The organism is Mesorhizobium sp. WSM4306, assembly GCF_007003975.1.
GTDB lineage: Bacteria > Pseudomonadota > Alphaproteobacteria > Rhizobiales > Rhizobiaceae > Mesorhizobium.
In genome coordinates this window covers 110841-164652 of the sequence record NZ_VFTC01000004.1, presented here as the reverse complement: position 1 = coordinate 164652, position 53812 = coordinate 110841, and the positions used below count along the sequence as shown (strand labels likewise).

65 protein-coding genes and 5 pseudogenes (1 of these 70 running past the window's edge) are annotated in these 53812 nt (G+C 59.5%); 40 read left to right on the top strand and 30 right to left on the bottom strand.

From position 1 onward, the window contains the following. Nucleotides 1–491: the 3' portion of an ABC transporter permease gene (locus FJV77_RS08135; protein ID WP_142866292.1), read on the top strand. 478 nt of this gene lie to the left of the window's left edge; 491 of the gene's 969 nt are visible here — the last part of the coding sequence; the start codon falls outside the window, past its left edge; its stop codon occupies nucleotides 489–491. Nucleotides 492–562: 71 nt separating this feature from the next. On the opposite strand, the gene gloA is transcribed toward FJV77_RS08135, so the two are convergent. Then, nucleotides 563–976, bottom strand: coding sequence for a lactoylglutathione lyase (gloA, locus tag FJV77_RS08130; RefSeq protein ID WP_041004220.1), 414 nt, complete (start codon nucleotides 974–976; stop codon nucleotides 563–565). Between the two features lie 161 nt (nucleotides 977–1137). On the opposite strand from gloA, the gene FJV77_RS08125 reads away from it, so the two are divergent. Next, nucleotides 1138–2580 carry an FAD-binding oxidoreductase gene (locus FJV77_RS08125; RefSeq protein WP_142866291.1) on the top strand — a complete coding sequence of 481 codons (1443 nt, stop codon included), beginning with the start codon at nucleotides 1138–1140 and terminating at the stop codon, nucleotides 2578–2580. Between the two features lie 3 nt (nucleotides 2581–2583). Then, the gene (locus FJV77_RS08120; protein ID WP_142866290.1) at nucleotides 2584–3369 is read left to right on the top strand and encodes a FadR/GntR family transcriptional regulator; all 786 of its coding nucleotides are present in this window, start codon (nucleotides 2584–2586) and stop codon (nucleotides 3367–3369) included. Nucleotides 3370–3431: 62 nt separating this feature from the next. Here FJV77_RS08120 and FJV77_RS08115 read toward each other — a convergent pair whose 3' ends face one another. Then, nucleotides 3432–4391 carry an NAD(P)-dependent oxidoreductase gene (locus tag FJV77_RS08115; protein ID WP_281408570.1) on the bottom strand — a complete coding sequence of 320 codons (960 nt, stop codon included), beginning with the start codon at nucleotides 4389–4391 and terminating at the stop codon, nucleotides 3432–3434. 106 nt (nucleotides 4392–4497) lie between these two features. Between FJV77_RS08115 and FJV77_RS08110 the strand changes: the two genes are divergently transcribed. From FJV77_RS08110 to FJV77_RS08040, 14 genes and pseudogenes are all read left to right on the top strand, one after another. Continuing rightward, complete coding sequence (locus tag FJV77_RS08110; RefSeq protein ID WP_142866288.1) at nucleotides 4498–5286, top strand: FCD domain-containing protein; 789 nt, start codon at nucleotides 4498–4500, stop codon at nucleotides 5284–5286. Nucleotides 5287–5506: 220 nt separating this feature from the next. Then, entirely contained in the window at nucleotides 5507–6493 is a 987-nt protein-coding gene (locus FJV77_RS08105) for an aldo/keto reductase (RefSeq protein ID WP_142866287.1), read from the top strand. A 5-nt stretch (nucleotides 6494–6498) separates the two neighbouring features. Continuing rightward, nucleotides 6499–6753 carry a hypothetical protein gene (locus FJV77_RS32855; protein WP_246691180.1) on the top strand — a complete coding sequence of 85 codons (255 nt, stop codon included), beginning with the start codon at nucleotides 6499–6501 and terminating at the stop codon, nucleotides 6751–6753. Between the two features lie 18 nt (nucleotides 6754–6771). Next, nucleotides 6772–7359: pseudogene (locus FJV77_RS08100) on the top strand (amidohydrolase family protein); the annotation flags it as partial. Between the two features lie 281 nt (nucleotides 7360–7640). Next, a complete protein-coding gene (locus tag FJV77_RS08095) occupies nucleotides 7641–8873 on the top strand; it encodes an ABC transporter substrate-binding protein (protein WP_142866286.1) in 1233 nt (410 codons plus the stop codon). Between the two features lie 87 nt (nucleotides 8874–8960). After that, the gene (locus FJV77_RS08090) at nucleotides 8961–9830 is read left to right on the top strand and encodes a branched-chain amino acid ABC transporter permease (RefSeq protein ID WP_142866285.1); all 870 of its coding nucleotides are present in this window, start codon (nucleotides 8961–8963) and stop codon (nucleotides 9828–9830) included. Nucleotides 9831–9843: 13 nt separating this feature from the next. After that, nucleotides 9844–10929, top strand: coding sequence for a branched-chain amino acid ABC transporter permease (locus tag FJV77_RS08085; RefSeq protein ID WP_142866284.1), 1086 nt, complete (start codon nucleotides 9844–9846; stop codon nucleotides 10927–10929). Next, nucleotides 10916–11644, top strand: a complete 729-nt coding sequence (locus FJV77_RS08080; RefSeq protein ID WP_142866283.1) for an ABC transporter ATP-binding protein — start codon at nucleotides 10916–10918, stop codon at nucleotides 11642–11644. The genes FJV77_RS08085 and FJV77_RS08080 overlap by 14 nt, the downstream gene beginning before the upstream one ends. Further along, nucleotides 11641–12432, top strand: coding sequence for an ABC transporter ATP-binding protein (locus FJV77_RS08075; RefSeq protein WP_142866282.1), 792 nt, complete (start codon nucleotides 11641–11643; stop codon nucleotides 12430–12432). Before FJV77_RS08080 ends, FJV77_RS08075 begins: the two co-directional genes overlap by 4 nt. Nucleotides 12433–12692: 260 nt before the next feature. Continuing rightward, the gene (locus FJV77_RS08070) at nucleotides 12693–12917 is read left to right on the top strand and encodes a DUF768 domain-containing protein (RefSeq protein WP_142866281.1); all 225 of its coding nucleotides are present in this window, start codon (nucleotides 12693–12695) and stop codon (nucleotides 12915–12917) included. Between the two features lie 41 nt (nucleotides 12918–12958). After that, a complete protein-coding gene (locus FJV77_RS32850) occupies nucleotides 12959–13615 on the top strand; it encodes a hypothetical protein (RefSeq protein ID WP_246691178.1) in 657 nt (218 codons plus the stop codon). A 289-nt stretch (nucleotides 13616–13904) separates the two neighbouring features. Further along, nucleotides 13905–14207, top strand: a complete 303-nt coding sequence (locus FJV77_RS08055; RefSeq protein ID WP_142866280.1) for a hypothetical protein — start codon at nucleotides 13905–13907, stop codon at nucleotides 14205–14207. A 254-nt stretch (nucleotides 14208–14461) separates the two neighbouring features. Continuing rightward, complete coding sequence (locus tag FJV77_RS08045; RefSeq protein WP_142866279.1) at nucleotides 14462–14683, top strand: DUF768 domain-containing protein; 222 nt, start codon at nucleotides 14462–14464, stop codon at nucleotides 14681–14683. Next, nucleotides 14680–14901: a DUF768 domain-containing protein gene (locus FJV77_RS08040; protein WP_142866278.1), complete on the top strand. Its 222-nt coding sequence runs from the start codon at nucleotides 14680–14682 to the stop codon at nucleotides 14899–14901. The genes FJV77_RS08045 and FJV77_RS08040 overlap by 4 nt, the downstream gene beginning before the upstream one ends. A 480-nt stretch (nucleotides 14902–15381) precedes the next feature. On the opposite strand, the gene FJV77_RS08030 is transcribed toward FJV77_RS08040, so the two are convergent. The 4 genes from FJV77_RS08030 to FJV77_RS08015 all read right to left on the bottom strand — a co-directional run bounded on the left by FJV77_RS08030 (nucleotide 15382) and on the right by FJV77_RS08015 (nucleotide 18130). Next, on the bottom strand, nucleotides 15382–15816 hold the full coding sequence (locus FJV77_RS08030) for a MucR family transcriptional regulator (protein WP_142866276.1): 435 nt from the start codon (nucleotides 15814–15816) through the stop codon (nucleotides 15382–15384). Nucleotides 15817–16037: 221 nt separating this feature from the next. Continuing rightward, nucleotides 16038–16337: a hypothetical protein gene (locus FJV77_RS08025; protein WP_142866275.1), complete on the bottom strand. Its 300-nt coding sequence runs from the start codon at nucleotides 16335–16337 to the stop codon at nucleotides 16038–16040. Between the two features lie 201 nt (nucleotides 16338–16538). Next, a complete protein-coding gene (locus tag FJV77_RS08020; protein ID WP_142866274.1) occupies nucleotides 16539–16844 on the bottom strand; it encodes a hypothetical protein in 306 nt (101 codons plus the stop codon). Between the two features lie 110 nt (nucleotides 16845–16954). Continuing rightward, a complete protein-coding gene (locus FJV77_RS08015) occupies nucleotides 16955–18130 on the bottom strand; it encodes a PHB depolymerase family esterase (protein WP_142866273.1) in 1176 nt (391 codons plus the stop codon). Nucleotides 18131–19554: 1424 nt separating this feature from the next. On the opposite strand from FJV77_RS08015, the gene FJV77_RS08010 reads away from it, so the two are divergent. Then, nucleotides 19555–19776, top strand: coding sequence for a DUF768 domain-containing protein (locus FJV77_RS08010; RefSeq protein WP_142866272.1), 222 nt, complete (start codon nucleotides 19555–19557; stop codon nucleotides 19774–19776). Between the two features lie 348 nt (nucleotides 19777–20124). Here FJV77_RS08010 and FJV77_RS32845 read toward each other — a convergent pair. From FJV77_RS32845 to FJV77_RS07965, 8 genes and pseudogenes are all read right to left on the bottom strand, one after another. Next, nucleotides 20125–20400, bottom strand: a pseudogene (locus FJV77_RS32845) (PilZ domain-containing protein); the annotation flags it as partial. 210 nt (nucleotides 20401–20610) lie between these two features. Then, nucleotides 20611–22143: an FAD-dependent oxidoreductase gene (locus FJV77_RS07995; RefSeq protein WP_142866269.1), complete on the bottom strand. Its 1533-nt coding sequence runs from the start codon at nucleotides 22141–22143 to the stop codon at nucleotides 20611–20613. A 21-nt stretch (nucleotides 22144–22164) separates the two neighbouring features. Next, nucleotides 22165–22671 carry a ferritin-like domain-containing protein gene (locus FJV77_RS07990; RefSeq protein ID WP_142866268.1) on the bottom strand — a complete coding sequence of 169 codons (507 nt, stop codon included), beginning with the start codon at nucleotides 22669–22671 and terminating at the stop codon, nucleotides 22165–22167. A 73-nt stretch (nucleotides 22672–22744) separates the two neighbouring features. Then, nucleotides 22745–22966 carry a hypothetical protein gene (locus FJV77_RS32840; RefSeq protein ID WP_246691177.1) on the bottom strand — a complete coding sequence of 74 codons (222 nt, stop codon included), beginning with the start codon at nucleotides 22964–22966 and terminating at the stop codon, nucleotides 22745–22747. 384 nt (nucleotides 22967–23350) lie between these two features. Further along, a complete protein-coding gene (locus FJV77_RS07980; RefSeq protein ID WP_348643817.1) occupies nucleotides 23351–23965 on the bottom strand; it encodes a cysteine hydrolase in 615 nt (204 codons plus the stop codon). Nucleotides 23966–23970: 5 nt separating this feature from the next. Next, nucleotides 23971–24483 (bottom strand): inorganic diphosphatase, encoded by a 513-nt coding sequence (locus tag FJV77_RS07975; RefSeq protein WP_142866267.1) that lies wholly within the window; start codon nucleotides 24481–24483, stop codon nucleotides 23971–23973. A gap of 38 nt (nucleotides 24484–24521) precedes the next feature. Next, a complete protein-coding gene (gene xth, locus FJV77_RS07970) occupies nucleotides 24522–25298 on the bottom strand; it encodes an exodeoxyribonuclease III (protein ID WP_142866266.1) in 777 nt (258 codons plus the stop codon). A gap of 12 nt (nucleotides 25299–25310) precedes the next feature. Continuing rightward, complete coding sequence (locus tag FJV77_RS07965; protein ID WP_142866265.1) at nucleotides 25311–25526, bottom strand: DUF3606 domain-containing protein; 216 nt, start codon at nucleotides 25524–25526, stop codon at nucleotides 25311–25313. Between the two features lie 320 nt (nucleotides 25527–25846). Between FJV77_RS07965 and FJV77_RS07960 the strand changes: the two genes are divergently transcribed. From FJV77_RS07960 to FJV77_RS07930, 7 genes are all read left to right on the top strand, one after another. Further along, entirely contained in the window at nucleotides 25847–26029 is a 183-nt protein-coding gene (locus tag FJV77_RS07960; RefSeq protein WP_142866264.1) for a hypothetical protein, read from the top strand. 218 nt (nucleotides 26030–26247) lie between these two features. Then, entirely contained in the window at nucleotides 26248–27090 is an 843-nt protein-coding gene (locus FJV77_RS07955; protein ID WP_142866263.1) for a PRC-barrel domain-containing protein, read from the top strand. A 271-nt stretch (nucleotides 27091–27361) separates the two neighbouring features. Then, entirely contained in the window at nucleotides 27362–27640 is a 279-nt protein-coding gene (locus FJV77_RS32280; protein WP_185970230.1) for a hypothetical protein, read from the top strand. 180 nt (nucleotides 27641–27820) lie between these two features. Next, on the top strand, nucleotides 27821–28285 hold the full coding sequence (locus tag FJV77_RS07945) for a hypothetical protein (RefSeq protein ID WP_142866262.1): 465 nt from the start codon (nucleotides 27821–27823) through the stop codon (nucleotides 28283–28285). A gap of 186 nt (nucleotides 28286–28471) precedes the next feature. Next, nucleotides 28472–28777 (top strand): hypothetical protein, encoded by a 306-nt coding sequence (locus FJV77_RS07940; protein WP_142866261.1) that lies wholly within the window; start codon nucleotides 28472–28474, stop codon nucleotides 28775–28777. Then, a complete protein-coding gene (locus tag FJV77_RS07935; RefSeq protein WP_142866260.1) occupies nucleotides 28774–29079 on the top strand; it encodes a hypothetical protein in 306 nt (101 codons plus the stop codon). The genes FJV77_RS07940 and FJV77_RS07935 overlap by 4 nt, the downstream gene beginning before the upstream one ends. 994 nt (nucleotides 29080–30073) lie before the next feature. Continuing rightward, a complete protein-coding gene (locus FJV77_RS07930; protein WP_142866259.1) occupies nucleotides 30074–30376 on the top strand; it encodes a hypothetical protein in 303 nt (100 codons plus the stop codon). 1686 nt (nucleotides 30377–32062) lie between these two features. On the opposite strand, the gene FJV77_RS07920 is transcribed toward FJV77_RS07930, so the two are convergent. Further along, nucleotides 32063–32266, bottom strand: a complete 204-nt coding sequence (locus FJV77_RS07920; RefSeq protein ID WP_142866366.1) for a CsbD family protein — start codon at nucleotides 32264–32266, stop codon at nucleotides 32063–32065. Between the two features lie 767 nt (nucleotides 32267–33033). Between FJV77_RS07920 and FJV77_RS07915 the strand changes: the two genes are divergently transcribed. The 8 genes and pseudogenes from FJV77_RS07915 (at nucleotide 33034) to FJV77_RS07885 (ending at nucleotide 40302) form a co-directional block, all read left to right on the top strand. Further along, nucleotides 33034–33783, top strand: coding sequence for a Crp/Fnr family transcriptional regulator (locus FJV77_RS07915; protein ID WP_142866257.1), 750 nt, complete (start codon nucleotides 33034–33036; stop codon nucleotides 33781–33783). Between the two features lie 14 nt (nucleotides 33784–33797). Further along, the gene (locus FJV77_RS07910; RefSeq protein ID WP_142866256.1) at nucleotides 33798–34070 is read left to right on the top strand and encodes a hypothetical protein; all 273 of its coding nucleotides are present in this window, start codon (nucleotides 33798–33800) and stop codon (nucleotides 34068–34070) included. 260 nt (nucleotides 34071–34330) lie between these two features. Then, complete coding sequence (locus FJV77_RS07905; RefSeq protein WP_142866255.1) at nucleotides 34331–34942, top strand: hypothetical protein; 612 nt, start codon at nucleotides 34331–34333, stop codon at nucleotides 34940–34942. Nucleotides 34943–36051: 1109 nt separating this feature from the next. Next, complete coding sequence (locus FJV77_RS07900; protein ID WP_142866254.1) at nucleotides 36052–36303, top strand: hypothetical protein; 252 nt, start codon at nucleotides 36052–36054, stop codon at nucleotides 36301–36303. A gap of 1026 nt (nucleotides 36304–37329) precedes the next feature. Further along, a complete protein-coding gene (locus tag FJV77_RS07895) occupies nucleotides 37330–37494 on the top strand; it encodes a hypothetical protein (RefSeq protein WP_246691175.1) in 165 nt (54 codons plus the stop codon). A gap of 52 nt (nucleotides 37495–37546) precedes the next feature. After that, nucleotides 37547–37699, top strand: a complete 153-nt coding sequence (locus tag FJV77_RS32275; protein ID WP_185970243.1) for a hypothetical protein — start codon at nucleotides 37547–37549, stop codon at nucleotides 37697–37699. An 81-nt stretch (nucleotides 37700–37780) separates the two neighbouring features. Further along, nucleotides 37781–39266, top strand: a pseudogene (locus FJV77_RS07890) (ATPase domain-containing protein). Beyond that, nucleotides 39263–40302 (top strand): annotated as a pseudogene (locus tag FJV77_RS07885) (sensor histidine kinase). The pseudogenes FJV77_RS07890 and FJV77_RS07885 overlap by 4 nt, the downstream one beginning before the upstream one ends. 171 nt (nucleotides 40303–40473) lie before the next feature. Here the strand turns inward: FJV77_RS07885 and FJV77_RS07880 are convergent. The 3 genes from FJV77_RS07880 to FJV77_RS32270 all read right to left on the bottom strand — a co-directional run bounded on the left by FJV77_RS07880 (nucleotide 40474) and on the right by FJV77_RS32270 (nucleotide 42081). After that, entirely contained in the window at nucleotides 40474–41127 is a 654-nt protein-coding gene (locus tag FJV77_RS07880; protein ID WP_142880095.1) for a methyltransferase domain-containing protein, read from the bottom strand. Beyond that, nucleotides 41111–41293, bottom strand: coding sequence for a hypothetical protein (locus FJV77_RS07875; RefSeq protein WP_142866252.1), 183 nt, complete (start codon nucleotides 41291–41293; stop codon nucleotides 41111–41113). Before FJV77_RS07875 ends, FJV77_RS07880 begins: the two co-directional genes overlap by 17 nt. 617 nt (nucleotides 41294–41910) lie before the next feature. After that, entirely contained in the window at nucleotides 41911–42081 is a 171-nt protein-coding gene (locus FJV77_RS32270) for a hypothetical protein (protein ID WP_185970229.1), read from the bottom strand. 257 nt (nucleotides 42082–42338) lie between these two features. On the opposite strand from FJV77_RS32270, the gene FJV77_RS07870 reads away from it, so the two are divergent. Continuing rightward, nucleotides 42339–42572, top strand: coding sequence for a hypothetical protein (locus tag FJV77_RS07870; protein WP_185970228.1), 234 nt, complete (start codon nucleotides 42339–42341; stop codon nucleotides 42570–42572). A gap of 436 nt (nucleotides 42573–43008) precedes the next feature. Beyond that, the gene (locus FJV77_RS07860; RefSeq protein WP_142866251.1) at nucleotides 43009–43194 is read left to right on the top strand and encodes a DUF3606 domain-containing protein; all 186 of its coding nucleotides are present in this window, start codon (nucleotides 43009–43011) and stop codon (nucleotides 43192–43194) included. A 176-nt stretch (nucleotides 43195–43370) separates the two neighbouring features. On the opposite strand, the gene FJV77_RS07850 is transcribed toward FJV77_RS07860, so the two are convergent. Then, nucleotides 43371–43574, bottom strand: a complete 204-nt coding sequence (locus tag FJV77_RS07850) for a KTSC domain-containing protein (RefSeq protein ID WP_142866250.1) — start codon at nucleotides 43572–43574, stop codon at nucleotides 43371–43373. A gap of 969 nt (nucleotides 43575–44543) precedes the next feature. Between FJV77_RS07850 and FJV77_RS07830 the strand changes: the two genes are divergently transcribed. The 3 genes from FJV77_RS07830 (at nucleotide 44544) to FJV77_RS07820 (ending at nucleotide 46188) form a co-directional block, all read left to right on the top strand. Next, nucleotides 44544–44879: a hypothetical protein gene (locus FJV77_RS07830; RefSeq protein ID WP_142866247.1), complete on the top strand. Its 336-nt coding sequence runs from the start codon at nucleotides 44544–44546 to the stop codon at nucleotides 44877–44879. Between the two features lie 250 nt (nucleotides 44880–45129). Then, complete coding sequence (locus tag FJV77_RS07825; protein WP_142866246.1) at nucleotides 45130–45459, top strand: outer membrane beta-barrel protein; 330 nt, start codon at nucleotides 45130–45132, stop codon at nucleotides 45457–45459. Between the two features lie 456 nt (nucleotides 45460–45915). Further along, nucleotides 45916–46188 carry a hypothetical protein gene (locus FJV77_RS07820; protein WP_142866245.1) on the top strand — a complete coding sequence of 91 codons (273 nt, stop codon included), beginning with the start codon at nucleotides 45916–45918 and terminating at the stop codon, nucleotides 46186–46188. Nucleotides 46189–46474: 286 nt separating this feature from the next. Here FJV77_RS07820 and FJV77_RS07815 read toward each other — a convergent pair whose 3' ends face one another. The 6 genes and pseudogenes from FJV77_RS07815 to FJV77_RS07790 all read right to left on the bottom strand — a co-directional run bounded on the left by FJV77_RS07815 (nucleotide 46475) and on the right by FJV77_RS07790 (nucleotide 49435). Continuing rightward, entirely contained in the window at nucleotides 46475–47032 is a 558-nt protein-coding gene (locus FJV77_RS07815; RefSeq protein ID WP_142866244.1) for a group 1 truncated hemoglobin, read from the bottom strand. Between the two features lie 446 nt (nucleotides 47033–47478). Further along, nucleotides 47479–47689, bottom strand: a pseudogene (locus tag FJV77_RS32825) (hypothetical protein). Between the two features lie 62 nt (nucleotides 47690–47751). Further along, nucleotides 47752–47940: a hypothetical protein gene (locus FJV77_RS07805; protein WP_142866243.1), complete on the bottom strand. Its 189-nt coding sequence runs from the start codon at nucleotides 47938–47940 to the stop codon at nucleotides 47752–47754. Between the two features lie 636 nt (nucleotides 47941–48576). Continuing rightward, the gene (locus tag FJV77_RS07800) at nucleotides 48577–48795 is read right to left on the bottom strand and encodes a hypothetical protein (protein WP_142866242.1); all 219 of its coding nucleotides are present in this window, start codon (nucleotides 48793–48795) and stop codon (nucleotides 48577–48579) included. 228 nt (nucleotides 48796–49023) lie between these two features. After that, nucleotides 49024–49242 carry a hypothetical protein gene (locus FJV77_RS07795; protein ID WP_142866241.1) on the bottom strand — a complete coding sequence of 73 codons (219 nt, stop codon included), beginning with the start codon at nucleotides 49240–49242 and terminating at the stop codon, nucleotides 49024–49026. A gap of 4 nt (nucleotides 49243–49246) precedes the next feature. After that, nucleotides 49247–49435: a DUF3606 domain-containing protein gene (locus FJV77_RS07790; RefSeq protein WP_142866240.1), complete on the bottom strand. Its 189-nt coding sequence runs from the start codon at nucleotides 49433–49435 to the stop codon at nucleotides 49247–49249. A gap of 125 nt (nucleotides 49436–49560) precedes the next feature. On the opposite strand from FJV77_RS07790, the gene FJV77_RS07785 reads away from it, so the two are divergent. After that, nucleotides 49561–50727 (top strand): ATP-dependent DNA ligase, encoded by a 1167-nt coding sequence (locus FJV77_RS07785; RefSeq protein WP_142866239.1) that lies wholly within the window; start codon nucleotides 49561–49563, stop codon nucleotides 50725–50727. Between the two features lie 19 nt (nucleotides 50728–50746). Here FJV77_RS07785 and FJV77_RS07780 read toward each other — a convergent pair whose 3' ends face one another. Then, nucleotides 50747–51202 (bottom strand): hypothetical protein, encoded by a 456-nt coding sequence (locus FJV77_RS07780; RefSeq protein ID WP_142866238.1) that lies wholly within the window; start codon nucleotides 51200–51202, stop codon nucleotides 50747–50749. A 358-nt stretch (nucleotides 51203–51560) separates the two neighbouring features. Here FJV77_RS07780 and FJV77_RS07770 point away from each other — a divergent pair, with 358 nt between their 5' ends. Beyond that, complete coding sequence (locus FJV77_RS07770) at nucleotides 51561–51782, top strand: DUF768 domain-containing protein (protein ID WP_142866237.1); 222 nt, start codon at nucleotides 51561–51563, stop codon at nucleotides 51780–51782. Nucleotides 51783–52251: 469 nt separating this feature from the next. On the opposite strand, the gene FJV77_RS07765 is transcribed toward FJV77_RS07770, so the two are convergent. From FJV77_RS07765 to FJV77_RS07750, 4 genes are all read right to left on the bottom strand, one after another. After that, nucleotides 52252–52485, bottom strand: a complete 234-nt coding sequence (locus FJV77_RS07765; protein WP_142866236.1) for a hypothetical protein — start codon at nucleotides 52483–52485, stop codon at nucleotides 52252–52254. A gap of 37 nt (nucleotides 52486–52522) precedes the next feature. Beyond that, nucleotides 52523–52897, bottom strand: coding sequence for a hypothetical protein (locus FJV77_RS07760; protein WP_246691174.1), 375 nt, complete (start codon nucleotides 52895–52897; stop codon nucleotides 52523–52525). Between the two features lie 17 nt (nucleotides 52898–52914). Beyond that, on the bottom strand, nucleotides 52915–53238 hold the full coding sequence (locus FJV77_RS07755) for a helix-turn-helix transcriptional regulator (protein WP_348643816.1): 324 nt from the start codon (nucleotides 53236–53238) through the stop codon (nucleotides 52915–52917). Between the two features lie 102 nt (nucleotides 53239–53340). After that, on the bottom strand, nucleotides 53341–53592 hold the full coding sequence (locus FJV77_RS07750) for a hypothetical protein (protein ID WP_142866235.1): 252 nt from the start codon (nucleotides 53590–53592) through the stop codon (nucleotides 53341–53343). Nucleotides 53593–53812 lie beyond the last annotated feature (220 nt).

Genomic DNA, 53812 nt, shown 5'->3' with positions numbered 1-53812 from the left:
TCAACGCGACGGTCGCCGGCATTCCGGTGGTGGTGCTGATTTCGGCGGTCATCGGCATCGCCGCCTTCCTGGCGCTGCGCTACACGCGCTTTGGCCGCCAGGCGATCGCCGTCGGCGCCGGCGAACCGGCGGCCTGGGCGGCGGGCATCAATGTCGACCGCACCAAGATCATCGCTTTTGCGGCCTCAGGTATGCTCGCGGCAATTGCCGGCGTCGTGCTGGCAGCCAGGCTGTCGAGCGGCTCGCCGGTGCTGGCCAACCAGTTGCTGCTGCCCGCCATTGCCGCCGTCATCGTCGGCGGCACGGCGATTACCGGCGGGCTGGGCGGCGTTGCCCGCACGGCAGTCGGCGCGCTGATCATCTCGATCGTGCGCATCGGCATGACCTTTGTCGGCGTCAACATTTTCCTGGAAAACATGGTGTTCGGCGCGGTGCTGATTGCCGCCGTCGCCATCACCATCGACCGCAGCAAGATCGCGGTCATCAAGTGATCCCGCCTCCCAAGCAAGCGCGGGCAGGTAGGGACCGCATCGGCGCGAGGCCGATGCGGTCCGGCCTGCAATCACTGCATGGTGTCGAGGCCGATCAGCTCGATCTTGTAGCCGTCCGGATCTTCGACGAAGGCGATGTGAGTGGTGCCATGCTGCATCGGGCCGGGCTTGCGCGGGATCTTGGCGCCGCGCTTTTCCAGTTCCGCGCAGACGGCGTAGATGTCGTTGACGCCGAGCGCCAGGTGGCCGAAGCCGGTGCCGATCTCATAGGGCTCCTCGCGGCCCCAGTTCAGCGTCAGCTCGACGACGGCTTCCTTGTCCTCGGGGCCGTAGCCGACAAAGGCGTTGGTGAATTTGCCGCCGGGATAGTCGTCGCGGCGCAGCAAGGTCATGCCGAGAACCTCGGTGTAGAAGGCGATCGACTTGTCGAGGTCGAGCACCCTGATCATGGTGTGCATATAGCGAAAGCCCGGGGCGTCGCTCATTGGGGAAGTCCTCCGAATTCTGTGATTTGCAGGTCTGACCATCCACATCAAACGGATGGCGGCAAGATGGCCTCGCTTGATGTTCTCAATCAGGGTTGTATGATAACACGACAACAGCTGTGTTTGTCCAGTCGTTTTCCCCTGGGGTGCAGAGTCCATTCATGAATGCCGTGCCGCCCACCTCCGCATCGCAGATCGCAGCCCTGGCCGGCCTGCTGCCGGATGGCGGACTGCTGACCGAGGAAGCGGATCTGGCGCGCTACAGCCGCGACTGGTCGGGCGATCATTACGGCCGTCCGCTGGCGGTGGCTCGGCCCTCTTCAGTGGAGGAGATGTCGGCGCTGATGCGGTTCTGTCATGCCGATCGTATTCCGGTCGTGCCGCAAGGCGGGCTCACCGGCCTTGTCGGCGCGGCGGTGGCGGCCGACGGCAACGAGGTCGTTGTCTCGCTGGAGCGCATGAACAGGATCCGCTCGATCAGCCCGATCGACTTCGCCATGGTGGTCGAGGCCGGCTGCATCCTCGAGGACGCCAAGCGCGCCGCGGAGGAGAGCGACTGCATCCTACCGATCACGTTCGGCGCGCAGGGCAGCTGCCGCATCGGCGGCAATGTCGCCACCAATGCCGGCGGCTTCAACGTGTTGCGCTACGGCATGACGCGCGACCTGGTGCTTGGCCTCGAAGTCGTGCTGGCCGACGGCCGGATTTGGAACGGGCTGAAGGTGCTGCGCAAGGACAATCGCGGCTATGATTTGAAGCAGGTCTTCATCGGCTCGGAAGGCACGCTCGGCATCGTCACCGCCGCGGCACTGAAGCTCTTTCCCAAGCCGACACAGATCGAAACGGCGCTTGTCGGCCTACGCTCCGTCGAGGATGCAATGGCGCTCTATGCCAGGGCCCGGCGCGGCTGCAGCGACCTGCTCACCGCCTTCGAGTTGATCCTGCGCGGCGGCATCGAGATCACCATGCGCGAGGGTAAGGATTTCCCCGAGCCGCTCGGCAAGCCTTACCCCGCCTATGTGCTGATCGAGGTTTCGTCCGGCGGGCTGATCAACCTCAAGGATATGCTTTTGAGTTTTCTCGCCGGCGTCGAGGATCTCGTCGAGGACGGCATCGTGGCATCGACCCGGGCGCAGGCCGAGCGCCTGTGGCTCTACCGCGAGATCATGGTCGAACGGCAGGGCCGCGGCGGCCGCTATCTGCGCACCGACGTCTCGGTGCCGATCTCGAAGCTTGCCGATTTCGTCGCCGACGCGCTCACCGAACTGGGGCGGGCGAGACCCGACGCGCTGCCCGTCACCTACGGCCATGTCGGCGACGGCAACATCCATCTCAACGTCGTGCCGCCGGAGGGCATGGAGGCCGAGGCGATCGAGCATCTGTTCGAGCAGGCGGAAGCGGGGATTTTCGCCGTCGTCGACCGCTATGGCGGCTCGATCAGTGCCGAGCATGGCATCGGCCGGGTCAAGCAGCGGGCCTTCCTCGACCGAATCGATCCGGTGACGCTCGATCTCGCGGCAGGCATCAAGGATGCTTTCGATCCGCGCCATATCCTCAGCAACGGACGCATTCTGGCGTCCGCATCCGTGCTCGACTATAGGTGAGCGATGACGCTGAAGCTCGACAAGGTCAATCGCGGTCCGCACCTCTCCACCTTGGTTGCGAGTTCCATCTCGCGCGAGATCGCGCAAGGGCGCCTGAAACCCGGCGATCAGCTGCCAACCGAGCAGGCGCTGGCGACCACCTTCGGGGTCAGCCGCAACGTAGTGCGCGAGGCGATCGCAAGGCTGCGCTCCGAAGGCCGTATCTGGTCGCAGCAGGGCAGGGGCGCCTTCGTCGCCGACGCCACCAACGCCACCGTGCTGACGATCGACTATGAGACCTTGCAGCGGGCGGGTTCCTTCCGCAACCTGTTCGAACTGCGCGGCATGCTGGAAGTGCAGATCGCCGCGCTCGCCGCGACCCGCCGCTCCGATGCCGATATCGCGGCGATGGAACAGGCGCTCGATGGGATGCGCACGGCTCCCTATGGCAGCGTCGCCTGGCTGAAGAATGACCTCGGTTTCCACCGAGCCGTCGCCGAGGCGACCCAGAACCCCTATATGGGCCAGTTTCTCGTCTTCGTCTCGGAACGGGTGCGCGAGAGCATCCTGGCCGCCGGCAACCAGCAGAAGTCCGACGACATGGCGCGCACGACACTGGGCGAGCACGAGCGCATCCTGGCCGCGATCAAGGCCGGAGACGCGAAAGGAGCGAGCGCCGCGATGACGCGGCATCTCGCCGGTGCGGCTTCGCGTGTCGGACTACCGGGAGGTGAGGTTTCGGCGAAGCCAGCATCGCCGGCACGGCACTCAAGGCTGCGGAAGGCTGTGCGGCGGCGGGCGGCGGGGTAGGCAGCGGCTTAGCCCGCGCGGTCAGCGCCAGCCGAGACGGAGGGGGAGCGCGCTGTGCCAACTCACTCAGCCGCCGGCACCACCAGCGACACCCCGTTTAACCCCGCCACAATATCCGACAGCGCCGGCACAAATTTTTCACCGTGCCCCGTAGCGACCGCTGTGGCAAACCCGTTGCGCACGACGGCGCCGACCGGGTTGGCGATGCCGGCGGCCTGGGCGAAGGAGGCGAGGTAGGTCATGTCCTTCAGCGCGTTGACGATGGCGAAGCGCTGGGCGTTTTCGTTCCGGTGGAGCACGAAGTCGAAGAAGGCCTGGTAGAAGCCGCAATCCATGCGACTGCCCGAGATCACGCTGTTGAAGACCTGCGGCGTCAGCCCGGCCTTGGCGCCTAGCGTCAGCGCCTCCGAATAAATGGCGGAATAGCCCATCGATATGAAATTGTTGAGCAGCTTCATGGTGTGGCCGCTGCCGGTCGGACCGGTGTGGACGACGCGCGCCGCGAAGGCTTCGAGCACCGGACGCGCGCGGGCGACCGCTTCCGCCACGCCGCCGACCATGACGTCGAGCTTGCCTTCGGCGGCCTCCTTGGGCGTGCGCGCCAGCGGCGCGTCGATCAGCGTCACGCCTTGCGCGGCAAGCTCTGCGGCAATCGCGATCGTCGAGGACGGGTTGGAGGTCGAGCAGTCGACGATCAACAGCGGTTTGCCGGCAGCCGCAAGCCCCTCCGGTCCCTTCACGACCGCTTCCACCTGCGGCGAGCCGGTGACGCAAAGGAGAACGATGTCGCAGCCTTCGGCGAGCGCGCGCGGCGTCGCCGCCTGGCCGGCGCCGGCGCTGACCAGCTTCAGCGCCGCCTCCTGGTTGCGGCGCGCCCAGACCGTCAGGGGCCAGCCCTTGGCCAGAAGGTTGGCCGCCATGCCCGAACCCATCGCGCCCAAGCCGATAAAGCCGATTTGCTGCTTCATGTTGGTCTTCCAGTGCTGTTGGAGTTTCTGTCTTGACGCATGTCGTTGTCCCAGAACCGCGCACACCTCTGGGCGACATGCGTTTGAAACGAAAGATTGCCGTTGCAACCAAGCGGTGCGATCCTTGCCGTAAGAATCGATTTAAGGGGCCGGTTTTCCAATGACGGATCGCGAGGGAGCAATGTTTGGCGCCATTCGCCAGTCCCCCAATCTCCGGGGCGAGCTGGTGGACAAGTTTGCCGCGCAGATCGAGGCCGGCGATCTTGCGCCGGGACAGCGGTTGCCCACTGAGCAGGAGATCGTCAATGCGACCGGCGTCAGCCGGACGGTGGTTCGCGAGGCGCTGGCCTCGCTGCGCGCGAGGGGGCTTATCACGACAAGGCAAGGCTTGGGCGCCTTCGTGGCCCAGGAACCCCCGCCCAAGACCTTTTCGATCGTGCCGACAGATGTCGAATCGATCGACGAGATCCTGGCGGTGCTCGAGCTCCGCATGGGTGTCGAGGCGGAAGCGGCGGCGCTGGCGGCCACGCGCCGGACCGCCAAGGACCTTGCCTTCATGGCCAAGCAACTCGACGCCATCGACCGGGCGATTGCTGAAACCGGCCTTGCCGCGACTGAAGATGCGGAGTTCCATCGCGCGATTTCGCTCGCCACGCACAACACCTATTTCAGCCGGCTCTTCGACACGTTCGGCGCCGCCATGATCCCGCGCCAATGGACGCAATTTGATCGCATGGAGCCTGCCGAACGCGAGCGGCATTTCGAGCGGACGCGACGCGAACACCGGGCGATCTACGACGCCATAGCGGCGCGTGACGCCAAGGCGGCGCAGCGCGCGATGCGGCTTCACCTGACCCGTTCCTACAAACTCTTCGAGCAGCTTCGCGACGGCGCCGGACATCTGGGAAAGATCCAACGACAGCGGGCGAACGGCACACAGTCCGGCTGAGGCCACAGCCGCCGGGCCCTTACGGCCAGGCCGGCATCGATTGGCGCTTCGCACGAGTGCCGGCAACATCCCGTCGCCCATCCAACCTCCCGACAACGCTCCGACGGCACTATCAATCGTAACGTTTTGCATGCTTACAGGGTTGTCATACAACTGCTCAGTCTGGTATCCCTGTCGGGACGACCCGTCAAGATGACACGGGCTTTGAGGAGTGGTTTTCATGCATCAAAGGCGATTTGGCCGCGCCGGCTGGCAAGTGTCGGAGATTGGCTTTGGCAGTTGGGCTATCGGGGCCGACTGGGGAGACGTTGAGGAGAAGGATGCGATCGCGGCGATCAATGCCGCGCTCGATTCAGGCGTGAGCATGATCGATACGGCCGACGTCTATGGCGACGGCCGGGCGGAAAAACTGGTCGCAAAGGCGCTCAAGGGGCGGGGCGGCGACCGGCCGATCATCGCCACCAAGGCCGGCAAGCGGCTGAACCCGCATGTCGCCTCCGGCTACAATCGCAAGAACCTGACCAGCTTCGTCGAGCGCAGCCTGCGCTATCTTGAAGTCGACGTCCTCGAACTGGTGCAACTGCACTGTCCCATGACGGAGGTCTTCTACCAGCCCGAAACATTCGAGGCGCTGGACAGGCTGGTCGAGGAAGGCAAGATCCGCCACTACGGCGTCAGCGTCGAGAAGGTCGAGGAAGGCATCAAGGCGCTGCAGTATCCCGGCGTCATCAGCGTCCAGATCATCTACAACATGTTCCGACAGCGCCCGGCGGAGCTGTTCTTCGACATGGCGCGCCAGCAGGATGTCGCGATCATCGTCAGGGTGCCGCTGGCCAGCGGACTCTTGTCCGGCAAGTTCCGGAGCGATTCCAGTTTCAGCGCCAAGGACCACCGCAACTACAACAGGCAAGGCGAGGCCTTCGACGTCGGCGAGACATTCTCCGGCGTGAATTATGAGGAAGGCCTGCAGGCGGTCGAGGAACTGCGGCCTCTGCTGCCGCCGGGGGCGACGATGGCGCAATGGGCGTTGCGCTGGATCCTGATGAACCCGGCGGTGACGGTGACCATCCCGGGCGCCAAGTCCGTTCGGCAGGCGCAGGAAAACGCCGCTGCGTCCGACCTGCCGCCGCTGTCGCCGCAAGTCATGGAGCGCATCGCCGACATCTACCAGCGGCGCATCAAGGCCGCGGTGCATCAGCGCTGGTGAGCGCCATGGGCACCGGCAAGCCCCTGGTGATCGACGGGCATCAGCATTTCTGGGATCCGGCTGATGGCTCCTGCGGCTGGATGACGGAGGATTACGCTTCCATCCGTCGGGTGTTCTCCCCCGAGGACCTGAGGCCAGCGGTCGCCGCTGCCGGCGTGGACAAAACCATCCTGGTTCAGACGTGGCATTCGCTCGACGAGACGCGGGCGTTCCTGGAGACGGCAGGCCGGACCGATTTCGTCGCCGGCGTCGTCGGATAGGTCGACCTCACCGATGCCAAGGTGGCGGCCACACTGTCGGAACTGAAGGCGCGGTCGGATGGCCATTACCTGGTCGGCATCCGTCACCTCGTCCACAATGAGGCTGATCCGAACTGGCTGCTGCGCACGGATGTCCAGCGCGGGCTGGCGGCTGTCGCCGATGCGGGGCTGGTCTATGACCTGCTGTTGAAGGAGCCGCAGATTCCGGCTGCCCTGGAGACGCTGGAGCGGCATCCAAATTTGCGTTTCGTGGTCGACCACATCGCAAAACCGTGCATTGCGCAGCACGCGATGGAGCCGTGGGCCGGATTGACGCAGGGCTTCAGGGCGCATCGCGACCATGTCTGGTGCAAGCTCTCCGGAATGGTCACGGAGGCCCACTGGCGGCGCTGGAAGCAACAGGATGTGCAGCCCTATGTGGACGAGATCCTTTCCATTTTCGGCCCGTCGCGATGCCTGTTCGGCTCGGATTGGCCTGTCTGCCTGGCCGCCGCCGACTATCAGTCGGTCAAACGCACCCTTGGCGAGTGTCTTGCCGGGCTGACCGAAGAATGTTCGCAGATTTTTGGCGCTTCCGCCGTCGAGGCCTACCGCTTGTCGCTGTGACAGTGGCAAGGCTCTGAGCCTCTCCCGCCTTGGCGGTTGCCGGGCCACATTCATCATCACCATGATCGCGGCGCATGTCTCTGCGTTGCGCATCCTTGTCCGGCACCTCGCACCGACTGCGATGAACTTTGCTCAACCAAGGTGAGATCAGAAACGGACGAACGAAACGGGGCGACACGACGCCACCGGCCGCTCGCTCCTAGGCCGGAGTCATGTTGACAGCTGTGTTACATGGTAATAGGGTTGTATGACAAGTTGGCCATGTAACGGGAGGAACATGCATGAGACAGCTAGGACTTGGATTGACCATGGCGGCCGCGGGGCTCGTCATGGCTTTGCAGACGGCCCGCGCCGACGAGGAGCTGCCTATCGGCGTCATCGCCGCGCAATCGGGCTCATTCGTTTCGGCCGGCAACACCATTGTGGGCGCCGCCAATTTGGCGGCGCAGCAGATCAACGACGCCGGCGGCATCAAGGTCGGCGACAAGACCTACAAGATAAAGCTCTATATCCGCGACAACCGGACGGATGTGAATGTCAGCATCGCGGCCGCGCGCGAGCTGGTCAACGACATCGGCGTCAAGGCGATCTGGGGCACGGAGACGCATGACTTCTCGGTGTCCATGGCCAAGATCACCGGCCCGGCCAAGGTGCTGCAGTTTTCCGGAAACAGCTCGCTCGGCGCAGTGCTGGACGACAAGGCGATCGCCGACGATGGCTGGCTGCACTACACGTTCCAGAGCGAGCCGCAGGAATGGCAGCGCAGCGGCAGCACCGCCAAGGGCGTGTTGTCATTGCTGACGCCGCAGCTGAAGTCGCCGCCGAAGCATTCGGTGGTATTCGTCGGCAACGACGCGACCGGGCAGTATCTGTCCTCGCACTACGTCAAGGCGCTCGAAGCGGAAGGCCAGAAAGTCGACCTGGTGCAGTATCCGCCGGATACGACCGACTTCTCGCCGCTGCTCACCCGCATCAAGGGCATGAAGCCCGATATCGTGCATTTCTGGTACAATGGCGATTCAACGCTCACCGCCTTTCCGCAAGCCCTCAAGCTCGGCGTGGCGCCGTCCTATTTCCTGTTCGGTGTCGATCCGGGCATCTATCAGGAGCGTAGCCTGAAGGCGGACGTGCCGGTGACGTTGAGCTGCGTGCCGGTCTGCTGGGGTTCCTCGCCATTTCCCGAGGTGAAGCAGTATTTCGACAAGTATTTCGGTCTCGGCGCCGCCAAAGGTCCGCAGTCCTCGGTCTCGCTGCTCTACTATGATTACTTCTTCTGGTACGCCAAGGCGCTGGAGAAGGTCGGCACGATCGACGATCCGGACGCGGTGGTCGCAGAGCTTCTGAAGTCGGACTACAAGGGCGTCGTGTCGCCGGTGCCGCTGGTGTTCAACAAGCATCACCAGGTCACCTTCGCGACCGAGGTCTGCATGGTTGAGCCCAACACGTCCGACCAGTTCAAATGCGCGGTCGAGCAGCCGCCGGGCGCTCCGCCGCCCGGCGACAACGGGGGCTGAGGCCGCCCACGTACTATCCGACATTGGGATGGGCGGCGAAGGTTCCGCCCATCCTTCCCCTGCAGGTTTCGCCACCCGGATTTGACGATGGATATTTTTGTGCAGCAACTGGTGAACAGCCTCTCGGTTGCCAGCGTCACCATTCTCATCGGCATCGGTATCACGCTGATCTTCGGCCTGGCCGGCATCGTCAATTTCGCGCATGGCGAGTTCCTGATGGTCGGCGGCATGGCGACCTGGTTCATGGTCGGCGCCGGCATGAACTTCTTCGTGGCGCTGGTGTTCGCCGGCCTGCTAGTCGGCGCGCTCGGCTTCGCCGCCGAACGATGCCTGTTCCGGTTCACGCTCAACCGCCCGATGAACGGCTTCATCATGTCGATCGGCCTCAGCGTGATCCTGCAGCATGCCGTCATCCGCGTTTTCAACGAGTTCCAGAAAAGCATCACCGATCCGGTCGGTCTGGTCTGGACGATCGGCGGCGTCGACATCATCGCCATGCGCGCCATCGTCGTCGCGATAACGGCCGTCATCGTGGCGATCACCTATTTCGGCATCTCCCGCAGCCGCTATGGCATGGCCTTGCGGGCGAGCGTCTCGGACCGCGACACGGCCGAGCTGATGGGCATTCCGGTGCGCCGCTACGTCACCGGCGTCTTCATCTATGGCAGCCTGCTTGCCGGCATCGGCGGCGCCCTGATGATTTCGCTATTTCCGATCACGCCCTTCACCGGCAGCGTCATCATCATCCGCGGCTTCGCGGTCTCGCTGATCGGCGGCCTCGGCAATGTCGGCGGCGCGGTCGTCGGCGGCCTGGTGCTCGGCCTTGTAGACGGCCTCAGCGCCGGCTACGGCTATCCGGAATGGACCGATGCCTATTCGCTGGTCGTGATGATCCTGATCCTGGTGTTGCGGCCCCAGGGCCTGCTCGGCGGCACGCTCGGCCCGAAGGCATCGTGAGATGTCGATGCCAATGACCGACAACAGCGCCGGCAAGACAGGCGCCGCACCAGAAGGCGCCAGAGCACGGGATCGCCTGGCGCTTCTGACGGCCGACAACGCGTCGGTTCCCCTGCCGGCCGGCGTCCAGGCCATTACGGCAATCCTGCTGGCGGTGCTGCTCATCGCCTTGCCATGGCTCGGCCTCGGCTATCGCTTCCTGTCGATCGCCATCACCACGCTCTATACGGCGATCGCGCTCTACGGTCTCGGCCTGCAGTTCGGCCAAGCCGGCATCATGTCGGTCGGCCATTCGGCGTTGATGGGGGTCGGCGCCTACGCCTCGGCCATCCTTTCCGTGCAGCTCGGCTTGGGCTTCTGGACGTCGTTGCCCTTCGCCATGGCCCTGTCGGCGATCGTCGGCGGCGTCATCGGCCCGCCGACGCTGAGGGTGGGCGGACAGCACTACATCATCATCACCTTCTGCTTCTGCGCCCTCTTCGTCATCGTGCTGACCAATGGCGGCACCTTCACCGGATCCGCGACAGGCCTCGACGTCGGGTCGGTGACACCCTTGCCTGGCATCAATTTCGACAAGCTCTCCAACAATTACTATTTGGTTCTGGCGGCGCTCTTCCTGGCGCTCGCCGCGACCTATCTCATCGGCAATTCGCGCTACGGCCGGAAGTTGCGGGCCATCCGCGAGAACGAGCAGCTGGCGCGTTCGGTCGGCATCAATGTCGACCTGCACAAGCTTGGCGTGCTCATGGTGTCAGGCCTGTTCGCCGGCCTGGCCGGCGTGCTGCAGCTCTATTACCTGCGCCACATTTCGCCGACCCTGTTCGGCGCTTTCCCGAGCCTTTACCTGGCGCTGATGATCATGCTGGGCGGTGCCCGCTATCTCTACGGGCCGCTGATCGGTGCGGTCGTCGTTAATTTCCTGCCCGAGGTGCTGAACCTCGATCCGGTCGATTCCCGCATCGCCTATGGCGTCTGCCTGCTTCTGGTGATCCTTCTGCTACCGGGCGGAGTCGGCGCAGGCATCAAGAACATCTACTGCGCGATCGCCGGTGAGTCAGAGACGCAAAAGCAAAGCGGAGGCTCGAATGGCCGCGCTTGAGGTGAGGGGGCTGCGCAAGCAGTTCGGCGGCGTCGTCGCGCTCAACGGCATCGATCTCGACATCGACACCGACCAAGTCGTCGGCATCGTCGGTCCCAACGGCTCCGGCAAGACGACCTTGTTCAACGTCGTTACCGGCGTCCATCTGGCCACCGGCGGCACGGTATCGTGGCAAGGACAGGACATAACCAATATCGGCGCGCACCGCATCGCCCGAAAGCGGTTGGTGCGGACGTTTCAGCAGGCGATGTCCTTCCCGGGCCTGACCGTCGACGAGAACGTTCGCATCGCCTGGGAGCAGGGCAGAAGGGGAGACAGCCGATGGGCGTCGCCCGGGATGATCCTGGACTTTGTCGGCCTGGCGCCGCTCGGCAGGGCGATCGCGGGATCGCTGCCCTTCGGCAGCCTGAGACGCCTTGGTCTGGCCGTCGCGCTCGGGGTCTCGCCCGAACTCCTGCTGCTCGACGAACCCGGCGCCGGGCTGAACGACAGCGAAGCCCAGGCTTTTGCGGCGGTCATCGCGCAACTGCCGCCGCAAGGCATCGGCGTTTGTCTCATCGACCATGACATGGACATGATGGCCGACCTCTGCGGCCGCCTCGTTGTCCTCGACTTCGGCACCAAGATCGCGGAAGGCCCCCCGGCCGAGGTTCTTGCCGACCCCAAGGTGCGCGAAGTCTATCTCGGTCCCGACAAGACGGCGGCCGCGTCATGAGCCTGCTTGCCGTCGAGCACGTGGATACCGGCTATGGGCCTGTCGCCGTCAATCGCGACGTCTCGCTTACGGTCGGGCAAAACGGGATCGTCACCATCCTCGGCCCCAACGGCGCCGGCAAGACGACGCTGTTGCGTTCCATCGCCGGCCTGGTGAAGCCGCGGCGCGGCACGGTGACCTTCGAGGGCCGCGACGTCACCGCGCTCCACGCCGACGAAAAAGCAACGCTCGGCGTCGTGATGGTGCCCGAGGGCCGCCATGTCTTCGCCGACATGAGCGTGCGCGAGAACCTTTTGCTTGGCGCCTACTGCCGCAAGGACCGGGATGCAGTTGAGGCCGACATAGCCTTGATGGAGAACTATTTTACCATCCTTGCCAAGAAGCGCGGCGCCAAGGCGGGCACGCTCAGCGGCGGCCAGCAGCAGATGCTGGCCATCGCGCGGGGCCTCATGGCAAGACCGCGCATCCTTTTGCTTGACGAACCCTCGCTCGGACTGTCGCCATTGCTGGTTTCGGAGCTGCAAGGCATCATCATGAACGTCCGCGAGAAGTTTCATGCGGCGGTGCTGCTGGTCGAGCAGAACGCCGGACTTGCGCTCTCGGTGGCCGAACATGGCTATCTGATGAATTCCGGTCGCATCGTGGCCTCAGGCAGTATCGACCAGTTGAAGCAATCGTCGGTCATGCAGGAGCTCTACCTTGGCAAGAGGGCGCAGCAAAACCACGGTCCCTCGCAGGCATCGCCCATGATAGGCAAATCTAGCGATCCGCATTGGCCTTCCGGCTAAGTGAGATTGCAGCCGTTGAGATCGGCTTTGCTCGCTTGCTGAGCGGCAGCTATCGAAACTGTCGCTGAAGCCGGACCGTTGGGCAATCGGCCCATCCTGCGCTTCCGAAGCGGACTCCCCCATTGGCAGGGTAACAGGCGGATGCCCCACGCCGATGGCGGCTATCGGCTGAATGCACGCTAACAGCTGACAGGCAGGTAACGGCCCCATTTCAGTCGTCCCGATCACAGGCAGGGCGTAAGCCGCGAGCTTATGTGCCGATGAGCACACGCGGCACCGACTTTCTATGTCGATGGATCTCCACCAACGTGCCGGAGACGGCCGGCGCCGATATCATCTCGGCTGCCGAGCTGACGCAGAAGCTATTCGCCGGCGCCAAGGCGATCGGCATAAGCAGTGTCGAGATCGAGGAAGACACCGGCAGTGTATATGAAACCATCCTGGACGCGATCGTCCGCTCCGATGCTGAAGGCGAGGCGGAATGATAGGCGCTCCGTGGACGCTCCGGTCGCTGATCGACACCAAGATGGCAGTCACCGTGTTCTGCAACGTCGCGGCATGCGGTCATTCTAATACTCTAAATCTGGAAAAGCTCCGCGACCGCTTCGGCCCCGACGCTCCGGCGATGGAATGGGATTTACGGCCGAAGCTTAAATGCGAAGCAGACGTTGGGCTGATCTACGCGCCGGATTCGAGCAAGGTGTCAGGTAGTGGGCCAGAACCTCTATTCGAAAACGAAGGGCGGATGACAGGGCGGCAGACCTTCTCACGCAGCGTGACGCTTCTAAAAATCCCGCTTCGGCGAAACTGGACTAGACAAGTTGTCCAGTCCTCGAAGGGCGCTGGGTGTGGCAGACTTTGCCACATTGCCGCTGGCCTTATGGCGCGCGCCGGCGCCGCAGAAATTGCATGTCTTTTTTTATTGAAAGACCGATTTCGGCGGAGTTATACGAATCCACGTTGTGCCATTGCTTTCGTAGGGAGGCATGCGATGGATAACGTGGTTCCATTCAGGAATGTGTCGGCTCGTGTCGAAGTGGCTGAAGTCTCTGGCGAATGGGTCGTCCGGGTGACCGAAAACGACCAAGAACTTACCCGATCATTTGAAGTAGAAGAATATGCGCTGTCCTACGCGGAAGGCCAGCGGATGCGTCTAGGGCTGAATAAGTTCGTGCGGCTCTAGGCGCGCATTTTACCCCCGGAGCAAAAAGCCCCGCCGGTTGGGGCCGGCGAGGCTTTTCGTTCAGGCCAGTGAAGGTGTGGGACCTCGGCGGCCGGAGGATCCAGGGGGGGTGGATCGGCGCGACCCTAGCCGAAGAATAGGCTGCACTGATAATCACGCCTGCGCACTACCAATCACAGCTGCGCGACCGGCGGTTGATAGCCGCTATGTGAATTGCAACGTCAGCACGGCACATTACCTAAGCGGCATGGAAACTGTTAAAAGGCCCCAGCGCTTGGGTCTGCTTCTTATGAGCCTGCGCCAATATCGTGGATGGATGGTGAATTGCTACCAGATTGCAGAGGAAGAGCCGTCGATTATAAGCGGGACAGGCCGGCATTTCTCTAACCTGGGGTTAGAGTGCTACAATCGAGGAATGAGCAAAAAGCCCGCATTCATCGTGTATCCCCCGCCCGCGAAGGGTTTTCCGTTCCTTGCCGTCATGCTCAAGCCAGACGGCACAGCTACTGCCCGCCCTTTCAATACCGAAGAAGAAGCCTCACTCTTCAACAAAGAGGCAGCGACGGCGCTGGGGTACGGCATCAAGCATTAAGCGGGATGCCGGTTGCGAAGAAGGACCAGGAGCGCACGACCTACGCCTGGATGTATGGCGTGCAGGCGCAAAAGGACGGCAAGAGGTGCCAGCCTACTGGCAGGAATACGCTGAGGCCTGGCTGCAGGGTTTCGACGGCGTAGCGATCGGCGCGCCGTCTAAAAGCGTCACCGCAATCCTGAGGCTGAACTGGACGAAGGTGCCGTCTCAGTCCCTTCATTGGAACAAATAGGCCCCGCTGAAATTCTCTCAAGATGAGCAGGCGCGCCCGCAAGTTCCTCGAAAGCTGGATGGACGACAACCTTCCAGAAAACCCGTCAGCAGACCCCGGGCTGATCGGCGATCTGGCGGATCGAGCGGCAGAAGATGCCGCCGAAGTAGGTATACCTGATGAGGAGATCCGTGAGGAGGCAAAGAGCCTGTTTGCGATCATGGCAGAGGCGCTCGCGAACAAAGGATTTCCTCCCACCACATGAGCACACGCAGCACCAACTTCGTTCATCAATGGATCGGCGACAATCTCGATGAAATCGGCGACGCCGACGAAACCGCCATTGCCGAACTGGTCATGAAGCTCCTCGCTGATGCGAAAGCGATTGGTATCAGTGAGGTGGAATTGGAAGAGGACAGCGGCAACGCCCACGAGGTACTCCGGGAAGCTATAACGGGCCGGCAGAGTGAGATGCCAGAATAGCGACGATATCCCGATCCCCCGATGCGATGGTCAGCCAAGCCGCCTGGCAAGCAGCGATCCGGCGCGGGCCCGGCATACTGCTGATCCATTACAACAGCCGCCACGTCATGGAGAAGATCATCACGCCCGGCGAAGTGCGTACCCCGCTTCGTGACCCGAGCAGTCATCCGTGCAGTCATAACCATGGAACGTTTCTTGCGCTTTTGCCGGGTCGGCAAGGGAGCCGGCCAGCGTAAGGGCGCCGGCGACGACAAGAATTCGTATCATTAGCAAACACTCCGATCGAAGCCCCGGCGGTCGGGTATTCTTCGACTTTGGCGAAGATGAGGCTGGATATCGAGCCTCAGTCCCAGTCCTTGTCGAGGATGGCGGGGCGAGAATTCCAGCTTTTCACGGCGTTAGCTTCGTCAACGCCCCGCGCCTCACCTGTCACATACGGGCTCACCTCAGAGCTCGTGCAGAACGGGCAATGCTCGGCATTCATTTCGGCGAGCGCTTTCCCGCCTTCTTTCCCGGCTTTGCAACGGGTTTGCGGCCGAGGCCGATCGCCTTCGCCAGCACGGATCGCTGCGCCGCGTAGTTGGGGGCGACCATAGGGTAATCCCGCGGCAGATTCCATTTGGTCCTGTATTCGTCGGGCGTCATTCCCAACAAGCCAAGATAGCGTTTCATCGACTTAAATTTCCGACCGTCCTCGAGGCTAATGATGAAGTCCGGGGTAACTGACCGCTTCGGATTAACTGCGGGTGCCAGGGCGGCTTGTGGCTCCGCCGCCGGCTGACCAACGCTGGACAGGGCGGCGTTCACGCTCGCAATGAGATCCGGCAGACCAGAAACGGGGACAGGATTGGCACTCACGTAGGCTGAAACAATATCTGCGGTGAGCTCGATCAAGGCGCTATTCTCTTCCGACATAAAAACTCCGTTGCGCGGCTAACATCCACCTGTCTTCTTAGCTTGGTTTTCCGGAATTGCCAGCAATCTTCGCTATTTCTGCCTCCGACTTTGCAGCCTCATTCAACTGCTTTCGGATGGCGTTAATGATATGGCCAAGCCACCTTGAACGGCAGTTCGGCGAGCGCCGCACCGACGACGTGCATCTGCTCGTCGAGTTCGATCGTGTGCATGTGGGCTCCCTATGTCCGAATCCAGCCGTAGCCGGCCGTCTGGTGAAGGTCTTGGGTGAGGGCCGCAACACGCTCGGCAAGCTGCGGCAAGGTGACGGAGCTGGTCACGTAGGTGGTTCTCGTGAATGTGCCGGTCGGCACGCCCCAGCCGGTCTTTGCGGCTACCGGTGTCGTTCCGAAAACGCCGATGCCGGTTGTGTTCAACTCGAGCTTGGTGGCCGCGCCGCCATCGTTCAGCTTTACGCCGCCGGTGCCCTTACCCTGGACGATTGGTTTCCGTGCCGCCCCAGCTTGTTGGCGACGCCACATGCCCAATCTCGGCCTGTTTGTAGAAGTTGGCACCGCCCGTGTAGAACGAATGAGCGCCCGCGCCTTTGTGCCGAAGCTGGTGCCGACGTCGGTATCGGAGCCTTTGGCCCAAAAGAGCGGCGCCTGGCCAGAAACAGACGCCCATCACAACGGTGATAAGGCAGTCCTCAAAGCCAGACGGGACACTTCTTCAACAGCCTGCTAGACGAGCGCCATCGGCATGTAGCGGATGATAATCTTGTCCTGCCGAAATCTTCGTTCGAGTTCCGCGCGGCGGTCGCGCCAGTCCGCCAGATCGATTTCCTCCGTCATCACCTCGAAGATGACGATGTCGTCTCTGTCGGATTGCGTGCCTTGCTCCCACAGGCCCTCTGCAGGCGCCTGCAGATAAGCCGTAACGCCTTTAAAACGCCCTGCCAGTTCCTCCTTGACCCCATCGAAATCCTCCCGCGGGAAAGGCTGGCCGCCGTTGTCGGCTCGGGGAAGCAGGATTTGAACAAGGTGCATGCGGCCACTCGCTGAATGGCAGTCAACGCTTACGAAGTCGACGGCGTTCCATTGTGCAAGAGGTGGGCTTCGGTCAGACATCCACGGAGAGCAAGGCTTGAGCGCTACGCCTACCGCATTAGGCCCGCCGCGCGCAGGGCATCCTCAATGACCTTCTTTACAGCTCGAGCCTGCGGTCCTTGCAAGTCATTTAGAGCCGGTTCCGCAGTCTTGGCCTTCGCCGGTTCCTCGGACCCTGCCCGAAGATGAGATGTTGGTGGCGTCGTTTCGACCCTTGGCGTAGCTGACCTTGGCGAAGCGGACCTAGCCCTCGCTGACCCTCTCGCGTCGTCGGGATCGCCGAGACCCCAGAACCGCGCTATCTCCCGGGTTGAAGAGATACCTACGTCAAGCATGTAGGGGCCGGCATTGCCGAGGCCGTCGCCAATGGGCGTACCGTGGCCCATCCCTGCAATCATATTTACCTCGATCTTCGCTTCTCCAGTTTCGTCAACCCAGACCTGCCTGCTTCGTCCACGCTCGCTCGTCGAATGGGTCGGCGCCTTGTCGAGTTTGTGCGCGCCGCGCCACTGCGCAGCAATGGACTCCGCGTTAACGGATGCCACAGTGCGATCGGCGGACCCCTGCCAGATCGAAAGCCTTGGCCAGTGCCCATTGTTCTTGGAGGCTTTCCGGAGAAGCCGCCGCAATTCTTGCTCGGACGGGCCGCCGTGGCCGCGCATGAGATCAAACGCTTCGGGAACGGTTGTCGCGCAACCGAAGGGTAGGCCGGCAATGATGCCGCCGCCGGCGAACACTTCAGGATAGTTGGCGAGCATCGCCGCGGCCATGGCCCCGCCGGCCGAAAGACCGGTAACGAATACCTGCTGTCGGTCCAGGCCGTGGAGAACGACCATCGTCTCGACCATCTGCCGGATCGAAAGGACCTCGCCACGATCGCGCGCAGTGTCTGTAGGCAGGAACCAGTTGAAGCAGAGGTTCGGGTTGTTGGCGCGTTGCTGTTCGGGATAGAGGAGCGCGAAGCCGGTCTCGTCGGCGAGTTGGGACCACCCGGAGTGGGAGTCGTAGCCAGCGGCGTTCTGGGTGCAACCGTGCAGTACGACGACGAGCGGCGCGCCATCCGGGAGGTCAGCTGGCCGGTAGTATCTCGCCCGCAACGCGCCGGGATTGGAGCCGAAACTATCGAGGGTGGAGAGGCGATCGGCGAATGTGAAAGAGATGAGATGCATATTTTGTTGCGCGCGTTGTGCCCTGAGGCGGGCGATCGTATCGGAAATTTTTCGCATGTGGCCCGTCCTTGTTTTCGACCCCGGTGTTGAAGGCGTGAGGTGCAACGCGCTCGCAGCAATATCGTTGCTGCAGTGCACAATAACAAGGAAGACTGGTCCAAGCCGCCTGCGCGCCGGTGCCGATCGCTGTCGGGTGGGCTTCAAGGACGTGCGTTCAGGCGAACAAGGACGGCAAGGAGCGCGTCGTGATGGCTGCAGGGATTCGATGGCGAGCCCATTGGTGGCGCGCTTAGCCGTGGCGGCAATTGCTGCCACTGCCGGAAGGGGTAGGAGCGATCTTCCCAATCGGTGTCAATTTCCACTGGTATTGAACCACACCTCGCGCGCTTGCGCGCACGCGAGGGTTTCTTGAGTTAGCGCTAACGCCGAGTCCCCAAGCGGTTGCTGCCCAACGTCGCCGTCGAAACTTGAAACCCCCCTGTTCCCCTTGCAACCTCGCTTGTGCCCTGCGCTTCGGAACCGTCGCCGCGTCGCCGCGTTGATCGGCCAAGACAGGGAGACGATTGATGTGGCAAATGCTCAAGTGGACCTTGGCGATCTATCTAGCCAGGCGTGTTTATGCTGAGAACTTCGGCGGTAGGGAAATTGAGGCTACGCCAGTAGTTGCGCCTAAGTTGCTGGCGCCGCCGAAGCGGTCGAGTTCCGCGCGCCGATCTTCCTGATTGTCGTTTGCCGTCAGCCTCTTGAACTCGGCCCATGACATCCGGCGGCCGCGGTACGGGCGGACGACGCCTCTAGAGATCGAGGTACCCCTACCCATGGTTGCATAGAGCGCCGCGCTGCTATTAAAGCTTGCTGACGTATCATTCCGGTGGTAAGCGTCCGGTGGGGCTTTTCAAGTAGGTGAAATGTTAAATCGGATTGTGGCCCCGACCACACCCTCGCGCCACTTCAACTTTCCCATTCACAACGACGTCAAAGGCGGCGACTTCGTAGGGAATCTCACCAGGAACGGCGGGGCGGCCGGGCTTTTGCGCATAGCTGAACTCACTGCCACTGTTATTTTCGTATCGCGAGAATTGGGTGAACTTGCGGCGGCTGCTTCGCTCTTATGGTCACGGCCCTTTCGAACTCAACTAGGCATGCCTCGTCGCCGCAAAGGTCCCGGAAAACCTCGCGAACCGTTAGCTCGATCCGGCGGCCAGGGTAGCAACCGATAGGTCGCGAACGACGTTAGTGACCGTCTCTAAATCATAGGAATCAATTTGCAGGCCAGTGGGGGTCTGACATAGCTTCTCTCCCGCTAGGGCGAAAGCTTGATGGCCGCTCCCAAGCGTCCGTTTGCCTATCATCGGGTGCGGACGACGTGGAGAGCGTACGTCGATCCGCGCTCAACGCGAGTCTTTTCGTTGTGACAAGCATGGGACAAAACGTATTCGAAAACGAAAGGAACCTAGTTCCGCGACTGAGCTTAAGCCTCCATGAGCACACGCGGCATCAATTTCCTGGACAAATGGATTGCAAACAACATCCCGGAGATGGCCACGGCCGATGTCGTTTCGGTGGACGAGCTCACCCACAAGCTCTTTGCAGACGCGAAGGCGATCGGCATCAAGCGGGCTGAGATTGATGAGGAAGTGCCGAGTCTATCTCGCGTCCTGGTCGATGCGATTGCGCATTTTGACCCAGGTCTCCCGGAATGAGCGAGCGAGCCGCTAGATTTTTGCATCTCTGGATGGAAGCGCAAGGCTTGTTCGACGGCGTCTGCTTTAGTCAGGCGGCGATAAATGAACTGGCGAGGCACCTCCTGAGCGAGGCTGAGGCTGAAGGTATTAGTGAGGCAGAGATTACCCAGGCATTCTGGCGGCTTCGCGCCACCTTAAGACGACGACACCAGCTGTCACCCACGAAGCATTAGCGCCGTGAAAAAGCCGGCGCCCCACGGGTTTTGGTGGGTAAGCGCGGCACGCCGGCATCGGTAGGGTTAGGACTAGGCAAAGCTAATGTAGGTTGGGCCGATGCTATGGTGGGAGGGTGCAGCGAACCGCCCATCAGCCGTAGTGCAGTTTTGGTTTCGGCTCAGTGCCCGTAAACATTACCCCTATTCGATCGTTACGGCGCCACCGCAGCTCGCAGCGGTAACCAATTCCATCGGTCGGCACATATAAAAGAAAGTGTTCGGGTACCCTCGCGTCGGGCGGTACGCGGAGTTCCGCACCGGCCTCATGTTGGTTCTTGATGGAACAGCTAACCTCCGAATTCTGGATTCCAGTGATTATAGTCGCCCCTTTCAAGACACGTTGACGGTGCTGGCGCCGGTTTTCATCAGAGGGCTGATCTGGTCTGGTGACATGCTTAGACCGCGAGAGGGTTGTTTTCCACGTCTATCCTTATAGTCCTGAAACACCGCCCTTGGCTCAAGGCTCAGAAGAAACTGATCCGATGCGCGCACGCCACCGGCAGGGCATAGAGTGCATAGCTTTTCGTTCTAAGACGAGAGAGGCTTCGGAAGAGTTAGAAGTCTGATACGCGGCTGATTAGATCGCTATCAAAGGAGAGACTGCCGGCCCGTTCAAGACGGTGCCATCGGGCGCAAAATGCGAGCCATGACAGGAGCAGTCCCAGCACTGCTCGGTAGAATTCCAGGCGACTTCGCATCCGGAATGCGTGCAGGTCGCCGAATGCTGATGAAGCTTCCCGTCGACATCGCAACAGGCGGCGATCCTGCGCAGGCCATCGCGAAGGATCCCGCCTTGCCCGGGTTGGAGCTCGTCCACGGACTTCAACCCGCCAGGCAGCACGTAGCCGGCAAGATTTTTGACCGCGGATAAGTTTTCTCGAACGTAATTGATCACACCCGAGGGCGTCTTGCGCGACGGTTCATAAACCGCCGTCCACGGATTTGGAGTACCGGAAATCAGATCCTTCACGAGCAGGCCGGAAAGCGCGCCGTGCGTCATGCCCTGTCCGGAATCACCAGTGACAACATAGACCGACTGACTACCGGGATTGAGGCCGATGAAGGCGCAATAGTCGATCGTGTCCAGCACCTGCCCGGACCAGCGGGTGACCTCTTTGCCCAAGGTTGGCACGAGCGCGCGTATCCAAGCCTCGACCGCCTCGAAACGGATGTCGCCATCGTCGGCCTCGCCGGATTTGTGGTCGGCGCCACCGGCGATCAGATAGTCGACCGATCCCGGCCCCGGATTCATTCGAACATAGTGATAGGGATCGGCGATATCCCAGAACAGCGCATCAGGCAGACTTCCGCGCGGCAGGGTAAAGGCCATCGCATAGGTGCGATAGGGCGACATCTTGGTGTGAAGCTGGAAACGATCGTTGATCGGCGAATTCGTGGCGACGACCGCCGATCCTGCTTCGATGACGCCGCTATTCTCGGTGGAGACGCGCACCTTGCCATCCGGCAATTCCTCGACGGCGACCACGGGGCTGTCTGCGAAGATGCGACCGCCTTTGTGACGGATCGTTGCCGCCAGACCACGGAGATATCGCAGCGGATGGAAGGTGGCCTGGTTGGGATAACGCAGGACAGGCGCCTTCTCAAAACCTTTGAGCGGCACACCGGTCACGAGCTCGGCGGCCGCCCCGACCTTTCGTGCCGCATCGAATTCCTTCTGGCGCCGATCGCCGGCGTCCTTTGGCTCGACGCCCATGGCCGGGAACAGGAAGGCGTCCAGCCGGCGGAAATTGCAGTCAATGCCAAGCTGAGCGACGTTCTCCTCGATACGCGCGACACCCGCCTCGTGGCTTTCCTGGAAGAGCCGCGCGGTTTCTTCGCCGCGCAGATTGATGAGCGTGCTCAGGCCGTCATCGCAAATTGGCGCCAGGTGTGCTGTCGTTCGCGAAGTCATGCCGCCGGCAATCGGCCCGCGATCGATGACGATCACCTTCTCTCCGATGCTGGCGAGTTCGTAGGCGACCGACAGCCCGGCGATACCGGATCCGATGATCACGGTGTCGCATCTCTTCTTTCCCGAGAATTTCGGCGCGCGTGGATAGACGTCGACTTTCATCCAGAGCGACCGGGTCTGTTCACCACGCGCGTTCATACAAAGGGCCTCCGCAGCGGGTCAACTGGAAGCCTTTTCGTTGACTTTCCGCTCGGCGATCGTGGTGAGCTTCTTGTCGGCCGCCTTTTCCTCCTTGAGCGTCGTGGCCAAAAGTCTAGCAACGGCCTCGTTGCCGCCCTCTTCTGCCCACGCGATCAAAGTTCCGTAGCGGGTGATCTCGTAGTGTTCGACGGCCTGCGCAGCGGTGATCAGGGCTGCGTCGAGGACCTTTTTCTCGGCCACCTCGCCGGCGATATCGTTCGCTTCCTTGATGATGCCGTCGATTGCCGGGCAGGTCGTGCCCTTCGGCTTTTCGCCGATGAGCTCGAAGGCTTGTTCAAGTCGCTGCACATGCTTTTCTGTTTCGGCGAGGTGCGCTTTGAAGGCGGTGACCAGGTCCCGGTTGGTCCCCTTTTCGACCATATCAGGAAGCGCCTTCAGTATCTGCTTTTCGGCATAGTAGATGTCCTGCAGCACATGCAGGAACAGATCGTCCATCGTTTTGATGTCTTTCGTAAACAGACCCACGGCGCGCTCCTTGATTTGGATTTGGAAAAGGATCTGTTAAGAACGCGCGGCGCGACCGCCCGTTCCGGCCACTCTAACCGCAGGCGTCATGGGCCTGGGCATCGCATAGGAAACCTGACAGAGGAAGGATGTCGGCGGCACCCTCACCGAACTTCGTGAAAAAGCCCATCAATGCCTCGGCCGCATGGTCGGTGCCGATGACCAGGCCCCGGTTAGCGCCAGCAGCACCAACTGGGCGATCATGCGCTGACGCGCCTTGATATTGCCGAGCAAGAAATCCTCGCGTCGGCGTCACCGAGATCTGTGCCGGATCGCTTGATCGAATCCAGCATGGGCGTCGGCGGCCGGCTTGAGATCGAGACGGTGCACATCGGCTGCCTGTATTGTGTCTAAAGCACGTTGTGCGTCGCCCGCGTTGGCTTGGGCGCCGTAGGGCAGCCGAAGGTCAGGAATTTGGTCCTCGTATCCCGTCGCTCGCAATTCTTCCACAGCGCGTTGAGCAGAAGTGCAGCAGCCAGCGAATCCACCCGCCGCTGATCCCAAGCACATGGGCTCTGATACCCGAAGCACGCAGATATGTGCCGAGAAATTCGATGCGCCGACGTGCTTCCCGCGCCAGATCAAAGCTTGGAGCCACGCCGAAGGCATCGATAATCAGTTTCTGTGGGCGCCCCTAACGTTATAGCATTCCATCTATCCGCGCCGCCACGAGATCGGCGGCGGTCACCGTCTCAACCTGCATGCCGAAGCGGCTTTCATAGATTTCGATCATGGCGTCATGGGTAGAGTCCGTCCCCGAACAGATCGCGTCCGCGACAATGATGACGCGGTAGCCAAGGTCGATGGCGCCCATGGCGGTGGCGAGCACGCAAACCTCCGTCTCCGCCCCCGAAACGATGAGCGCATCAACCCCGGCCGACTGGAGTCGCGCATGCAGAGATCCATGCCATGCCGACATGACGGATTTGTCCTCGATCGACGCAGGGGGCACGAACCGGGCCAGGTCGGGGACCAGGCCAATCAGTCCTGGGTCGAGCCGAGTACGCGTCATCGAATCCCACTTGTGCCAATACCGGCGCCAGGCGCCGCCCATATCGTCTGGAGATCGGGGAGGAATAAAGCGAGTGAAGATTGTCCGTGCTGGGTCAACTTCGACGACGGCGATGACGTTGGGCAAGACCCGCTCCATCCAAGGAGTGTGCCATTCCGTAGGCTCCGCGAACATCCTTTGCATGTCGATGCAAAGGTGAACCCAGTGCCCTCGAAGCGGTCCAAAGCGCAGGCCTTCCTCCAATTTCGTCAAGGCTGGGCAGCCTTCCTGACGATGCTTTCCGCCTCGGCCTTGTTCGTACGGCCGACGACCTTGGCTTCCTTGCCGTCGGCGATGGTAGGCGACCAGGAGCTCGATTCCCTTGAGTTCGGCCGGGGGGACGTCCGAGAACTCATAGGGTGGACGATCCTGATGCAGCAGCCGCGCGATGGCCAGCAGACGGTCATTTCGCGGAGAATTTCCCTTTCTAGCCTCCTCCATCGCAATCCCGCCCGACAGCCGGTACAGCACCAGCGAGCCCGTCGGCAGGTCAGCATCCGTTCCGGCAAAACGTCCAGCGGCTCGCCATGCTGAGCTTTGGTCGATGGTAAGAAGCCAAACGGAAACGGGAAGGCGAAACCCGTGACGAGCAGCTTCTTGGCTCTAAGCAGCCCCGCTTCGCTATCATAGGCGAATTTTACGCGGCTTCCTCGCGGTGTCTCGACCACCACATTGTAGCCGCCCTCTACATCGAGAGCGATTTTGTCGATCGGTGCATGCATGGCCAAATAATTCCGTGGGCCCCTCTGTGTTCCAGGGGTCAATCGAACTCGATCCAGGCCGGAGCATGGTCGCTAGGCTTCTCCCAACCGCGCACGTGGACATCGACACCTGCGCGACGAAGTTTGGCGAGGAGCGAGGGATCAATTAGGAGATGATCCATCCGGAGGCCGGAGCTGCGATCGTAGCCGCCGCGGTACGAGAAATTCCAGTATGTGTAGATACCTTTCTCGGGATGGACGTGCCGCAAGGCATCAATCCACCCGTCCTCAAGCATTTGCGCATAGGCCTGCCGGCTCTCCGGAAAATAAACCGCATCGCCCAACCATCGCCTGGGTACGACGGCGTCGATCGGCGTTGGAACCACGTTGTAGTCGCCACAGAGAACGCTCGGCGCCCCCTCTTCACGCAAGAGTTGGGCGTAGCTGATCAGGCGATCAAACCAACGCAGCTTGTAATCGAACCTCGGGCCGGGCGCGGGGTTTCCATTCGGCAGGTAAAGGCATCCGACTACGAGACCGTCAACGTCGGCCTCGATATAGCGGCTATGGGTATCGTCGGGATCGCCCGGCAGGCCGCGGCGACGTTCCGCCGGCGCTATTCCTCGCGCGAGAATGGCCACGCCGTTGTAAGATTTCTGACCGTGCCAAATCGCTCCGTAACCCGCGGCTCGGATCGCCTCGACAGGGAACTTCTCATCCGATGTCTTCAGCTCCTGAAGGCAGACGATGTCATAGGTGGTTTCTGCCAGCCATTTGAGCAGGACGGGCAGCCGGCCATTGACGCCGTTTACGTTGAAGGTCGCGATGCGGGTCATCGGCCGAGACTATCAGATATAGAGGACGCAGCCGGCGCGGCGTGGTCTATTTCTCTTCAGCGCGCGAATCTTCTTGCGGCTGTTACCAACCGGCTTCACGGCCGACTTGAAGTTGGCCTTACTGGCGCCGGTTTTGCCCGCGTCATACTTGACTTCATGATCTTGGCCACCAGCGACCCCTGCGCGGTCTTGGTTGCGGCCACGTGACGTTCCAGTGTTTGCTGCCATTGCTTCCTCCGGAGTTCGTAGTTCAGTCACCAACAACGCGACCGGACTTGTCCGGTTCAATATGAAGCCATCGCCTATTGACTATGGCGTAACAACTACCCCCGCAGCGGCCAACGATCCCCTTGACGGGCTGCTTGCTTTTATGGGGCAGCGGAACCGAATCCGGCGGGGCTTTGATCTGGTGGTGGCTAGGACACGGGTCGGATGAGTTGTCTTCGTTGGGGATGGGGGCCGTAAACCGTGCAAAGTCGAAAGCTCGTCAAGGGCGCGCTTGTCAATCAGATCGATGCGGTTCGGCTTTCATTGCTGCAGGCAGAGCTATGCACCGGCTCCAAGCCGAACCGGACATCCTGGCGTTCTGGAATGAGCTGAACGGTAAAAAGGCGCGTCTTGTCTGGCTGGAGACCGAGCTGGCAAACTATCCATCAGGCAAGGTCAGAGTCGCGCTCGGATGGCAATTTGAGAACCAGCTTACGGACCGGGCGCCGCACGAAACCCTTTAGAGGTTATGCAGCCGGACGGACCAAAGAATAGCTCGCTTCCTGGAAATAGCCGCGCGACCCGTATCGCCAATGTCGCATCAGGGTCTGCATGAGCCTCGGTCTATGCCATTAGGACCAAGGGGACCCGCTCCAGGAACTTAGGGCCGCTGTTTTCGTTGTCGAAATGACGTCGGCAGATACCGACGCTCAGTCAACTAGGCAACAGGAGGAATTTCACAATGGTCCGCAAGATACTAGCTACGGCCGCGACGGCTGTTCTGATGTCGACGGCGCTCTGCACGGCGGGCGCTCACGCCGCAAATACCAGCAAGCCCACTACCCAGACGGAGGTTGTTGCGCCGGTCACTGATGGCAAGCTCGTCTCCAAGATCATGGGAGCCGCGGTCTATGACAGCACCGCTGATGACGCGACGAAGATCGGCGATGTTAATGACATCGTCCTGGACAAGGACGGGAACGCCAAACTCGTCGTCATTGGCGTCGGCGGGTTCCTTGGGGTGGGGGAAAAGAATGTGGCCTATGATTTCAGCAAGCTTGAATGGGTCAACAAGAACGGTGATCGCTGGTTGGTCGCAAAGACGACCAAGGATGAGCTTAATGCTCAGCCCAATTTCGATACCAAGGTTTACGATACCGCGGCAGCACCCACGGCCCAGACGACTAACAGCCAAGCGGCTAATGGCAAAACCGATACGACCTCGACAGCCTCGATCGACAAGTCGTCCTTGACCGACATGCCGTCAGACAAAATCAGTGCTGCAAATCTGATCGGAACCAACGTCTATGGCGCAGATGATGCGAAGATCGGCGAGATCGGCGACGTCATCCTGACTGGTGACAAGAAGGTCGACACAATAATCGTTGATGTAGGCGGCTTTCTGGGCATTGGCGAAAAGAAGGTCGCGGTCGGTATGGAGAACCTCAAGTTCATGACGGACAAGAACGGCAACCGTTACCTCTATACGAACTTCACCAAGGACCAGTTGGAGGCGCAGACTGCCTACGACAAGGCCAGTTACGCCCAAAACCGGGACAAGCAGCGCATCATCGTCAACAAGTAATAAATCATCGCTAAGCGCTCGCCCGTGGAGCGGGCGCTTAGACTGGACAACGCGGGAGCGGACTTGAAATTAGCCGACGAAGTCCGTCATAGCTCTGAAGATATCAGCGACCTCGTCCTGTCTGATGTCGTTTCTGCGCTTCATCGACGAATTAGGGTCAGCCACGAGTTCGATATTCCCTACATTGCTGGGTACAGCAGGGATGCAACTACGATTTACATCGACCGACATCTGCCGCGTACCATCAGGTGGAGAGGCAAGGACGTGCGGCTTGAACCATTTCTGGTGTCACGAAATTGTTGAAAAAGCTCTCTTGGACGAGTTGCGGCTTCATTATCTGCACGCACATCAAATCGCCTCTCGCATCGAAAGAGATGCGGTGAGAGGGGCTGGCCTGACCTGGCGGCACTACCAAAGCGTCATCAAGGGGCACGAGAAAGCGATCGATGAGGAACAGCTTCGCTGTGTGCCAGGGGAGTTAGATCTCACGCCTTACAAGGACCTGAAGGATTACCCATTGCTCCAACGGCTGGTCGAAGCATCGCAGTAGCTTGTTGCGCGGGATGGCCCAAGGCACAGAGACAGCGGGAAATTGAAGCAGGCAAACTGTCAAATTTTCTCGCCAATGGAACTTCCCCACGCACTGCTGGTTGCCCTGCATAGGGACGACTGAGGCCCATTCCGACCTGTGCATTCTGCAGGCAGAGCGCCTCGCCAACAGGAGACGGCCATGAAACATCAGACACTTGAAGAACTACATGAGGTCGCGGAAGTCGAAGTATCCTTCCCGGCGATGACGCGAGGGCAGCGTTTGGAACATTGGGCCATGCTGCTCGAGCGAAATCCCGAGCGATGCCTCGCCGCCTTCCCGGGGACGGAATATATGCCCTTGGATGTACGCGACAAAGCCCAATCCCTGGGTTCTGCGCTCAGTATCGCTTTCGCCGATCCAACTTTGTGCGCTGAAGGGCTCAAGAATGATACGTATGGCGAAGCCAAGCGCTTCTTCGAACTTAGGGATCGTCAGTTGCACGCAATTGTCTGCCATTGCCATGTCGGCGGGACCATGAAAGCCGGATGGGCTGCCGTTCAAGTTCGGTCTGCCATCGGCATCGAAGGGAAGCTTTTCAGCAGATTGCGTGAAGCGATTGCCCATTGGCCGGTATTTCGCATTTTAACCCATGCGAGGGAGTAAAAGACGCCTCAGGAAGCTGAAAAAGGCAGCGAACTAAAGTCCAAGCATATGCATTTGGGCCTTGAGATCGCTAACAGTGAGAATGCGGGCGAGCATCGCCCGTATTCCTTTTGGCTCATCAGACTGGTCTAAGATCACTCTGCTCGAAAGTAATCCCGTCAGATCCGCAGCATATCGGTGATTACTATGTACCTCGTCCAAATGCTGTTGCCCCGTTCAGATAATCAAGGTCAACCCTTTCCCGGAAGGGATTTCGATCGCCTGAAAGAAGAGCTAGCGGCTCGCTTCGACGGCGTAACCGCGTATCTCCACGCACCTGCGGAGGGTCTTTGGAAGGACGGCAGAGAAACAGACCGGGATGATATTGTCGTCTTCGAGATAATGACGCCAAAGGTGGACGTTTCAGATTGGCAGCGCCGACGGAGCGACTTGGAGCGCCGCTTCAGGCAGGACAAAATTGTTGTCCGATACTCGAAGATAACGCTCCTTTGAAGCTTATCGTATTGGGCCTGTCGAGACCCGGTACATTCCAGCCCGGCAGGGAATTTAGCATCGGCGACGAAGTCTCGATCTCGGCGACCATCATCAAGATCATCGACAGTCGGGCGAGCGTTGCGATCCCGGGCTACAATCACGCGCATTCGATTCCGGCACCGCCGAAGGCCAAGGCGAAAGATGCTGTGAAACCGACCGGCGAGGTCCGCCGCGTCGATGACGACAGCGTGACCGCCGGAATGGCTTGGGAGGTTTGTTCCCGTGATTTCAACCATCGAAACGATTTCGCACCAGCTTGAAACAAACTAGCTCTTCGGACGTTGCCAACCCCGTCACAACACGGAGGACCGGCAATGGCACACAATGGCACACGAAAAAAGCGTCCGGGTGCCTCGTTACGTCCGGACGACAAAGGTAGATTATACATGTCCGATTGCGTACAGACTGCCGGATCCCGGAGGTTCCGTGGACAACGAAAAAGCCCTAGGCCCAACGGCCTATCGGCCCAAACCCTGGGCCACTCAGCGGATCCGGCAGCGAGCGATTGAGTGCTTGAACAAATGGGTGCAATCAGCTGGCCGCTGTTGCCAGTTCGCTACAGCGAAATTTTTGGCAAGCTAATATAACCTTCGTCAGCGCTTGGGCGCCGGGTTGTTGGCGGGGCCAATCCTTGGAACCCCTAGTGTAGTACGAGGGAAGATAGCCCGCTGACTTCGGTCGGCGGGTTTTTCTTTTCCCAGCGGCGAAACTAGGAAGTGGTACCCTTCCGTCGGTTGATGGGAATTGGCCCGCGCGTTCGGTCAAGGCGGCGCGGGCCAGACCATGATGTTTGGGCATCTTGGTCGCCAGTGCGGACCGCTGAAAAAGAACGCGCTGGCAGAGCCTAACCGTCTCAGGGGCAAGTCGTTCCGGTCTCATGCAAAAAAGCCCGCCGCCGGACCTGGGTTAGGAGGCAGCGGGCTCCGATCGCCACGGAGGCCGATCTACAGCGGACAAAAAACGCCGTTCAGTCCACTGCACCCTTGCAACATCACCGTTTGCTCGAGGTTCCCCGCTGGACGAAAAAACCCCGCCGGGCATGACCCGGCGGGGCGAAGTGACGAACCGTCATAACAGGACCTCGACCTGATGGGGTTGTTCCCTGCATAAGCAAAAAAGCCCGCCGGCCGGAGCCAGCGAGCAATCGCGCGGGATATTCCTCCCTGTGGCTGGGTCTGTCAAACTTACAGCCCCCCTGCGTTGGATACATTAGCATCCTCTTGACTAAGCGACGTGCCACCCCAGAATCCAGATATGGGCAAGGGCATCAAGGTGGGCGACACCGTCGCGATAACTGCAACCGTGCGCAAGCGGGTCACGGAAGACCGCGTGAGTGTTCTTATCCCTTCCTACGACCAGCCGCACTCGATCGTTGACAGCACGCCATACATAAGCAGCGGGCAGAAAATCGAGCTGACCGGCGAAGTGGTTCGCGTCGACGAGGATACGGTGACGGTCGGCGGCAAGGATCTGGGCATTACGGTCAAACACAGTGCCGTGCGGCTCGTCACCAGCTATGTGGCGCCGAAAGGGAAGAGGATGGTCCACAAGCCGTGACCAAGCTATCGGACCTCGGACGACCAATCACCGGCACGCGCCAGGGAGGACCTCCACCCGAAGCCGAGTATTTTGTTGAATGTCCGGTCTGCGGTCAGTCCGTTGACTGCCGGGATTTACGCCAGGTCATGCACCATGCCTCGCGCGAGCATGAGCCTCTTTAAATGGACGCCTGATAAGCAAAAAGGCCGCTGACCGAAGCCAGCGGGCTTTGAAAACTCAGCCGATCATTCAGGTCGCCGGAAGCTCTGGGAGCGTCGGAATCGACGGACCGCCAGCGATGATTGCAGAAAGCTTAGCCTTGCGAATGAGCACAGGCTTTTCATACGTCTTTTTCTTACCGCGCGTTGATGACCTCAAGGCTACAGGCTACAAATGACGCGCGAGAAGCAGCGGGCCAGACCGTATCCGCACGGTCTTGCAGCAATAGGCACCCACTGCATGCAACATTTCAACCTCGCGCCTGACGGGACCGTTCCGCCGGATGAATGAAAAAGCCCGCTGCATCGGGGCGAGAACGCAGCAGGCCCTGGCAGCCGATTTTCGGAGGACTTCGGCTGGCGCCAACAATGCCGATGCATCCGGATTTGTTCCCAGGCAGTTATCGTATCGAAATTTAGAAGGAGGAAGCCCGTCGCTTACGCTCAATAGCTGCGACGGGCTTTTTCGCCTTACGGAGGGACCCGCTGGGCAGCCGCCTTTGGCGTTTTAGCAACCTTCCGTCGTCGTTTTCATCTGCCCAGGGGCCGCCGACTTGGCGTCCGTATCCTGTTGTCCAGGCGCGGCCTGTTTGGCGCTACCAGCCTGCTGACCCGGCGCGCAGTCCTTGGCGGAATTCGATTTCGTTCCACTCGTGGTGGTGGTATCGGTTCCCGGGTCAGTCGTAGGGCTCGGCATGGTCGTGGTGGTCGTTGTTGACGAACCGCCTGTGGTTGTGCTGGTCGACTGCGCACAGGCGAATCCCGTTGACAAGGCCGCAATGGCTGCAGCGAAAAGAAGCCGTTTCATCGTGATCTCCGTGTCCGTATTCGAATGTCCCTTCAGTCACGTAACATCTCACCGAAAAGACGGTTCCCAGAGAAAGCAGGTCACACTGGCCCACCAGCGCTCGTGGTGAGCATCAGCGCTGGCCTCAACGGCCGAAACGAGGGCGCATTTCGGTCAGGCAGCCTGGGATTTCGAAGCCGAGCTTTAGAGAAGGCCGAGCGAGAAATCACTGACGCCATGGAGTGAGTTTAGGCTCTCCCTAAGCGCTTGCAGGAATTCATTCGTACGCCCACTGGGCATGAAGCAGTGCAACCAGCCGGCGATGATGACCAACGCGGGAGAATAGCCAGCAATCTCCCCGCTGCCAGATCATCAGCCACATCCCACTCGCTTCGTACCATGACCCAAGCCCGGCAAGCGCAGTCACGGACTATCTCACCATCATTGCTCGACATGCACGGCTTCACCCGAACGGTGGCGTTGCCTTGCTTTGGAATGGGCAGCGCGCCAATGCGTCACGTCTTCGTGCCGCTCTGCGAAGTCCCACGATCGACGAGATATTGTCAACAACGTGCAGCCAGGCTCGACCAACACCGACATGGCCGCCACGACATAATCGCCATCCCTCGGCGCCGTAGTACCGAACGCCTGGTTGTACGACAAAAATCAGAGGCGCCGCAGCGCCCCTGCAACAACGAGTTACCAACCTTGCATCGAGTACCAGTCGTCAATGTCTCTCCGGACCCGGTCCTTCTCGAGGCCGTACCGCTCCTGGATCTTGCCTTCGAGTTGATCGCGTTTGCCCGCAATGCGATCAAGATCGTCGTCGGTGAGCTTGCCCCACTTTTCCTTGACTTTGCCCTTTACCTGTTTCCAGTTTCCTTCGACGCGATTCCAATCCATGGCCTTGCCCTCCTTGTTGCACACCAGTTGAAACGCCATATCGAGCGCGAGGTTCCGGAATTGAGGCCGTTCGTCCAAGACAATGGTACGGCGAAACTCTCAATTCTGTCTGTTCGGCCCACTGCGTTCCCCATTAGGCCACCAACTGCCACGACGCCGCAGCTACCAGCTCCAGATTGCAGTCGCATGCCAGTCCCATTGCCGGGATGAAAAACACGGCAGGAGCCCAATGAGCAGCCCGCCCGGGGTCCATGCCGTGTCGTCGTGCGGAGCGCAGCAGGCGCAAGATCGCCGAATAGCGGTCGTTCGTTTTGATGCCCCGCGCGGACCTGGAAAAACAACACCTCTTCGGTCCATCGTTTTTAAACGTACAATCGAGGGCATTTCGATGTCCGGCCGATTTGATTCGCTTAATCCTGTCAAAAGCGTACAAAGGCATGTCGTCAGTGGAAGCATCATGTGCGCTGACGCGTGGGAGCGACCATCCCAAGGCGCCCCGCCTTCGGCCCGAAATCTTGAGCGCTCTTGCGCGTGATCCGGGGCCACCGATCGCCATTCAAGTGAATAATATCGCAGGTCGACTTTTGGTCGTTCCTCGACATTGCGGGAACGCGCCTGCTTAGAAGAGGCAAGTGAGCAACGTACGGATTCGTACCAAAAAGGGACAAACTCCGTTGTTGTCGCTATTTCCTGTTGCATCGTCCGCAAATAGCCGTGGGCGTGGACGGCTGAGGGAAACGCGTGCTCTTGCCCGTGGAGCGAATACTATGGATCTGCATTTTGAAACAACCAAAAACGCGCTTCTGAGGCTTTGCGATCCCGCTGATCTGGATCGTCTCAGGCCGCATCTGCGCGACACGTTCCTCGAGCTACGCACGCCGCTCGAAAAGGCCGGAAATCGGATCGAGTTTGTTTATTTCCCTTGCAGCGGCCTTGCCTCGGTGGTGGCCAAGATGAGGGGAGGCGACGCAGAAGTCGGCATCATCGGTTTCGAGGGCATGACCGGCTCGGCTCTCGTCATGGGCGATGACCGTGCCACGCATGATTGCTTCATTCAGATCCCCGGCGAGGCGATGGTGATCGACGCCTCGCGGTTCAAGGCGGCCTTGGACACGAGCGACACCCTTCGGCCGCTTCTGATGCGCTACGTCCACGCCTTTCACATACAAGCCACTTACACCGCTTTGATCAACGCGCGATGCAAAATAGAGGAACGCTTGGCCCGCTGGCTGCTAATGTGCGATGACCGCGTTGATGGCAATCGCATCGATATCACCCATGAATACCTGTCAGTGATGCTTGGTGTGAGGCGCCCTGGCGTCACGGTCGCGCTGCAAGTCCTGGAAGGACGGAGCTTAATCCACTCCCGGCGCGGTGAAGTGATCATTCGCGACCGGGAAGGTCTGATTGATCTCGCAAAGGGTGGCTATGGGGAACCGGAAGCGGAATACAGACGGCTGGTTGGCGAAATTGCGGTTCAGCCCCAGATTGTCGCTCAACGGGAACCAACCCGGTAGGCGCGAGTTTGGAAATGGCCCTGTATTATTTCGATGTCGACGACAACGGTACGTTCTACCCTGATGATGAAGGCACCGATTGTGATACCTTCGATCGGGTAAAAGAAGAGGCCATTCGCGCCCTTGTTGAAATGATCAAGGATAGCCTGCCGGATGGGGATCGTCACAAGCTGGTGATCAAGGTACGTGATGACGGGGGCGACCTTGTCTTGAAGGCCTCGCTGAACTTTGAGGTCGAAGCAGAACACCGTTCCTATGGCGGCAGCTCGCCGGATTCACACGTCTAATATCGTCCTCCCAACTCAAGCGCCGCGAGGAACCGTCTATGTAGGTGTCGGCAAAAAAACGATGTCGCCGCGTCGGCTAAAATGAAATCATTGGTAAGGCCGATCTCACCAAGCCTGGATGTTTTGCAACCAAAACATCACGGACGCGTTGTCTGAGGTCCGCAATCAGGAGGAGGATGCCGTGAACGGAATAATCTATCTTGTTGGCCTCGTCGTGATCGTGTTGTTCATTCTATCATTTTTTGGACTTCGGTAAGATCATGGCCAAAATAGCCCCGATGGACGGCGCCGCAGTGACCCCAAAAGTGGCTACATCGTCCTATCTTGAGTGGGGAGGCATATTTGGCGGAAGCGTCATCGCCTGCGCCATTTCAGTGGTACTTTTGCAATTCGGGTCAAGCGCTGGTTTAGCGCTAGGTTCTCCAACTCTTCCCAACGGTGGGGCCTCTTGGAATGTACTCGTGGCAGGGCTGTGGGTAGTGATCGTCGCCATTGCAAGTTCCGCAGCCGGCGGTTACGTCGCTGGACGAATGCGTACGCGCTGGGATGATAACAACGAAAGTGAAAGCGAATTCCGGGATGGCATACACGGTATTGCCGCCTGGGCTTTAGCGACACTCGGAGCAGCGTTTTTCTTAGCGATGATTGGTGCCCACGGCGCGGCCGCCGTGGTCAATCCCGCTGACGCGCAACTCAACGAAAGCACGGTGCGCCTTTCAGCCCACATTACTGCCATATTTAGTTTCGCGACTGCTGCAGGCTCCGCTTTGGGCGCTGCGGCAGCATGGTTTGCAGCAATCACCGGGGGTGAACACCGCGATGAGGGAACCGCTTTTCACCATGTCGTCCCGGTGTTTTTGCGCAAGCGTTAGTTCGCAAACAAGGCGCCGGCTGGCCTTCCCAGCCTTCGGCATCGCACCAGAGAACTTTGCGAGCCAAGGCTGCGGCGAGCGCTATCTCAAAGTGAAGTGAATACGGCAGGACCCGAAGACAGAACCGCCGTGTCGCTATTCGCGCATCGCTGGTGGCGCTCGTCGCCCGCGCCAACTGAGAAAGGTGTCTCGCCACGCTCGAGTCGCGAGACCCTTGCCAGCCAGCGCCAAGCTGCCTGTAGGCCCCCCGTCCAATTTGCGTGCGCAACACCTTTGCAAATCCGTCATCGGACGTTTGATCTCTGGCTGCAACTGTTTTTCGCAGCACTACTGCCTGTTGCCTCCCGCATTATCTGCGGCCAAGACAGCCAGCTCGTGTGCGGAACATAAAGGGATCGCGGCAACAGCTCCGATCAGGTTATTGGATATGTCGAGCTCGGCGGTCCTAAGCTCATGGTCCACACACCGCTCTGAAACCGATCGCGAGAATCCCGATTGCTCTCGTCGTCTGCCATTGTTCGGTCCTTCTTGTTTTGGTGGGTTTGGCACCGTTCGCGGGCAATTTTGTTTTAAGCTGGTGCGAAACCGTACGGAGGGTTGAAATCACTGTCGCTCGGGAACAAACCTCCCAAGCCATCATTGTTCAAAAGCCGACAGCTCGAAACAAGTCGGCTAAGAGAGCCCAGCTACGCTCGCTGTCCCTCAGGCTGATGGCGGGCTTTTTTAAACTTCTGGAAACCAAATGACGCCGATGCGTTCTCGCGGTTGAAAGGTTGGGGAGGTTTATGTGGGCCGGACCCGCCATAGAATGGGATCTCAGCCCGAAGCTCAAATGCGAAGTCTGTCAGTACGCGCCCGACTCGACCAAAGGCATGGGGCAAAATCTCAATTCTAAAGCGAAGTGAGGATGATGGGACGACCGAGAACAGCAATCTCGTCACCCGAGCGCGAGCGCCTATCCGAAATGATACGCGCGGCCGTAAAGCGGCTGGGTAGTTCACTCACTGACGAAGAGCATGACGCTGTTATGGAGCACCTGAAGGAGTGCCAAAATCAGCTTCGAGCGTTGCTCTCGGTAGGCCCCGATGCGTCTAAAGAAGGATCGAAGCATGGCTGTAGCTAACAATGACCAGGAGCGAATGACCTACGCCCGGATGTATGGCGCTCAAGCCCGCAAGGATGGCAAGGAGCGGCAGGTGCCTCCTTACTGGCAAGAGTTTGCTGAGGCGTGGCTGGCGGGCTTTGACGGCCATCCCTCTGGCGGCCCGTTGGCACGTCCGATCAGCGATGAACTCGAAGCGGAACTGGACGAAGCCGGTGTCGGCAAGCCGCCTAGGGCGGGAACCAATCAGCCCTCCTAAACCAAGAATGAGCAAGCGCGCCTTCCTTGAAAAGCTGGATGGACACGACCCTATTCCGATGCCCCGCCTTGGGTTGCGCAAGCCGAAGGTCAAAAACTGTCGGGCAGATGAAGATATGTGTCAGTCGTTGCAGTGGTCATCGCATCGACCGGCAGCAGGATAAACCATTCGGGCTCGGTTCTTTGGCCATGGGGGCCCATCGATCGGGAAGAAAGCGATTGGGAGCAGGCAGATCAGCTCGTACGGGTTTAGACCTTTGCGCACGGCAATGAGACTTCGGTCGCAGCCTTTTGGGCCCCCGGTCCTACAGGCGGAACGAACGCACCAAGATGCCGTTTGCCAATACCGGCTCCCGCTAACAGCGGTTGAGCGCACGGCAGAGGCTCCAGCGCTGGCGGGTCGCGCTGGAGCCTTCTGGAGGTTAACGATAGGACTGGTGCTGGATGGCGATGTCATCCTCGATCATGGGTTAATTCGAGCGGTTGCTAATGTTAGGAACGCGGGGCTCACATTTCAGCAACGAAGGCGGCCTGGCGGCCGATGGCCAGCAAGCCACAACCAGCCCCTGGAGCTTGAGAAGCTGAAAGCGAGGCTCGGTCCCGATGCGCCGGCAATGGCGGATGATCTCATTCCCAAGCTGGAATGCGCGAAGTGCGGCAGCAAGCAGCCTGATCTATACGCCCGAGACCTCGCCGAGGGATTATGCCAAAGGCCAAGGGCTCCTAATCGAACAGGGCGGCCCGGCAGTCTGGCGGGTGAGCCAATACGGCCGGGCCTAACCGGGGGGACAAGGCTACGTGTTAGGCAGCACCGGTTGGCGAAGGAATATATGCGACTGCTAATTTAACCGGAACACATCCTTAAGAACGAATGGGGGTAACCCGCGCTGGGTGGCTGGTCGTTTTCTCAACCTCACGCCAGGGCCGCTGCCATCTTGAAGTCGCATGTCTTTTTATATTGAAAGACCGATTTCGGCGGAGTTATACGAATCGACGTTGTGCCATTGCTTTCGTAGGGAGGCATGCGATGGATAACGTGGTTCCATTCAGGAATGTGTCGGCTCGTGTCGAAGTGGCTGAAGTCTCTGGCGAATGGGTCGTCCGGGTCACCGAAGTCGACCAAGAACTTACCCGATCATTTGAAGTAGAAGAATATGCGCTGTCCTATGCGGAAGGCCAGCGGATGGTCTAGGGCTGAATAAGTTCGTGCGGCTCTAGGCGCTAACAAGCCGAGGGGCCAGCTGATGCCGGTTGCGAAGAAGGACCAGGAGCGCAGGACCTACGCCTGGATGTATGGCGTGCCGGCGCAAAAGGACGGCAAGGCGCGTGAGGTGCCAGCCTACTGGCAGGAATATGCTGAAGCTTGGCTGCAAGACGTGGGAGGAACCGGACGGTAGCGCGCCCCAGAGAATGGTTTGTGGAACTTTCCCCAAAACAGGCCGTTCCTGCCGGTCCGATACCAGAGAAGAGGAGCCGCCTTGGATCAGACAGATGCGACACCCATAGCGACCGGTGTACCGGGATTGGATTACGTACTGCGCGGTGGATATGCGAGAAACAGATCGCATCTTGTTGAGGGGAGACCCGGGTCAGGCAAAACGACGGTCGGTCTGCAATTTTTGCTCGAAGGCGCTCGGCAGGGGCAGGTCTGCCTGTATATCACCCTGTCCGAAAGCAAACGCGAGTTGCTCGCGGTCGCGAGCCGTCACGGTTGGGATTTGAATGGAATAGAGATCCTGGAGCTCGTGCCGCCGGAATTGAGTTTGGATCCTTCGCAGTTGCAGACGCTGGTCCATTCTTCCGATCTTGAGCTGCGTGAAACCGTGCGACCAGACTTGAGGAAATGGAGAGGCTAAAGCCGGCTCGTGTCGTTTTCGACTCGCTTTCGGAACTACGGCTCTTATCGCAAGGGTCCCTGCGATACAGACGCCAGGTCCTAGCTTTAAAGAGCTTCTTTTTGCTCAGCAATTCCACCGTCCTTCTGCTCGACGATCTAACGGCTGAACATGACGATCTCAACCTCCATTCGATCAGCCACGGTGTCATCCGAATGGAACAACTATCGCCAACATACGGGAGTGAGCGCCGGCGCCTGCGGGTGATCATGCGTGGCGTCCAGGTCCGTGGCGGTTTTCATGACTTCGTGATCAGGCCTGGCGGTGTTACGGTTTTTCCGCGGCTCGTCGCCGCCGAGCATTAAGAGGCCGAGCATGGCACGCCCGCCCTCAGCAACAGTTCTGTGGATGCCCTCATGGGAGGCGGGCTGGGTAGAGGCACCAGCACCCTCCTGATAGGTCCTCCGGCGTGGGCAAGTCCACCCTAGCTTGCATCTATAGTCATGCTGCCTTGTTGCGCGGCGAGCGAGTTCAGGTGCTTCTGTTCGACGAAACCAAACGCATATTTCTGACGCGAGCTGCCGGCCTCGGACTGGACCTGAAACGGTTTGTCGGCGATGGGTCACTCCTGCTCGAACAGATAGATCCGGCCGAATTGTCAGCCGGTGAACTTTCAACACGTATCGAGAAGGGTGTCGAAGGTTCCAACGTACGCATTGTAGTTATCGACAGCCTCACCGGTTACCTCAACGCCTTGTCCGAGGAGCAGCATCTTGTACTTCAGATGCATGAAATCCTGACCTACCTGAACCAGAAAGGTGTCGTCACGATCCTGCTGCTTGCCAATCATGGGCTCATTGGCAACATGGCTGTCCCTATCGACATGACCTACCTCTGCGATGCTGTCATGCTGTTGCGGTTCTTCGAGAGCGGCGGCCGGCTCCGGCGGGCGATATCGGTCGTCAAGAAGCGTGCAGGTCCGCACGAGGACACGATCCGGAAATTCAGGATCAGCAGTGAAGGACTATCCGTGGGAGAGCCGCTGGACCAGTTCCGGGGTATTTTGACAGGCGTTCCGCAGTTCGAGGGAAAGTCTTCCGAACTTCTCGAAGACAAGGCTTCAGCATGAACGCCGGTCGGGTAGACGTGCTGGTCCTCGCGCCCCTGGGGCGGGATGCCAAAGTTGCAGCCTCGGTCCTTGCGGAGTGCGAGATAACAACCCGGATTTGTAAAGGTCTCGACGATGTAGTTGCATCGCTGGAGCATGCGAATTGTTTGGTCGTTACGCAAGAAGCCTTACTTCAAAATGACCGGAGCGTGTTAGCGGGTTGGCTCGACAGTCAGCCGGCATGGTCGGACTATCCGATCGTGCTGCTTGTGATGCGTGAAGTTCGACAAGCGTCTCAATTTTTTGGATCGGTACCTCATTGTTCTGGAGCGGCCATTCATGGCTTCGAGCCTGGTCAACTCGGTACGGTCGGCCCTGCGCGCCAGGAGCCGGCAATTGGAGGTGAAGTCCTATATCGATCAAAAGCAGGAGGTAGCTGATCGACAGAAACTGCTGATTCGCGAGCTTCACCACAGGGTCAAGAATACCCTTGCCAATGTTCGGGCCATGATGACAGCCACTGCGCGGACCGGCGGTCGGGTCGAAGACTTTGTACGTGACTTTTCGGCCCGGATTGTCTCGCTTGCGGATACGCATTCCATGCTTACTGACGACTATTGGCAGACAGCGTCGCTACGCCAACTTCTTGAGGGCGAGCTTCGCCACTACGACACTATCGGAGCCTCGCGGGTGACGCTTGACGGTCCCGATGTGGCGCTGGTGGCAGACATTGCAATTCCTGTCGGTATGGCGTTCCACGAACTCGCTTCCAATTCTTCCAAGTACGGGGCCTTATCGCAGCCGAGCGGGCGCCTCACAGTGCACTGGTCGATCGGGCGAACCGGACCCGAGCAGGTCATAAGACTTATGTTGGCGAGAGCGAGATGGCCCGCACGTAAGTGCGCCAACGCGAAAAGGCTTTGGCACGGTTTTGCTTGAAAAGGTCGTAGCCGTGCAGTGCAAGGCGAAGATCGACTTGAGCTATGACCCTCGTGGTCTGCGATTTACCATGAAGCTGCCGCTGCGCGACACAAGGCTGGTACCTACTTACACCTAATGCAGCGCTATTATCTAAGCTCTTTTGCCATGCTAAGATAGGTCGCATCGAACTCAATCGGTAAGGAAGAGGGGAGGACTTCCGATGACGAGAGCCCGCAGCCGTAACACCTGGTCCATGAGGGGACGGAACGCCGGCTAGGAATTCCAGACAAGTGAAACATAAACCGCTCTAGACGCGTGACCAGGCTCCAACCTCGTACCTGCCGACCACGACGCTTTGATTGGCAGATGCCTCGGCGCATATTCGCTCTTGCAGCGTTTCGGGGCCGAGCTCAAAAGCGGTGATGACACCCATCTGCTCCATAATAGGAGCCATGGTCGCCGCCAGATCGGATACTAGGTCAATGCCGCTCAAGTTGTCCGACCCGCCGCCAGCCAGAGCACTTACTGCCATGGTAGGAGCCGGTAGTCCGGCTTTCATGAAAGTCGAATGCAGTCCGATGCCCATATTGGGGTTTGTACCGACACGACGAAAAGTCTCGGCAATGCAGCGAAAACAATTGTCGTAAGTTGGAACGGTGGGAAAGGAAGCGGCCCCTGTCCAGTCGACCTCATGAAATACGATGATGCCTCCAGGCCGCAGATGACGCGCAATTCCTCTCAGCATCTCAACGGGATCTGGTGAGAACATCAGAACATAACGGCCCACGATCGCATCGAACATCCTGTCAAACACAAACGTCGCTGGGTCGCACTCATGAAAACTAACATTGTTTAGTGCGCGTTCTTTGGCTCGTACACGAGCTGACTCGACCGCTGCGGACGATCTATCGCAACCCAGTACGATGCCGGTTGGCCCGACAATTTCAGAGAAAAGCGACACCGCCTGCACCGCTGCCGATATCGAGCACCTGCATCCCGGTTTGAATACCTGCTCGACGAAGATAATCCCGGGTCATCGGGTCAACCAGGGCCGCCTGCGTTGCCAGGCGTCTCAGCTCTCGATCCGAATGCCCTAGTTCATATTCGTAACGACGTTCGTTTGTCATACCTGTGTCCCTCAGCCACACACAGATGGACAATGCACCGTTTCTGGTGCGTTAGAACTACTTAATATAAAGCAGACAAGTCCGGTGTCCACGCCGCTTTTCGGTTAGAGCACCGAGCACCTCGACCGGCCAGGGAACGACTGGCACGGATTCGACCACCACGAGTGGGACGAACTCAAATTCGGCCAAGGATTGCGCGCCGGGTCAGCAGCCAAACAGGCCGCGCCGGGGCAACAGAATACCGACGCCAAGTCGGCGGCCTGGGCAGATGAAAACGACAACGGAAGGTTGCTAAAACGCCAAAGGCGGCCTTACCAGCGGGTTCCTGCGTAAAGCGAAAAAGCCCGTCGCAGCTATTGAGCGTAAGCGACGGGCTTCCTCCTTCTAAATTTCGATACGATAACTGCCTGGGAACAAATCCGGATGCGTCGAAAATCGGCTGCCATGGCCCGCTGCGTTCTCGCCCGATGCAGCGGGCTTTTTCATTCATCCGGCGGAACGGCCCCGCCAGGCGCGAGGTTGAAATGTTGCGGGCAGTGGGTCCCTACCGTGCGGATACGGTCTGGCCCGCTGCTTTCTCCCGGGAGCAGCGGGTTGCCAGTGGGTCAGTTTGAAATTTAAGGCTGCCGCTTTTGGGCGAGAATATTGGCCTCTCGCAGAAGCGAAGTCCATTCGTAGCCAAGCAAGGCGATAAGGACCCGAGCCTGCTCCTCCGTTATACCTGTCTCGTCCATCAAACGTCGAACGAAATAGCTTTCACCATCGCCGGTTGGCTCTTTGTTGGCCATTGGAGTCGTCCCGTTTTAGCCCCAACGAATCCGCAGGTCTTCTGTTCCTGTCGCAGAATTGAAAAAGTCCGCCGCCACTCTGGAAAGATTGGCGACGGGCTTCGAGACGGTTCAGCGGCTACACCCTGAAGGATCGACCGCTTACCTTTTAAATCACCAAGCCGTGAATTCGTTCCAGAACTGGACGCGGTATTTTTCTTCGCGTCCAACTCCTTATGTGAGATAGTCCTTATAGAGGCTCGCTTAGGGCGGCGGCCATGTCGTTATCGCGTTACAGTGGGGTCTATTGGCCCGCTGATCTGGACATGCTCCAGCGGGTGTTTGATCGGCTGTGCGAGGAACGGCGACTAGCCAAGAAAGACAAGGATCAGCGGGAATACCTGGCTGCGGAAGTCTTCCAAGTTTTTGATGACGGCACAACGGACGAAGCGGACCTTTTGCGGAAGCTGTCCAAGCGCCGCAGGGCCTCGCTGAAAAGGCGCTTTTTGTAAGGGCCGCGAACCATCATCTTTGTGGCATGCGCTTCCGCCTATTTCCAGACGCCGCTTAGACGAAAGCGTCTATTGTGATCGGGGCGGAATTTCAAACTGACCCACTACCCGTTCGAGTTCGGCGAGGCGGCCTGTCCAGTCACAGCCGCGCTTTGTGAAAAGCCGGATGCCGTCGCGGTCCTTGATGATCTGCGTTCGGTACCCGCCCTGCTTGACCTCATGAATCCAATCGTCGCCTTTCGGAGGAACTCGAAAAAGCTTGGGCTCCATCGGAGGTCTGAAGGACAACCGGCCCCCGCCGGCGGGTTTACGCGTCGGAACTCCACGCAGAACTCGAATTCGATTCAATAGGGAGGGGTCGTTTCAGTTCCGTTAGCGTTGGCTAATGGGAACAATCGTCGGCGGCCGATGTTCTCTCCGACCAGGAGGAACAGCCATGGCAGACGACAAAACCAAACGAGACTTTCGCGACCGCGATAAAGTTTCAGCCGACGAGGACTACGAGGTCCGCTATTTCGCCAAGCAGCACCGGATCAGCCCCGAGCAGGTTCACGGTCTCATCAAAGAGCACGGCAACGACCGAAAGACCTTGGAGCGGGAGGCAAGGAAGCTTCGAGGATGACGTGGGTCTCCGACCTCGGCCCTCCGAAAGAGGTGACGGTGCACCGCGAGCTAGGCGCCGAGGAAGATTTCGGATTTCTACCGATGCGAAACGTGCGGCCAAATGGTCGACTGCAAAGACATATGGCAAGTCCTGTGGCACGAGCAGGACGAACATGAGCCGCTCGAACTGGACAGCTAATCCGGAATTCGGCGATAGCGGAAGTGATTGCGAATGTGGTCGTTGAAAAAGCGGCCTTTGACAAACGCCGACCGGAACGCGCTGTAAGTCTCCGGAGGCACCCCCTCGAAATCGTAGCGCTTGCCGCTGGCCACGAACCAGACGGACAATATCCTACTTGCCGGATCGTATTCGGTTTTGCTGATCGAGGTGGATGGCATGGGGCACCCATCGTTGCAGATCGCAAACGATCGGCCCGGCCTTTTGTTTCAGGAACACGAACCTATAACGCCCCTATGAAGGCGGTAGCGACGTACGATTCGACGGCGGGCACATTCACGCTGGAGAAGGGCATCTGGCGAGGGACGTTCCCGATTGGCGACTTACCGAAGTGGCTGAAGTTCTATCGCCAGCAGATGGAGCGGTATCCTGCGCATGCGGGCAATTACGCGCCCGATGTGAAAGCGCTTGAAGCACTGGCGACCGAACTCCGTAGTCAGTGCCTTTTGGATAGTGACCGTCCATTCCCCTAGGGCTGGTGTGCCGTGCTTACGCTTGCCTCCAGCAGGAACAAGGCTTTGCGATCATCGTTGGCAGGTGACCGACGGGAGCGCAGCAAGGGCACCTCATGCGGGCGCCCTCCTAGGAGCAGTGCTGCGGGCTGTGAGGGCTGGCGTCGGGTAGGCGCCAGCCCTCTTCCTAATCCATCACTGAGCTAGTGAATCGTCGCTGGCCGCTCTCGCTCAATCCAATCGCGCCAGTGGAATATCGACCCGGACCCCAGTGAAGGCATGTTTCCATCCCAATTCGGATCGCTCACACGGAAACATAAGCGAGTGCGCGCCTCCTTCGTCCAGAACTGCCAGTTCCAGGGGAGCTGATCTGCCGCAGGCCAGTCCCGAGCGCGAGAGGCGGCGGAGATCATGGCGCGCTGTTTGAGAATGGGATCGAAACGGCGGATGAGGTAAAAGGCAGCGCTGTCAAAGGCATGAAAAAGCCCGCCGGCCAGGGCCGACGGGCTCTAGAAATGCGGCATCGTCAGCCTGGCGGCGGAAGGATGACGACAGACACAGCCGCCGCAACGACTGCGGAAAGCTTGCCCTTCCGCATAAGCGTGGGCTTCTCGTAGGTCTTCTTCATGGGAAATTCCCCCGGTTTCGGTTGATCCCTCAAAAGCATGAAACTGGCCTATGCCTTTTCCGGTTGTCAAGCTGGAGAGAAGCAAAGTTGCCCTGAGAGAGTTTGGAGCCCGTCCAACGGGCCAGAGCAGCATGACCAGATATTTTTTCCACGTCGATAACGGCACCTCACCCCCGACGATGAAAGTATCGGTCCCCCATTTGGAAGCGGCACGGTTGGAAGCCGTGCGCGCTGCCTGGCGAGATGATAAAGAGAGCAAGCAGTCCTTCTGGGAACATATGACGCCCTGGATCATGAATGTGACGGATGATGAAGACCATCTCCTATTCACGCCTCAGTTCGTGGTTCCTTCGCTTGACATCTCGCGAGTCATTTGTAGCCTGTAGCCTTGAGGGTCATCAAAGCGGGGTAAGTAATTTTGAAAAAGACGTATGAAAAGCCTGTGCTGGTTCGCAAGGCCAAGCTTTCTGCAATCATCGCTGGCGGTCCGTCGATTCCGACGTTTTGAAACGTTTCGCTGTTGAGCTGAGGAATCGCCTGCGCATTGATCGGCGTCAGCAGGGGACATCCAGAGCTTCTGGCGACCTGAATATCGGCTGAGTTTACAAGGCCCGCCGGCCTAAGTCGGCGGGATTTTTGCGTATTCAGGCGTCCATTTCCAGCGTGGCTATGCCTTCGAGAACTTTCTTCCCTATGTCACGGGTGGCTTTGCTGTCGGCAAGGTCCAAAGGCACGGCTGACCTGGGAGCCCGCGGCTTCACCCAGACCTGCGGGTATGACGAGACCCGGTGGGGCTGGGCGGCCGGCGCAGGTGTTGAATGGGCGCTGAACCAGAAGCTGTCGTTCAAGGCAGAGTACATGCACGTCGACCTGGGCACTCCCGACTTCAACACGCCTTTTGCTGACCCATCGACTGACAATATCGACTTCGACACGGCCCGCGTAGGCATCAACTATCACTTCTGAAGCGGGCTTCCCGACTTCAAGCGGCTGTAGCGGTATCCGGATCAATGCCGTGGAGCTTTGGACGCGTCTGCCAAGTTGCTTGATGCGTTGGCCGTCAAGCCACCGTGGACGCTAGCCATCCGTAGGGGGCTTTACCGGCCCCGTCATATTCGGCTGGATGAACGGCGCCCGCATGCCGGTGATGACTCGATCGACTTCAACAGCGGTCCGTGGACCTCACGAAGCGCTTGGTAGTGCTCGCTGTGGTACGCCAGGATCGACGATGCTCTTGTGCAGCGACTCGGCTGACGCAAGGAGCGGTATCGCCGTGGTGCCAAGATCCGCGAAAGCAGGTCGCTGAGGCTGAGTGCTCGGACCGTGCCGCCAAGACGGCCAGATTGAACCAGATTGAAACGGGTTCGCATGGCTCAGATTTTACCGCGGGACGTTTCTTTCAATGAGGAACTCGATTGCTCGATGCTCATCACAGCACTGGCTCGGGAGCCGGAACGGGAGCAGACGGAACCCGCTGATGGCAATATGCGTTGCCCTTTTATGGTCGATTACCTCAAATCGTTCATCCAGGAACTCCTGCCGGTGTGGCTCAGCCGGAAAGCGGTCGACGTGTACGTGCGGCCCGTGGAGCGGCAGCCACCAATGCGCGACATGATCGGCCCCGCTCCTCCCGTGCGCTATCGCGGTACGATTCGGTCCGAACCCTGCGATTACAGGTTCCACGAGCACCTGTAGCGCCCTCATCGTCTATGCGGCGGCACTGCGATTAGCGCCCTCGAAAGGCCGCAGGTTGCGCCCATCGCAACTGATCTTTTTGGCCGGAACCGAACTGAACAGCCGTGATTTATTAGTCGAAGGGACCGCAACCGGATAGGAAGCGGAACAATAGGTGAGACGGAAAGGCTGCACGTCAAACGCACCTTGAGTTCCCTCACACGCGCAAGGGCACAAGCGGAGCGTGCTTCTGCCCGGTTGGAGATACTCCACTCGAGTCGTGAAGCGGATGGATCGGCAAGCGGCTTCAGCCCTTTTCGCGGTAGCCGGCGGTAACCTCGTCTTTGTGCGCGGCGAAGGCTGCCAGGACCTCGTCCTTCTCGAGCTTCGGAACCTTAAAGTGGTCCAGGGTACGCCCGAGCTCGGCTGCGACCTCATCGAATTCCGCGGGGGAGATTTTCAGGCGGCGGTGAGCTTCCTCAAGGCCGAGCGGCGTCGAGCCCGGCTTGGTTGCCATAAACTTAAATGGGCCACCCGAAACGTCGCAGACCCATAGCGTGCGCATGAACTTGAGGCCGGGCAGCCGTTCGAGGTTCTTGGTGTGCCATTCCCGTAGTTGCGGGTTCTTGGACTTCTGGCCGACAATGGGATTCTTCACCACGGCGTCGCTGAAGTAGTCCACCACGGCAGCTATGGCGAACACGCCACCCAGCCGCTCATATAAACTTTTCTCAGGTTTGGTTTTCTTTGTCTGCGCGAGTGCATTGTGGGCCGGCAATACAGCCGCTGACGCGGCGGCCGCCGCCAACGCAGCGACAGCGACCGCGCCTCGTCTTGTAAAAGGGGTCGAAACAGCCGTTTTCATCTCTGATCTCCTCCGGGCTAAGCTCAGGGCCAGATCGAGCGACAGTCGGATCTGGTCGCTTCAATTGAAGGGACAACTAGGATCCCTTTTGCTTTACCCTCTGTCGTTTAAGATTCTAACGATTCCCCCGCTCGACTTATTCCCCGATGGGAGAAAGCCGATGTGTCGATACCCTTGCTCGTACGATGGAAGAGGAATATAATCCTACCCGGTGCGGCGACCTCATTCGGCGAAGACGGCCATGACAATGGAATTTCCATTCGTAGAAGACACGCTCGGCAAGAATCTGGAGGCCGGCACGGGGTTGTCGGTCGACTGCCTCACCTGTCATCGTTACGTCGTGCTCGACGATGTGGCCGATCGACAGCAAGGTAGGCAGCCCGCGCAACAACGCCCGACATCATCGACAGGATCGGCCTCGGGCCGACAAATCTGTCGATCTTTGATCATTCCATGTCGGGCACTTCGCCTGCGGTGAAGAGCACGCTTGGCGGCCCATAGTCGCCGAGAGCGGGATTGGCTTCGCGGCTCCACGCAACGACGCCGACGTGTTTGGAAGCGAAGCCTGGCGAGGCGGATCGCCCGCTCCTCTGTCTGTTGGTCGGCCGGTCCGAACGCCGTGAACAACTCGCCGTCCTCACCACGGTCGAATGCCATAACCACGATCAGCTTCGGCAATTTGGGTTCCGGCAACCACGTGAACTGACATTTCTTGCCTCTTACAAAAACCGTTCGCCGTCGCCGCGATGCAGGAATAGAACCAGTGCGAAGGCCTGCCGGGGTCGGGCAAAGCCGAATCCGGCATCCTTGCCACAGCCGGGATGCTCGCATGCATGATTTTCGACGCGTCGTCCCTCGCGTGGGACAGCGGTCATGCCTTCGGCGAGGCGTGATGGTTCGTCGCTCATGCTGAAAAGATTCCACAATCCGGCTTGACGTTCAAGGAATTTGTTCCTTTTCTGTTCTCATGGCGCATGAACCGATTGACACGCTGGCAAGGCAACCCGGCACAACATGCTTGTGAAGGCGGAGTGCACTTGTGGCAACGTCTTCTACTGCCGCTCGGCCGACCTGATGATGGTCTACGGCGGCGGCGCTGACCCGTTACGCCTGAAATTCGACTGCAGTCGATGATCGGCGGACGAGAGAGTTCAAAAGCGGCGCTTAGTCAAGATGATGCTAATATATCCAACGCAGCGATTGTAGCCGGCTGCAATACAAATTGTCAGTTGGCGGGGACCTCTCGGCATCGACGAAATTCTGTCACTGCACTGGCCCATCAGTGCACTCCGACAGACCTTGCTCGCTGGCTCCGGCCGGCGGGCTTTTTTGTACATAAGCGGAACCTGATATTTCAGAGCATGTTGAATCGACGGCAGCCTCGCTGCTGGTCGAGGTCCCGCAAGGACTCGGCCGGGGCCCGCGCCTCCGCGCCAGTGAGGTGCGGGCCCCATTATATTGCCCTTGTCGCGGCGGCGCCGGCTAACGACAGGCTGCAGATTTCAATCTGCATTCGAGATAGATGGCTGCAGCCCGGACGGTGTTTATTTTGACGGTCGACGAAAGGGTATCACTTTAACGTTCTCTTCCAGCTCTAACGGCTCGTGCCCGGGCGTCTCGTGATAGAAAACCTGGCGCAGGTCACGCTGATCGACCCGCTGTCCGCAGCTCGGGCAGTTGTAGAAGTGATCGTCTTCCCGGATGAGGTCGCCGCCGTGCAGCTTGCCAGGGATCGGAGGGCCCAGGTCCGGGAGCTTGGTCACGGCCTCAGCCCCTTATGCTCGGCGCCGGCGGTTTGAGCCTGGCGTCGCGAATTCGCTTAAAGGAGTTGTAGGCCTTGCCTCATGATCGCACCGGTAGGGGGACGGCCCGTTGGCATGCAAAATCACCTCGGCTGCTTGTTTTGACAGGTCGTGCTTCGCCATGAAAGCCTCAAGCTCATAGGGGCAACTGTCCGACCACGGGGTTGCTGTTCTGAGGTTTTCCCATTGCTATTTCACGAACTCCTCAGGCGCGGATTCCTCAATGCTGAACTCGTGCACCGTGCCTTGGGCTTCATCGACAACCCTGAACCAATGCTCTTGCAGCTCTCTCGGTGAGACGACCCTGCCGGTAACTTCCTCAACCGCCGAAAGGGCGTCCTCGGCATCGATCTCGTTAGTGCTCACCACCTGATCGCCCCGCAGTTCTTCGACTTGGTATCGTGCCATGGCGCTACCGATTCCCAAGCCGTTTAGCCTCTGCCTCAAGCGTGTCGCGGTCGTTACCGTGCTTGGCGATCAGCGCGCGAACCTCAGGGATCGAGAGACCAAATTTGCTGGCGAAGTAACCCACCTCGTACTCCTGGTCGCCAGAGACCTGGCTGCGATCCCGGTTATCAGTCTTGCTCTTGTCGTCGGCCATATCGTTCCTCCACTGCGATCTAGCGGCAACGTCGCCATCGGGAAATTGTTGCATGGCGCGGCAATTTGCGGTTTCGGAACTATTTTAGCTTGATCTAATTGAATGGCTGGTTGCGAGTCCTGTGTATGCGTTTGACGTTCTTACCGCCTATGGAGCCTAGGCTCGATGACGAGCCCCCGAAGGGCGACGAGTGGATTCACGAAATCAAATTTGACGGCTACCGCACCCAGATCATCAAGGACGATGATGGCATCCGTCTGCTGACCCGGCGAGGTCACGACTGGACCGGGCGATACACCGAACTCGCTGAAGCGGCTGCACTGATCGAGGCTGACAGCTTCATCCTTGAGGGCGAAACCATCAAGGTGAACGAGACCGGGATCTCCGATTTCCACGCCCTACAGTCTGCTGTGTCGACCGGGCGCCCGCGTGATATCTATCTGGTTGCCTTCGACCTCCTGCACCTGAACGGCCATGACCTCCACAACATGCCACTAGAGGACAGGCGCGAAATCCTTCAGGCCATGGTGCCGACCGGCAGCCGTATTCAATTCAGCGAAGCCATGCCTGGCACTGGCGACGCGGTGTTCCACCTGGTCGATAAGGCGAACCTTGAAGGCATGGTGTCCAAGCGAAAGCTGAGCCGCTATGTCAGCGGGCCGACGAACGATTGGCGCAAAATCAAATGCTACGAAGAAAAGGATCTTGATATCGTTGGCGTGCAGCGGGAGACCGGCAAGCCGGCAATGGTTCTGATGGCCGACAAGGGCCGCTATGTCGGCGGCGCGTTCGTGACTTTCCGAGCTGACAAGCGGCAAGCTCTATGGGATCGGGTGCAGGGCAAGGCCGACGGGCCGGTGCCGAAGGGCTTGAAGAAGCAAAAGGCCGAATGGCTGAAGCCGGGGCTCGGGGGCCGGGTGAAGACGCTGAAGGGCGAAGAGAGCCTTCGACATGCCACGCTTAAGGACTTTTGGGAAGTTAGCGCGCAAAGGGGCAGCCATCCCACCTGTTTTCCATCTTGCTCGGAACATGGGTTCACAACCATCGTTACCTTGAGAGTTCATTCTCATAGTTGGCTTCAGCCCATGAAACTCCTACGGTCATTGCATGAAATTGCCGCATCTCGGGGCGAAGGCCTTCACCCGGATTTGCTTAGAATGATAAAGCGGTCAGAAACGTGGGCCGGTATAGAGGCCGCGCTGCAGGATGGCCCGGAAATTGATGGACTCGCGCAACCGGCCAACAATGTCCTGCCGGTGGTTGCGGCTCGACCACGCGCCGATAGGCGATAAGCGCGAGACGGATCAACCCCTAATCCAGCTGCCAATGTTTGTTTCGCATCTCCAGCGCCTGGATGAATGCTTTGGCAGCAGCGTCGCATGCAACCCTCGACGGTCCATTGGCAAAAAGAAGAACCTCGGCTGCCCTCTGTGTCAGTCCGTGCTTTTCGGCAAACGCGGCGACTTCGTAGGGAATCTCATCAGGAACGGCGGAGTGGCGGGGCTTTTGCGCATAGCTGAACTCACTGCTACTGTTTATTTTCGTATCGCGAGAATCTGGGTCAACTTGCGGCGGCTGCTTCGCTCGTATGGTCACGGCCCTTTCGAACTCAACTGGGCATGCCTCGTCGCCGCAAAGGTCCCGGAAAACCTCGCGAACCGTTAGCTCGATCCGGCGGCCAGGGTACGCAACCGCTAAGTCGCGAACGACGTTGGTGACCGTCTCTAAATCATAGGAATCAATTTGCAGGCCAGTGGGGCCTGACATAGCTTCTCTCCCGCTAGGGCGAAAGCTTGATGGCCGCTCCCAAGCGTCCGTTTGCCTATCATCGGGTGCGGACGACGTGGAGAGCGTACGCCGATCCGCGCTTAATGCGAGTCTTTTCGTCGTGACAGGCGGGCTAACCCATCACGCGTTGGGTTCGCGCGGCGGTGGATGTTGCTGATTAAGCAGCATAGAAAGGGATGATCGGCGGCAGGGCGAAGGGCTTCGAGATCATGACGCTTTCTGGAACGCCTTCAGCGCCCAGTTTGGCGCGCTGTCGCCACGGACGTAGATCACAGGCATCATCGGGTTGGCTGGTCTACTCACCGGATTCTAGTTCCACGACTGAGCTTAAGCCTCCATGAGCACACGCGGCATCAATTTCCTGGGCAAGTGGATCGTAAACAAATTCCCGGAAACGGCCACGGCCGATGTCGTTTCTGTGGACGAGCTTACCCGCAAGCTCATTGCAGACGCCAAAGCGGTCGGCATCAGTCGGACTGAGACCGATGAAGAGGTGCCGAGCCTATACCGCGTCTTGGTCGATGCGATCGTGCATTTGGATCCGGGGCTGCCAGAATAAGGGCGTCGGGCCGCACGGTTCGTTTCGAACAGGGCGGCCCGGCAGTTTGGCGGCAGGCCAATACGGCCGGGCCTAAAACCGGGGGACAAAGCTACGAGCGGCACCGGTTGTCGAAGGAATATACGCGGCTGCTAATTTAACCGGAACGCATCCTTAAGAACGAATGGGGGGTAACCCGCGCTGGTTGGCTGGTCATTTTCCTCAACCTTACACCAGCACCGCCGCCCCGGATGCTTTATCTAGCAAGATGGCCGGCGCCGTGGGTGGGTGATGGTGGGTAGCGCCGGCCAATGCGGGGTTGGGGACCCGCGCAAATCAAGCTATCCGAGTCGTTCGCGGCGCGAAGAGTGTAATTACGGAAGCTGCCGCTAATAGGCCGGATGTCCGGGCTATGGTGAATAGCGGGTTACTATCATTACCGGCCAGGATATATCGACCTTCACCGCGACGGGATAGGCTGCGAAAACCGCTAGAGCGGCTTTGCTGGCCCTGTCATGTTCGGCTGGATGAACGGCGCCCGCTTGCCGGTGATGGTCTCGATCGACTTCAACAGCGGTCCGTGGACCTCACGAAGCGCTTGGTAGTGCTCGCTGTGGTACGCCAGGAGGGGACTGACGATGCTCTTGTGCAGCGCCTCGGCTGCCACGAGGAAGCGCTCGATCTCAGCCTGCGAAAGCTGTTTAGAAGGTTTGGTTCTGGCCATTGGCGATCTCCGTTAAAGGGGTTCGCCGCAACGAGGATTAGAATCCTACATGCCAGTTCGACTGGCAAGAGGGCGCTGGCCCTACTTTTGCAAAGAATTCCACCTCGTAAAGGTACATATCTGAGGTCGGGTCAGTGCTTGGATGCCTGCTCATCGAAGCCCTTGGCGTCATCGCAGTACTGCTTGCTCTCGGGCGCGTCGATGCCGTTCGACGGATGCGCTGCCCATGCACCTCGGTCGTATCGCCATCGATGACGGATGCCACGCCGGCAATCACTTCCGGATTCGGCTTGATCAAGTACTGCAGATTGTTTTCTGGCAGCGGACTGTTGTTGTGCATGACGAACTGCGTGGCCGCAGCCGCAGCCGCGGCGACCGTGACGAAGACGAGCCGCTTCAGCACGCTGGCCAACACGCGCGTAGCGAGCGCTACATCTCATTGGAGCCGATCACACCCGACTCGCCTTCAGAGAGGTTAGTTCGTGAGGGCCCCGCAGCGGTGAATACTACACCAGCCACCTCAAACGCATGAAGTAGGGCGGCGAGCTTCATGGCACGCGGAATCCTCCGCCCGTTTTCAAAGTCGCGTATTGTCCCTTCGCTCAAACCGCTCTTGGAAGCGAGCCGCACCTGAGACCAGTTCAATAGCGCCCGTGCCGCCCGGGACTGCTCTGGTGTCATCACCAGGGTCGAAGCGATTTCGCCTCGGCCGTACCGCTGGCTGACGCCGTGGTTCCTAATGTCGTCGGCCATGACCGTTCCTCCTGGCAGAGAACAGCGGCTGGCAGCGAATGTTCCATCTCGCTTATATAAGAGACAGCTACGGAGCCGAACCATGAGAATTAAGCCCGCCCGTCAGGGCTTAGCCAGCAGCCTGACTTTTGAGAGCCTTCGCCGAGCGAGTCTGCCAGCCGCCTCCGCGAGGTGATTGCCAAAGGCTTCGGTGACGAATGCAAGAGTCATCAAGTCGATCAAAAAATCGTCGATCGCACTCGAAACCGCGTTTGACCGCCCCTCGATCTGACGCAACGAAGTTCGCGCCTCTTCCAGCGCGGCGTGCGGATCGCCCGCATCCAGCAACGCTTCAAGTCTATCAAAAGCCCTCACCTTAACCCCCGCCTCCGCGCGCACTCATAACGCGGCGGCCTGATTAAATTCCCCGTCGAAGGAAAAAGATGGCCGTGTTCGCGCCACCATCGCCGGCATTCTTCATCGGTGTCGGTTAAGGGTTGTCCTGTTGATCGTCGAGAAGGAACGAAACTGCAATGAGGTCATGGCCTTCAATGCGGCCGCCGTGGACGCGCAAGATGGATGGGACTTTCTTAAA

What these genes read in the sequence shown, in the direction of transcription:
- gloA (WP_041004220.1), bottom strand. Translation starts at nt 976, where the DNA reads ATGAGCGACGCCCCGGGCTTTCGCTATATGCACACCATGATCAGGGTG.
- FJV77_RS08125 (WP_142866291.1), top strand. Translation starts at nt 1,138, where the DNA reads ATGAATGCCGTGCCGCCCACCTCCGCATCGCAGATCGCAGCCCTGGCC.
- FJV77_RS08120 (WP_142866290.1), top strand. Translation starts at nt 2,584, where the DNA reads ATGACGCTGAAGCTCGACAAGGTCAATCGCGGTCCGCACCTCTCCACC.
- FJV77_RS08110 (WP_142866288.1), top strand. Translation starts at nt 4,498, where the DNA reads ATGACGGATCGCGAGGGAGCAATGTTTGGCGCCATTCGCCAGTCCCCC.
- FJV77_RS08105 (WP_142866287.1), top strand. Translation starts at nt 5,507, where the DNA reads ATGCATCAAAGGCGATTTGGCCGCGCCGGCTGGCAAGTGTCGGAGATT.
- FJV77_RS32855 (WP_246691180.1), top strand. Translation starts at nt 6,499, where the DNA reads ATGGGCACCGGCAAGCCCCTGGTGATCGACGGGCATCAGCATTTCTGG.
- FJV77_RS08095 (WP_142866286.1), top strand. Translation starts at nt 7,641, where the DNA reads ATGAGACAGCTAGGACTTGGATTGACCATGGCGGCCGCGGGGCTCGTC.
- FJV77_RS08090 (WP_142866285.1), top strand. Translation starts at nt 8,961, where the DNA reads ATGGATATTTTTGTGCAGCAACTGGTGAACAGCCTCTCGGTTGCCAGC.
- FJV77_RS08085 (WP_142866284.1), top strand. Translation starts at nt 9,844, where the DNA reads ATGACCGACAACAGCGCCGGCAAGACAGGCGCCGCACCAGAAGGCGCC.
- FJV77_RS08080 (WP_142866283.1), top strand. Translation starts at nt 10,916, where the DNA reads ATGGCCGCGCTTGAGGTGAGGGGGCTGCGCAAGCAGTTCGGCGGCGTC.
- FJV77_RS08075 (WP_142866282.1), top strand. Translation starts at nt 11,641, where the DNA reads ATGAGCCTGCTTGCCGTCGAGCACGTGGATACCGGCTATGGGCCTGTC.
- FJV77_RS08070 (WP_142866281.1), top strand. Translation starts at nt 12,693, where the DNA reads ATGAGCACACGCGGCACCGACTTTCTATGTCGATGGATCTCCACCAAC.
- FJV77_RS32850 (WP_246691178.1), top strand. Translation starts at nt 12,959, where the DNA reads ATGGCAGTCACCGTGTTCTGCAACGTCGCGGCATGCGGTCATTCTAAT.
- FJV77_RS08055 (WP_142866280.1), top strand. Translation starts at nt 13,905, where the DNA reads ATGAGCCTGCGCCAATATCGTGGATGGATGGTGAATTGCTACCAGATT.
- FJV77_RS08045 (WP_142866279.1), top strand. Translation starts at nt 14,462, where the DNA reads ATGAGCAGGCGCGCCCGCAAGTTCCTCGAAAGCTGGATGGACGACAAC.
- FJV77_RS08040 (WP_142866278.1), top strand. Translation starts at nt 14,680, where the DNA reads ATGAGCACACGCAGCACCAACTTCGTTCATCAATGGATCGGCGACAAT.
- FJV77_RS08030 (WP_142866276.1), bottom strand. Translation starts at nt 15,816, where the DNA reads ATGTCGGAAGAGAATAGCGCCTTGATCGAGCTCACCGCAGATATTGTT.
- FJV77_RS08025 (WP_142866275.1), bottom strand. Translation starts at nt 16,337, where the DNA reads ATGTGGCGTCGCCAACAAGCTGGGGCGGCACGGAAACCAATCGTCCAG.
- FJV77_RS08020 (WP_142866274.1), bottom strand. Translation starts at nt 16,844, where the DNA reads ATGCACCTTGTTCAAATCCTGCTTCCCCGAGCCGACAACGGCGGCCAG.
- FJV77_RS08015 (WP_142866273.1), bottom strand. Translation starts at nt 18,130, where the DNA reads ATGCGAAAAATTTCCGATACGATCGCCCGCCTCAGGGCACAACGCGCG.
- FJV77_RS08010 (WP_142866272.1), top strand. Translation starts at nt 19,555, where the DNA reads ATGAGCACACGCGGCATCAATTTCCTGGACAAATGGATTGCAAACAAC.
- FJV77_RS07995 (WP_142866269.1), bottom strand. Translation starts at nt 22,143, where the DNA reads ATGAACGCGCGTGGTGAACAGACCCGGTCGCTCTGGATGAAAGTCGAC.
- FJV77_RS07975 (WP_142866267.1), bottom strand. Translation starts at nt 24,483, where the DNA reads ATGCATGCACCGATCGACAAAATCGCTCTCGATGTAGAGGGCGGCTAC.
- xth (WP_142866266.1), bottom strand. Translation starts at nt 25,298, where the DNA reads ATGACCCGCATCGCGACCTTCAACGTAAACGGCGTCAATGGCCGGCTG.
- FJV77_RS07965 (WP_142866265.1), bottom strand. Translation starts at nt 25,526, where the DNA reads ATGGCAGCAAACACTGGAACGTCACGTGGCCGCAACCAAGACCGCGCA.
- FJV77_RS07960 (WP_142866264.1), top strand. Translation starts at nt 25,847, where the DNA reads ATGCACCGGCTCCAAGCCGAACCGGACATCCTGGCGTTCTGGAATGAG.
- FJV77_RS07955 (WP_142866263.1), top strand. Translation starts at nt 26,248, where the DNA reads ATGGTCCGCAAGATACTAGCTACGGCCGCGACGGCTGTTCTGATGTCG.
- FJV77_RS07945 (WP_142866262.1), top strand. Translation starts at nt 27,821, where the DNA reads ATGAAACATCAGACACTTGAAGAACTACATGAGGTCGCGGAAGTCGAA.
- FJV77_RS07940 (WP_142866261.1), top strand. Translation starts at nt 28,472, where the DNA reads ATGTACCTCGTCCAAATGCTGTTGCCCCGTTCAGATAATCAAGGTCAA.
- FJV77_RS07930 (WP_142866259.1), top strand. Translation starts at nt 30,074, where the DNA reads ATGGGCAAGGGCATCAAGGTGGGCGACACCGTCGCGATAACTGCAACC.
- FJV77_RS07920 (WP_142866366.1), bottom strand. Translation starts at nt 32,266, where the DNA reads ATGGATTGGAATCGCGTCGAAGGAAACTGGAAACAGGTAAAGGGCAAA.
- FJV77_RS07915 (WP_142866257.1), top strand. Translation starts at nt 33,034, where the DNA reads ATGGATCTGCATTTTGAAACAACCAAAAACGCGCTTCTGAGGCTTTGC.
- FJV77_RS07910 (WP_142866256.1), top strand. Translation starts at nt 33,798, where the DNA reads ATGGCCCTGTATTATTTCGATGTCGACGACAACGGTACGTTCTACCCT.
- FJV77_RS07905 (WP_142866255.1), top strand. Translation starts at nt 34,331, where the DNA reads ATGGCCAAAATAGCCCCGATGGACGGCGCCGCAGTGACCCCAAAAGTG.
- FJV77_RS07900 (WP_142866254.1), top strand. Translation starts at nt 36,052, where the DNA reads ATGGCTGTAGCTAACAATGACCAGGAGCGAATGACCTACGCCCGGATG.
- FJV77_RS07895 (WP_246691175.1), top strand. Translation starts at nt 37,330, where the DNA reads ATGGATAACGTGGTTCCATTCAGGAATGTGTCGGCTCGTGTCGAAGTG.
- FJV77_RS32275 (WP_185970243.1), top strand. Translation starts at nt 37,547, where the DNA reads ATGCCGGTTGCGAAGAAGGACCAGGAGCGCAGGACCTACGCCTGGATG.
- FJV77_RS07875 (WP_142866252.1), bottom strand. Translation starts at nt 41,293, where the DNA reads ATGACAAACGAACGTCGTTACGAATATGAACTAGGGCATTCGGATCGA.
- FJV77_RS32270 (WP_185970229.1), bottom strand. Translation starts at nt 42,081, where the DNA reads ATGGCCAACAAAGAGCCAACCGGCGATGGTGAAAGCTATTTCGTTCGA.
- FJV77_RS07870 (WP_185970228.1), top strand. Translation starts at nt 42,339, where the DNA reads ATGTCGTTATCGCGTTACAGTGGGGTCTATTGGCCCGCTGATCTGGAC.
- FJV77_RS07860 (WP_142866251.1), top strand. Translation starts at nt 43,009, where the DNA reads ATGGCAGACGACAAAACCAAACGAGACTTTCGCGACCGCGATAAAGTT.
- FJV77_RS07850 (WP_142866250.1), bottom strand. Translation starts at nt 43,574, where the DNA reads ATGCCATCCACCTCGATCAGCAAAACCGAATACGATCCGGCAAGTAGG.
- FJV77_RS07830 (WP_142866247.1), top strand. Translation starts at nt 44,544, where the DNA reads ATGCCTTTTCCGGTTGTCAAGCTGGAGAGAAGCAAAGTTGCCCTGAGA.
- FJV77_RS07820 (WP_142866245.1), top strand. Translation starts at nt 45,916, where the DNA reads ATGCTCATCACAGCACTGGCTCGGGAGCCGGAACGGGAGCAGACGGAA.
- FJV77_RS07815 (WP_142866244.1), bottom strand. Translation starts at nt 47,032, where the DNA reads ATGAAAACGGCTGTTTCGACCCCTTTTACAAGACGAGGCGCGGTCGCT.
- FJV77_RS07805 (WP_142866243.1), bottom strand. Translation starts at nt 47,940, where the DNA reads ATGAGCGACGAACCATCACGCCTCGCCGAAGGCATGACCGCTGTCCCA.
- FJV77_RS07795 (WP_142866241.1), bottom strand. Translation starts at nt 49,242, where the DNA reads ATGGCACGATACCAAGTCGAAGAACTGCGGGGCGATCAGGTGGTGAGC.
- FJV77_RS07790 (WP_142866240.1), bottom strand. Translation starts at nt 49,435, where the DNA reads ATGGCCGACGACAAGAGCAAGACTGATAACCGGGATCGCAGCCAGGTC.
- FJV77_RS07785 (WP_142866239.1), top strand. Translation starts at nt 49,561, where the DNA reads ATGCGTTTGACGTTCTTACCGCCTATGGAGCCTAGGCTCGATGACGAG.
- FJV77_RS07780 (WP_142866238.1), bottom strand. Translation starts at nt 51,202, where the DNA reads ATGTCAGGCCCCACTGGCCTGCAAATTGATTCCTATGATTTAGAGACG.
- FJV77_RS07770 (WP_142866237.1), top strand. Translation starts at nt 51,561, where the DNA reads ATGAGCACACGCGGCATCAATTTCCTGGGCAAGTGGATCGTAAACAAA.
- FJV77_RS07765 (WP_142866236.1), bottom strand. Translation starts at nt 52,485, where the DNA reads ATGGCCAGAACCAAACCTTCTAAACAGCTTTCGCAGGCTGAGATCGAG.
- FJV77_RS07755 (WP_348643816.1), bottom strand. Translation starts at nt 53,238, where the DNA reads ATGGCCGACGACATTAGGAACCACGGCGTCAGCCAGCGGTACGGCCGA.